The organism is Streptomyces sp. iso_384, assembly GCF_056172905.1.
On the sequence record NZ_JBWBTT010000038.1, the window covers coordinates 1 to 53,588 of the forward strand.

The window sequence follows — 53,588 nt, forward strand, 5'->3', positions numbered from 1 at the left end:
AGGGGGCCGGGCGGGAGGAGCACCAGAGCTCCGGACCCGGCGGGCCCGGAGGCGGGCAGGCCGTCGGCTGAACCGATGTTGCGGCCCGGGGTCGGCGTTCGAATGTCATCGCTCTCCAGCACCAGGTGCCTGGTGCTGGAGAGACCGGGCAGCACAGCGAGGAGCACGAGCAGTACGAGGGCGGTGGGCGCCTGCTACACCTCAATGAAGGCGACCACGACCACCGTGCCCAGGGCGCTCACCCAGTACAGCAACCGGACGCGTTCGACGTCGTCGGCGTACTGGCGCAGCCGCGGTCCGCTGCTGTCGCCGGGCAGGAGCTCACCGGCGTCGGGGGCGACGGAGATGACGACCAGGGCGCGGTCCAGGGCGTGGAGCTCGGCTTCGCTGGTGATGGTGTCCAGCTGCTTGGCGGCGGAGTCGGAGAACGCGATCCGGGCACGGCGGCGTGGGCCGTGCGGTGCGGGCATCAGGCGGCGGCCGGGCGCTGGGCTGCGAGCCGGGCGAGGTGGGCCTCGCGCAGCTCCTCCCACGGCGTGCATTCCTCCACCGAGGGCAGCCCGTTGGTGGCGATGTCCTCCAGGACGGCGGCGAGCTGGTCGGCGCTCTCGCGGGTCCGGGCCGCGTACGCGCGCAGTCCATCGGCGGCGTCGGGCTCCAGCTGCTGCCGGGTGGTGTCGGCGGGGGCCGGCTGTTCGCTCATCGAGGGCTCCAGAAGGCAGAACTGGCGTGTCCCACCACGGTATCGCCGGGCAGCCGGGCCCGGGAGCACTCCGCAGGAACCCGGCCCGCAACTACGCTCCGTGCTCCTCACATGTGCGCGTGAGGCCAAATCTTGCGTGTCACGCTCCACCCCCGAAAACGACCTCTGGAGCGCCCTACGGCTCCAAGAAACGGACAAACAGGGGCAGAAGCAAGGCGGCGTGACACCGGCGTGACGCGTTTTCTGGTGAGCGTGACACGAGTGTCACGCTCACTCCTTGTCACCGTGACACCGGTTCCGGGCTTGCGGGCGGTCGGCCGGTAGTGGGGCCGGCCTGCTCCTCCCAGGCCGTACGCCAGGTCGTCAGCTCATCCTCGGTGTACCGGACGGTCTGCCCGTCCAGTACGCCCTCGGGTACCGGGATGCCGCGCTCCGGGGAGCGCCTGCGTAGGTAGGTGCGCGCTGTCGGTGCCTTCCACGGCAGGATCCCCTTCTGCCACGCCTCCTCCAGGGAGTACCGGATCGGCACGGGGCGGCCGAAGGCGTCGTCCGCAGACAGCGGCTGGCGGATCACAGGCGCCGCGTCGGCGGCCTGCTGCGGCAGGGCCGGGCGGCCGGGCGGAACGACGGGTCCTGGTCCGCACACGTGCGGGCGCTCCTGTTCGAGCAGCGGTTCCATCCCGGCCAGGATCCGGCGCAGGGGCGGGCCCGGGGCGCCGGCCGCGAGGGCCTGCGCCGCGAGTTCGGCCACGGTGGAACCGGCGGTACGCAGGCTCGCCACCCTGCGGTTGCGCACCTCCACCGCGACGGTGAGTTCCTTGAGCAGCTGCGTCCAGTCCATGCCCGGCACAACGCCCACACCGTGGCGAGGTGACGGCCGGTCATGGCCCGTGGGCCCTACCCCCCCCCAGCCCCCCGGTCTTCCCGGAAAACTTCTCCACCTGGGAATTCACCCTGCCACCCCCCAGAGGTTCCGGGCCATTCGGGCATTTCTGGCCCCAACCCCCCAGGTCTCCCCCCAGAGACTTCGGGAGCTGGGGGATTGCGGAGAGCGAGTCAGTGGGCCTCGGAGCGGGCGTGGGTCAGGTGCGCGGCGAGGGCTGCGGTGGCTTCGGGTTCGGTGGTGGCGAGCCGGGCCGCGAACGCCAGCTGGCCGATGTCGGTGCCGGGGACCAGGCGGGCGAGTTCGGCGAGCAGCGCGGCGTGCGCGAGGACCGGCGGCGTGAGAAGGCCGGCCGCGGCTTCGCGGGCGGCCGGGTCGCGGTAGTGCCCGAGGCGGCTGGCCAGGGCGCGGGCGAGCCAGGCGTCAACGTCGGCCGGGACGTAGCCGCCGGCTCGCCGGGTGAGCTCGTCGCGTACGACTTCGTCACCTTCGCGGGGCTCGGCCTGGTCCAGGGTGCCGAGCTCGCGCAGCGCCTGGAGCTCGTCGGCGCGGGCCGCGATCCGCATCGCTTCACGCAGCTCGGCTTCCCGGGCGGCGGCGGCGGCGGCGGCCGCAGCGTCGGCGGCGAGCTCGGCCCGGACCACGTCGTCGGTGTCCGGGGCGTAGACGGTGCCCGGCGGGGCGTCGGCGAGCAGTAGGGCGATCCGCTCCCACTCGCCGAGCTCCGCCGGGCCGCGCTCATCGAGGGCCAGGTCCTCGAACCTCGAGTCCTGCCGGGCTTCGAACCGGGCGTCCTCGAGCGCGGCCGCGGCCTCCGTGTGTGTCATGCCCCGGGCCCGGCGGCGCACCGAGCTGCGGCCCACCTTCGCCCGGTCGACCGGTGCCGGTGCGGGGGCGCCGGTGAAAGGGCGGCGCGGTCGTCGGGGCGCGGGAGTATCCATCCGGGGGCCTCGCTGTTTCATTGCGGGAAAAGGGGTACGGCCCGCTGCCAGAGCGCTCCGTCGGCGGGCCGTACCCCAGGTTTATAGCAGGCGAGTATTCGCCGCGCCTAAAACGACAGTTTTATGTATCCGACTGACGTGAAGTCGGCTCGCAGGCCCTTTGCGCGTGTGCCCCAGTCGGTGAAATATGACTCGGCTATGGCCTCCGCGACGATGGGTTGGAGGTCTTCCTCGGACTTGCCTTCGTCGCGTGCGGCGAGGATCTGGGCCACGTACGTGGGGGAGATCGGCGTGCTGATGTACCGCACACGGCCGTCATCGGAGCTGCCGTTCGCGGTGAACCCGAAGTACGCCTCGCACTCCACCCACATCCCGCCGGAGGTGGCCGCGCGCTCCCTCGCCTGCGCCCTGACCTGCGGTTGCCACTCGGACTCGGTTTCCCTCACCAGGGCTTCCTGGAGCTTCTTCTGTGGCTTCTTGAGCTTCCCGGCACGGTAGCGCTCCACCGTGCGCCGGGAGGTGTCCAGCCGTTCGGCGAGCTCCTTGGTCGAAGCCTTGGTGCGCGTGAGGAGGAATTCGACTTTAGCCTTGGCGGACTGCGGAATCTTCCGGGTGAAGATGGCGCGTTCGGCGCGGGCCAGGGCGTCCAGGACGCTCCGTGCGGGGGCCGGCTGCTCGTGTTCTTGGGTCATGTCCGCATGCTCGGGCGCTGAGCCTGTGGACAGAGGCCGGGCGTTCGGGCGGCTCAGGCCAGCGCGGTGCGTCCTTCGTCCGTGGCCTCGACCAGGTCCGGCCGTTCACCGTTGGCCGGGTGGACGACCCGCACCAGGTTCTTCTGCCAGAGGCTGACCGATGCCCCGTAGAGCGCGAACTGCTCGTCTGTCCAGGCGACGCGGACCGGGTCGTCCTCGGGGGCGTGCACCTCGGGCGGGGCAGCCCGGGTGAGGTCGGGGAAGAACGTGGACATCGCGGCCGGGGCAGGCGACTGGGAGACGGCGTGCAGCAGGGCCCGTTCGTGGGTGTTCAGTTCCATCGCCTCAGCGTAGAGGTCGTGCCACCAGTGAGAAGTCCGCCGTGCCTCCCGGAATGCCGTGAGCCCCGGACGACGGTCCGGGGCTCACGGCATGTTCGGGGTACGGCCTACAGCTGGAACCCCAGGTTGAGCACGTCGTTGATCTGGACTTCCTGGAGGGAGCCGGCGCGGCGGCCGCTGTCCTGGAAGTAGACCTCCTTGAGTGCGTCGGCGGTGAGCTCGCGCAGCCGGTCTTCGGTGGCGCCCTGCTCCTGGGCGTCGAAGAGGCGGGCCGCGTACTGGGGCGGGAGGGCGACGGTGATGTGCCGTTCGCGGTCCTCGTCGGTGGAGTCCATCGACGCTCCGGCGTAGCCGAGGCGGGCGTGGACGTCGATGACGATGCCGCCGGTCGTCGCCGCCTTCTCCTTGGCCTTGGCCCTGATCTGCGGCTGCCACCGGGCCTTCACCTCGCGCTCTATGCGCGCGGCGAGGTCCGGGCGGGGCTTTTTGATCTGGTCCTTCACGTACCGCTCGACGGTGCGCTGGGAGACCCGCAGCATCTGGGCGACTGCCTTGGTGCTCTTGTGCTGCTTGACCAGGTAGCGCATCTGCGCGCCGGCCGACTTCGGCGCGGGGCGGGTGAACGCCTTCGCCACGGCCTGGTTGAGGCCGTCCCCGAACTCCTTGTTCATCGCGCTCCCTACTCCCCGTTGTCCTTGTCGGTGACGGTGCCGTCCTTGATGTACCGGGCGAGGTTGAGCTCAGGGGCCTGGTACTGCTCGCGGGCGCCCTCGCCCCACAGGACGGTCTGCGTGCCCTCGTGCTTCACCAGGCCGGGGTTGACCCCGAGCTTGAAGCCGCCCGGCAGCGGCTTGCCCTCGCGGTAGGGCAGGAAGTCCAGCGGGCTCGGTCCGTCGACGGCGTAGACGACGCAGTCGGACAGGATCGCCACCGGGTACTGACCGGTGAACGCCGCGTGCTTGACCATCTTCCGGTGCAGGTTGATCCGGGTGCGGGAGATGACGGCCGCGCGGATGTCGGGGCGCCAGGTCGGGCGTTCCAGGGCCCTCCACCGCTCACCGGAGGTCCAGCCCTCGCCGCGGGGCCGCTCGCGCAGCTTCCCCAAGCCGCCCTTCACCGTCGCCTTGACCGCGCCCACGACGATCGCCATCTGAGGGTCGCGGCCCTTGTAGCCGTCCATCGCCGCGAGGAAGTCGGTCGGCGACAGGTCGGCGTCGACACCGAGGTCGGCCATCGTGGTCAGGTAGGCGTCGCGCAGCCGGCTGTACCAGCCGTCCAGGTAACGGCCGCTCTCGTACCGGACGTACGCCTCGGTCGGCGTCACGTCGTACCCGAGCTCCACCGCGTAGGCGACGGTCGGCGTCGCGTACCAGGCCGGGCCGGTGGGGCGGTCGCCCTTCGGCGTGAACGGGGAGGGCAGCAGCGAACCGTCCAGGTCCACCCACTCCTTCCCGGCCTTCACCCGCGAGAGGTCGACGTGGGACAGGTCGACCAGCCACGAGCCGGGCAGCTTCGGGTCGAACACCGGGTTCTTGACGTGCGTCGGCTCACCCAGGCCGACGTTCAGCCCGTTCGCTCCGGCGGCGAACGCCATGTTGACGTCCAGGCCCACGAGGTGGCTGCGCATGCATTCGGCATCCGTGAGCGGGCGCGCCCAGTCGTACGCCTCCTCGAACAGCTTCTCGCCGGGGCCGCGGACGTGGAAGCGCGGCACGTCCTTGAGCAGCGGGTGCCCGTCGGGGGCCTCGCACGGCGCGCAGTCCACCGGGTCCGTGCCCAGCGACCCGGGCGACTTGCCATCAGCCCGCCGCAGGGCGCCGGTCTCCTCATCCCGCACGGCGTAGGTCGGCGGGTGCAGGGCGGTCATGAGCTCGAGGCCGGTGACGGCAGTGGAGCCGCGCGGCGTCATCACCCTCGACGCGTACGCGCCCAGGACGCGGGCGAGCTCCGCCGGCGGAAGCTGGGCGGCGGTGCCCCAGAACCGGGCGTCCAGCGCGTTCCACGACGGGATGCACAGCTGCACGCACTGCCGGTCCGAACCCTGGGCGGGCCGGTAGATCCGCGCCCACGGGCCGAAGCCCCTCTTGGTGAGCTGCCAGTCGGCGCGGGTCAGCTGCTTGATGACCTTGTGGCCCTCCGGGATCCGCCCGGCGATCCGCTCCTCCTCCGTCAGGGAGACGGGCAGGCCATAGCGCTCGCACGCGGCCGCGGTGAGCACGACCAGCGGGTCGGCCGGCCTTCCCGGCCCGGACAGCTTCGGCTGCCCGAGCTTCGCCTCCTTCAGGGTCCAGTCGACCAGGGACGGCAGGGACTTGGCGGGCACGTCCAGGACCAGGCCACCGACGCAGTACGCCAGCACCTTCCCGTCCTCGACGTCCACGACCGCCAGCGGACCGTTCTCGAACCGCGGGTCGATCTCCCCCGCCGGGGTTCCGGCCGGGGCCGCCTTCTTCGCGCCGGGGCGGCGCGACGCCGACGTCGGCCTGGTGGTGCGCGCCGGACGCGGCGCGGCAGCCGGAACAGCGGTGGCAGGAGCAGGAACGGAACTGGTCGGGGTGTTCTCGGTTTCAGTCATGTCCGCAGCCTCGGACGCCGGACCTGTGGACAGAGGCCGCGCTTCCGACGGGTCGGGTGCTGCGGCGAACGTGGCGGGCACCGCGGCGTCCGGGGCGGGCACGGCCGCGTCGGCCGGTACGGGGTAGAGCTCCGCGAGCTTGTCCAGCAGCCGGGCGTAGGCGTCGCGCTCCGGGGGGCGGGGCTCGGTCTTGCCGGACTCCCAGCCGGACACCGTGGCGCGGCGCACCTTCAGCGCGGTGGACACTTCGTCGATCGTCAGGCCGTGCGCGGCACGAAGCCGTTTGCGTTCCGCCGGGGGCGGCAGGGTGGCGCGGGACGCGAGCAGGGCGTCGACCGCGTCGAACAACTCGGACATGGGTTACCTCCTGACCAACATCCTACCCCATGGAACGTACGATGTGCGTACGTTTTGCGTACGTTTTGCGTACGAATCCCGTACGACATCTGTTCGGAGAGGTGAGAGGCGGTCCCGGCCAGTGAAGGGCTGGAAAACACCGCGTCACATGGAGTGCTTATGGGGAGATACGGCCGGTTACAGCTCTGAGTAACCAGGGGGTTACGTGAAGTGGAAAGACGCGTTCAGTGCCGCGATGAAGGAACTGGAGGCGATACGGGCCCTGCTGGCGCCGGTTGCCCGTCTTGAGGACAAGACGGTCGGGCTGACCGCCCTGCACGCAGAGGTCACCCAGAGCCGCCTGAAAACCCTGGAGGCCGTCCAGATAGGCGTCACCGGACTGCGCGAGGAGAACCGCGAGGTACGCCGCCGCCAGGACCGGATGATCAGCGACCTCAACGACACCCGCGGCGAGCTCCGCCAGCTGCTGGAACTCGCCGACACCCTCCGCCCCCTCGCGGAACTCCAGAGGCCGGCCGATCCCGAACCCGACGCCGAGGCCGGCGCACCGGTGCCGGTGGCGTCTGGGGCCCCGGAACCCAGTTTCGAACCCGGCGACGATCCCGCCGCCACAGCGGCACAGCCCAGCTCATCCGACACCGACTCCCAGGGGGGAACCATGGAGAGCAACCAGCAGCAGCCACAGCCGGAACCGGAGCGCCGGGACCGGGACCAGGACGACGCTCTCAAGCGTGCGATCCAGGCCGCCTACCAGGGCAACGGCACGCCCGCCGCGCCCTCTTCCGCCCCGGCGCCGACCGGCGGCGAGGACCCGCGGGTCAACCACGGTGTCCTGCTGCTCAAGGCCGCCGGGGTGGCCTCCGTGGACCTCATCGCGCACCGCGACACCTGGGAGTGGCTCACTGCCCTGGCCGTCGACCACGACCACTTCCGCACCCCGCCCTCGGTCGAGGACGTCAAGGAAGGCCGCGTCCAGACCGTCCTGTCCGGCCGCTCCCTCATCGGCCTGCTCATCAAGCTGTGGGACACCCGCCACGCCACCACCCCGCTCGAAGCGGACTGGGCACTGGCCACCACCAGCTACAACCGCATCGCCGCCGAACTCACCGCCGTCGACGGAGAGGGCCAGACCATCCGCATCGTCCTGGACGACGGACTCCCCCACGAGACCGGCGACTGACACCACCCCGCGACACAGCCGGCGGCCGTCCGTACCGGCCTGGACGGCGGCCGACCGCTGCGGCACAGCAGGAGGCCCCCACCGATCGGCGATCGGTGGGGGCCTCCCTGGTGTTCAGAGTGCGGTGGTGAAGCCCCAGCCAGGGTCCGGCTCCTGACGGTGTACGTGGAACGCTGCGGTAGGTGTCATGGCCCGGAGCGTACGCCCGGCAGACCGCTGAGAACAGGCCCGAACCGCAGCTTCCCGGCGTACTCCCCCGTCGCCCAACCGTTGGTTGTCCTACGCTCCGTCGGCGGAAAGGCCGGGGGTGCAGACCTTGCAGAGCCGGAAGCGGGTTCCGCCTCTGGGGCCGGTACGGGCTCGAACCCATCCGGCTGCTTCCTGGGCGGTCATGACGTTGAAGTTCCGCCGGTACGCAGACAGGACTCGGGCGTGAGCGAACTCCAGGAGTTGTCCCTCGAACACGTCCGCCTCCGATTCCGTCCTCTCCCCCCACGACAGCGGAACTCCCTGCCTCGCAATGCCTTCCATCGTGGAGCAGCTGCTGCGGTGGAGAGTGGTTTTCCCCGCGACGTACGGGTGGAGGGTCTGATCGGCGAACCGCTCCTTCTGGGCCAGGGCGAAGTCCCTGATCTTCTCCAGCTCGGGGCGCGCCTCTGCGCACTGTGTGCAGTCCGGGCTGTGATCCGGGCCTTCGTTGGGCGAGAAGTAGTCGTACTCGGTCTGGTCCGACATGTGTTTCTCCGTACGGCGTCAGGCGGCCTGGGAAGGCCGGGCGGGGCAGGGAGCAGGAGTTGAGGCGATCGAGGCCAGTCCCGCGCGTTCAGCGGCGAGGCGTTGCAGGGCCCGTGCCCGGGATGCATCGCTGGGTCGCACCTGCTGCTGGGCAGCCGCTTTGGCACGGAGCTCCTGGAGGGCCTGGCGGCCGTCGGCGAAGTGCTCCTCGGGCTCCCGGAGCCGTTCACGGAGCTGCCGTTCGGCGGCCGCCTGGACCTCGGGGTTGGTGTGCTGCCGGGTGGTGTTCCAGGTGGCGCGGTGGGCGGCGAGGGCCTCGCGGTAACCCTCCGGCGCCTCTTGCCGCGCATACTCCACGGACGCGGCAACAGGCTGCGGAGCGGCAGCGGACGCAGGTGCCCGGGCATCGCTTCGCGGGGTGTGGTGGGGCGAGACGAGTGCGGCAGGTCGCAGGATCTCCAGGTGCCGAACGGTGTCGGGGCCGACCGTGTCGTTGACCTTGGCGATGATCTGCTTCTGGTGGAGGGTCAGCTGGGTGCGGTAGGCGGGTGTGGCGGGGCGCAGGTGCAGGGTGCCGGTGGCGGGGTCGAGCTGGACGGCCTCGACCTTCCCGGCGAGCTCGGGGGCGATGGCCGGCCACTGGTCGATGATGCTGTCCGCCGTCGCGGCCGCGGCCGCCGGAGTGGCCCAGCCGCGCTCAGCGACCATCCTGGACAGGGCATCGGCGAAGGGCAGCGGCTCGCGGCCTCCGCTGCGCTGGGTGCGGGTGGTCGTGGTCCGGATGCGCTTGGGCTGGGGGGCGCTCTTCGCGGCGGCACGGGCAGCCTGGAGGGCGATGCGGGCCAGGTCGGCCCCGCTCGCGGTGGTGGTCTCGGTCATGCCGGGGCTCCCGTCCCGCTGCTGAGGAAGGCGGCCACGTCGGCGGCCGCGGACTGGTCGGTGAGGTCGTCCAGGCCGAGCTCGGCCTGCCGGGCGGAGTGCGCGGCGAGACCGCGGGCCAGGCCGTCCAGCACGCTGCGCACCAGGTCGGGGCTGGAGGCGGCGAGCGGGCCGGAGGCTGCCTGCTCGTCCCAGCCCTCGGCTGCCTCTGCTGCTGCCGTCTGGTGCTCAGCGGTGGCCTGCTGGGCCAGGCGGGCCCGGATGTAGGCCGCGGGCCGGGCCGGGCGCCAGGTCAGATGCCAGGAGTGAAGTTCCGCGGTGATCGTCGGCCAGTCCCATCCGGCGTCCGTGAGCGGCCGCAGCGCGACTTCCAGCTCCCGCAGACTTGCCCGCTGGGTCCAGGACACCCGGGGCCTGACCTGCTGGATGATGCCGATCCCTCGCTGCGTCTGGCCCGCTGTACGGCGGCTCCCGTCCGGATTGATGCTGATCTTGAAGGAGGGGCGGGGGGCGGTTCGGCAGGTCGCGCGCTCGCGCGAGGTGTCTTTACAACCACTATCAACCTGAACTGCAGGTGCTCGGTGGTAACGACCAGGAGAATGGGGCTCACAAGCCTGTGACCTGGAGTTATCCACAGCCCGGTTATCCACAGGGCGGGCCGTGCGGACCCGGGCACCACGCCGACCGGAGGGCCGCTGCCGCTCCGTACGCCGCCGGCCCTGGTGCCGGGCCTCGCTGCGCGCCGTCGCCTGCGAGACCGCACGCTCCCGCCCGGCCTCGGTCACCCCGCACACCCGGCCCTCGTAGCCCGCCCCGGCCAGCCGGTGCCCCATCGCCTCGTCGAACACGGCCGGAATGACCGCACCGTAGATCGTCGCCGTCGCCATGTACGGCTCCCCCGGCAGGGCGATGTTCCGCTTCGACCCGTGGACCAGCCACACCAGCGCGCCCAGCTCGCGCAGCACCTTCACGTGCCGCTTCACCGTCGCCGGCGACGTATCGGTCCGCCGGGCCGTGCCCTCCAGGTCGTAGAGCACGAGACCGCGCCGGTAGTCCATCCGGGCCGCGAGATCCGCCGCGATCAAGAGCGTTGTCGGACCGGCCTCCTTGTGAAGCCCGGCAGCCACCAGCCACACCACCGCACGCAGCCACGCCCGCGGCTCAGCACGACGCGACCGCGTCCAGATGATGTCCTGGTCCCGGCCCACCACACGGACACGCCGCACCTCCGGCAGACCCCGCCTGGGCGCCTTCGGCAGCACCTCATTCCGCTGCCCGGGAACCTCTTCCCGCAGCTCGTCGACCGAGTTGTCGATGAACTCCCGCAGCGGGTGGTCCAGCACGGCGGCCGACGCCGCGCCCGCGCTCACAGGGCACCACCGCTATGCCGGGCGACTGCCCGGTATGCCGTCGAACACCTCTGCGGCGCAGAAGGGGTAGATCGTGACGAATCGATGACCGATCCCGTCACACGGGACGATCCGGACGGCCAAACCCACCCGAAACGGGCAGCGGTCGGCTTTCCATAAACCGGGAAGTGAGGCACTATGACGAGGACCAACCTTCATATGGATCAACACGGACGGGCCCCTTGGCCGGGGCGCGATCGATGGTTCGGGTGAAGGCCAAAGGCGGATCTCCTTTCGTCGGTGGACTTGGTGCCGTGAAGCCCCTTGGCGGGGGCTCGTGGCGTGGCGCGGCTTGGTATGCGTGCTGTTGGACCCAGAAGGGGCCCTTGTGGTCCTGGCTAGGGACCGGTGTGCAAATGGCCCTGATGAGGGGCCGTGTGGAATGAGCGGCTTGATAAGCCGCAGCTCAGGACCGGGTACGAACCGGGATCTGAGCGGACCGCTCTGGTAGCGAAGCTCCAGGCGGTAGACGGGCCGCGCGGGGCCGAAGGGGATGGCTAGTCCGCCTCTTCTTGGCGCGCGCGGTCGATGGCCGCTAGGTCATCCCAACCCCCTGAATCTGGAGGCTGGCGTCAGCATGCCCAGCGGCGCACCTGATGGTGTGATCGCGAGGGTGGAACGGTGTAGCTCCGCGTGAAGTTCCGCGCTGGCGGGTAGGCTTCATCCCGCGATCACCTCCCTTAAGGTGTGTCGCCCAACGAGGCCAAAGCCCCGTTCGAGAGCCCCTAGAGGACCATGCCCGGTCCCGGGGGTTCTCGCCGTTATGGATCACTGCTGGGCACAGCCTAACCGCAGTACCCGACAGAACTGTCGGACGCATTCGCACAAATTCCGCAGCACCTCGAATGCCGCTCCCGGCAGGCGGGATGGACGAAGTGAATTGCTGACCATGCGGGATGGTGATCGGGCGTACCTTCATCACTTTGTCTCCGGCGAGTTGGGAGCGGTCAGTAGCGCGCTCGGGTGGCGGACGACTGAGGCTGACCGCTGTCCCAGCCATCCGGACAGCCGATGGCCAGGGGCCTCGGTGCGAACATGCTCGAAGCCTTCGCCCAGGTAGAACTTTTGCAGCGCTTGGTTGTCGCGCCAGCAGTCCAGCCGTACCCACGGCTTGTCCTGCGCGCGCGCCTGGCTGCCAGCCCAGTCGAGGAGACGACCGCCGAGGCTGCTGCCCTTCGCGGCCCGCGTGGTGATGAGCTTCGCTACGTAGACGGCGCTGTCAGGGGAGTCGCTCGGTTTCCAGAAATCCATGTCGGCCGGAGCGAGAGTCACCGTGGCAAGCAGCGATTGGCCCTCTACGACCCAAGTGCGGCCGGCTTCGATATCGGTCATCCATTTCGCCAAGGCCGGACCGCGCGTCTCCGGGTTCCGCCACTGGTCAATCCCGGCGGCAGCAAGCCAGCCTTCTGCCTCGATGCGCAGCCCCATCAGGGCATCGACGTCTGCCGTAGTGGCGAGGCGCAGCATCACCGGGTGATCTCCATTTCGTAGATGATCCGGTTACGGTCGCCCGGGGCAATCGTGACCATCACCCGGATCGGAACGCCGTTGCCTCCGTAGCCAATTCGAGCGTGCTGGCATACGGGGGTGCCCGGGAGGTTCTGCAGATTGAGACGCTCAATCTCGGTACTCGTGGGCATCCTGATGTCGAGCTCGTCGCGGAGGCGGTGCTGTGGATTCCCGGTGGCGGCGAGGATGCCGCCCTTCATGGTCACGTCGCGCTGCTCCATGAGGGGGGTGCCTTCAGCGATCTCAACGGGGAACCACGAGTCGGCGAGTTGGCACGGCTCGCCGTCGACGAGACGAAGTCGCCGGCGAGCAACGACGGGCGTGCCCGGCTCCAAGTGCAGCCAGCCCGCGATGTCCTTGGGTGCAGGTTCAGTCGAGACCTCTGGGATGCCTTGCTCAGGCTCTCTCCCCTGGGCTCGGACCTGCGCCTTCCAGTCGTCAACGTTGGTCACCGGGTCGTCGCTTCTATCCCCCCGCTCGTACTCGCCGGGATTCCAGAGCAGCGGGTTGTATACCCGCACGAAGACGCCCGCGCCCTGCCGGGCAACGATGTGGCCCGACTCCTTGAGCTGAGTGATGGCCCGGTACACGAGGAGCTCGCTGACGCCGAACTCCTCCGCGATCTGCTTCGTGCTGGGCAGCTTGTCGCCCGGCTGCAGCGCGCCGGAGTCGATCCGGGCGCGGAATTCCTCCGCGAGCCATCTGGATGTAGCGGGCTTAGTCATGGCGGGAACCTTAGCGCAACTTCCTATAGGAAGTAACGGGTGGGGGCCGTCCAATCGATCAGCAACCGACCGAACGGCCCCCGAGCGGGTGGTCGATCAGCTGGTGGGCACGCTGTAACGCAGCACCCAGGCGTCCGGAGCCAGAGTGTGCACAGTCACCTCAACAGCGCGGCCTTCGCCGGTCCGACCGACGTGGATGATGCGGATCAGGAGAGTGCCGGCCTCGATGCCGAGCGCGGTCGCCTCAGCCTCGCTTGCCGGGTGCTGCTGGATCTCCTCGGTGACCTCGGTCTGCTCGAAGCCAGCCTCTGCCATACGCGAGATGATCCCGCCCTTGCCCGGGTCGGGCTGCTCGATCCCGGCGGCCTCTGCGACATCGAGCGGGATGTAGGAGTCGGCGAGCTGCACCAGGCGCTCGTCGCTGAACATCAGGCGCTTGCGAGTTGCCGCCTCGGTCCCGACCTCCACGCCGAGGATCGCGGCGACGGTGTCCGGCACCGTGTCGCGCTCCACGGTCGTCTCGACGCGCGGGACGCAGCCCAGTTTCCTGATCTCGGTGTCGAACGCCCCTCGCGAGGCTCCCTCCTCCCGGCGTGCACGCAGGTAGCGGGTTGAGGAGTCACGCACAATCTTGTCGCTCACGGTGATGAATCCGTTCCTCGTCTAGTGATGGTGATGGGCAGTCACGCCGGATTGCCTGGTGCGTCCGGCGGGTCGATCGGCCAGGTGTAGCTCAGCGTCCAGAGCGTCGTCGACACCACATGCACGCAAGCCTCGACGACTCGCCCCTCCCCGCTGCGGGCTACATGAGTGATCTCGTACACCTGGCGCTCTATAGGGATGGCCAGAGCGCTGGCCTCCGCCGGACTGGGCGAGCGGACGTCGATGGTCTCCGTGATGGTCCGCTGGCCGTGACCCAGCTCTTCCAGGCGGGACTTCGAGCCTCCCGCCCCGGTGTCCTGCTGCTCCAGCTGTGTCCCGAACGCGATGCTGCCCGGGAAGTAGCTGGTGGCCAACTGGACGACGATCTCCCCGGCGAACATGACTCGCGCCCGGATCAGCACCGTGTCCGGAGCTGAAGGATCGACTTCGAGCAGCTCGGCAATGTGCGTCGGCGGGGCGCCCCGGCTGATGACGGTTTTGCTGTCCGGCGCCATTCCCAAGCGTTCGATCTCGGCTGCGAAGGCACCGCGGGCTTCGTTTCGCTCCCGGGCGACACGCATGTACCGGCCGGTTCCGTCTCGGTGGATCTTCCCCAGGATGGGCGACACGATCGTGCCCAACTTCTGGACACCGATGGTCAACCCCCGCTCGGTCAGGTCGCTGTAAGCCCGCTGGACCGTGGTCCGTGAGCCGCGGCCAGCAGCGACAAGCTCGGCAATCTTCGGCAGCTTCGCGCCGGGCAGGTACACGCCCCTCGAAATCTCGTTCGCGAGCTCGTCCGCGAGCTGCTTCCACCGTGGCGTTGCCATGGCACGCCTCCCTTCCTACGGTCTGACGACCCATCCAACCTTAATTCCGGTATTAACGCACGGAACCGCTTGACCCGAGGGAAAAAACCGGGATTATTCAACAGGTCTGGTGTTGCGACCCCTGTACGCAGGGTCACCGCGACGCCCAACGAACTTCCTATCGGAAGCTGTTGACGGTGCCACTCTTGCGGGTCTACTGTCGGCATCAACTTCCTATCGGAAGTTGATGCACCACCGCAGGAGTGCTTCCCCGATGGGGAGGACCAGGGTTGATGGCTCCACCAAATCCCCTGGACCGGTCACCAGGCCGGACGTCGCCTGTTGCACGTCGCAGCGCTGATGCGCTGTCCGATCAGCCAGGACGCCGGCCTCGGTCGGGGTCCTGGGGGTCGGAGAGCCCACCCGTGACGCAGCCCCCTCTCCCCTCTACCGGAGGAGCCCCTCATGGCAACGACCACTACGGAGCCCACGGCCCGCAAGCGTCGCCGGAAGCCCCGCACGAAGACCGTCAGCCACCTCCCGGCGATCATCGCCTCGGAGCTCAAGACCAGCGAGATCAACCTGACGCCCGGCAAAGAGCACGTCCTGTGCCCGGCCTGCAAGTGCTGGACGCCGATCACCGGAGTCCTCAGCAAGCCGATGCTGGTCCCGCACCACACCACCCCGTACCACGACCGCACCACGACCCCCCGCCGCCGCTGCTCCAACACCAACCGCCGCATCGTCCTCGACACCAAGGTCGAGGCGTGGCAGGAGCAGCTGGCCGAGCGGACCGAGGTGTCCGCGTCGGTCGCCACCCGCCGGGCGAAGAAGGTTCTGCCGAAGCCGGCCAGCCCGCAGACCGAACGGGTTCTGCGTGGGCGCGACGAGCGTGGGCCGGTTACGCGCCGCGTTGAGTGGGCCGGCGTTCTCTACCGTGTGCGGCAGGCCGACCAGCGGCGTGGCGCGGTTCCGCACGGCGCACAGCCTGCCGAAGGCCCCGATGTTCCCCTGGACCACCTGGTCCCCCGCCAGGCTGCCGAACAGCCGGAGCAGGGCCCGCACACGTGCGAGCGCTGCGGTGCCACCGAGTCCAGCCTGACCAGCGCGGTTGCCGCCGGATGGTGCCGGATCACCCGCCGTTCTCACTGCGGACGCTGCGCCGAGCGGTTCCCGGCCTGGACGCGTATCCCGTTCTGACCGCGAGTTCCCGACGACGAACAACCACAGCCCCGGCCGCCCCTCAGGAAGAGGGGCGGCCGGGGCTGTGGCTGCTCGTACGACCAGCCAAGTTGACCGGCAACGTGAAAGGACAACAGCCGCATGAAGCTGCCGTTTGTACGACGCATAACCGCCGACGCATTGCGTAGCCAGCTCGCCCATGCCGAGCGTGGGGCCGTTGCCCTGGCCGCGAGTGTCGAGGTGAAGAGCGGCGAGGTGGTGCGCCTGACGGACGAGCTGAACGACGCTCGCCTTGCTCGGGAGGCACTGGTGGCCGCGTACGAGATCGCCAACTCCCGTGCCGGGCGTGCCGAGGAGAAGGTCGTCGAGCTGGAAACCCGCCTTCGGACAGTCCCGGCACTGCCGGATGCGGGTGAGACCGGCGTGGACGAGCCCGAGCCCGAGCCGGAAAACAGGGACTACGCCTTCACCTTCCTCAACCTCGTACTTCCGCGGTTCGCCGATCTCATCGCGCAAAACGGCGGAGTCCTCCCCGAGGACAACTACGAGGCTCTGTCGATCTACGTGAACGGTGCTTCGCGGTACGGCCTCACCGAGGCAGAGGTTGAGGAGCTCCGAGTCAGGCACAACCTCCCCGCGCCGATCTTCCAGAGGGCGAAGGACTTCGCGTCTCGCCCTCTTCCCGCCGGCGCTGCCTGACCCAGCTACCGGACGAACGACCGAGGCCCGGCCGACCCGATAGCTCGGGTCGGCCGGGCCTCGGCTGCTCGTACAGCAGTCGACTCCCCAAATAGGGAGTGATCGCGACAGCCCTTGGGATAGCAGCCCTCGGACTGTCCAGGACCTGACTGGAGGACCTGATGCACAGCATGACACGCACGATCCCGACTCCGTCGTTCGGCCTCTACGACGAAATGACCGAGGACGACAACAACCGCGGACCGGAGCGCGACGAGTCCGTACAGTTCCGCCAGCTCGTGCAGCAGCTGGTGGATGACGGCGACGACCGTGCCGCGGTGGCCGGCCGCCGGGCGCGGCGCACGCTCCAGGAGATGGCCCCCGGCTACACCCGGCAGCCGGTGCTGATCCTGCACCGGCCGGTGATGGGCCAGTGCCCGCTCTGCCTCCGGTTCAACTGCGCCGGGCACGACTGTCCGCCCGGCGTCACCGCGCTGGACGAGCAGGGCCACAAGGACCTGAGCGACAAGGTGGGGAAGAAGAACGAGCAGTCCGAGAACCCCTACCCGAAGTAGCGGTGGCCGCTCTCATACGCGCCGCCCGGAGCGCGCAGCACCTCGCGGTCCGGGCCCTCACCGCGCACGGCCTGGCCCACCCGCTCACTCTCGCGCTCCTGGCGGCTGCCTCCACGGCGGCCGCCAGGGCGTGGGAGGCCGGTCACCAGGTGACGGACATCCACCCCGCCAACACCGTGAGCAGCCCGGGAGTCAACTCCCCGGGCTGCTCCGCACACACCCTCCGGAGTTCTTGATGCAGAGCACCATCGTCAACGCCGTCTACGCCCCCTCCTCCAACCTGCCGGTCAACACCAACTGGCGGGTCTACGCCGTGTGCCGGGAGGACCCCGACCTGTTCTTCCCCATCGGCACCACCGGCCCGGCCATCGCCCAGGCCGAACAGGCCAAGGCCGTCTGCCGTACCTGCCCGGTCATGGAGGCATGCCTGGACTGGGCCCTGGAGTCCGGCCAGGACCACGGCGTGTGGGGCGGCACCGACGAGAACGACCGCCGCCGGATCCACCGGCGGGCCACGCGCCTGCGCCTCAAGCAGCAGAAGGCCGCCGCCGCGTGACGAAGCGCAGCCTCTACGACCTCTACATGGCTGGCGCAGCGGCCGTCCGCGAGCACGACGCCACGTGCGCCACGTGCTCGCCGGACCGCCGCTGCACCACCGGCCGCCGCCTGTACGGCGAGCTCGTTCGGCTCCAGGACGACTACCTCGCCCAGCAGAGGACGAAGCGCGCCTGACCGCACCACGGGACAGGATCCCAACTCCTCTCCCGCCCCACGCTGAACGCTCGCACCGGCCGCCCGCACCACGGGCTGCCGGCCCTTTCGCACGCCTCCAGCCCGGGACACTCCCGGGACCGCTTCCCTCCTCGAGGAGAGCCCCATGGAAAGCAGCCACTCCACCACCCCGACCACCACGACGACCACCACGGTGCTGCCGGACTCGCTGTGCCAGCACACCCCCCGGTGCCCGAGCGCCGACAGCCCCGACCGGGAGGCCGCGAAGGTGGTGGCTGCCCGCCCGGAGCAGGGCTGGAGTCTTTTGTGCAACGCGTTGCTGCTCTGGGAGGACACCGGAGCGCTGCTCCCCGACGGCCAGGTCGTTGCCCCGCACCGGCCCACCGACAGCGTCGGCGGGGCCCTGCTCCTCCGGTTCGCGGACACCGGCACGTTCATCGGGGGCACGACCGGCAGCGGCAAGACCAACATGGCCGCGCTTCACGCGGCGATGGCGAACCTGACCGGCTCCTCGCGGCCGGCCTGACGGCTGCCCGATCCGCCCGCACCGACCGCCCACCACCAGGGCGGCCGGGACGGGCGGTGACAGGGAGCCGGACAGTCCGGAGCCAGCACCGAGAGGAACGTCCATGTTCGAGTTGAACCGCCGTACCCCGCAGGAGCTGGAGAAGGCCGAGAGCGGATTCAGCCGGGACGTCGAGGTCTACGTCTGCGGCATCCAGGCCACCCAGCCCTCCCTCGACGTCCTCACCCAGCTGACCGCGAAGGCGTACGCCCTCTCCCTGCGGCGCAAGCGCGAGGACTGGCTGGCGTGGGGAGACAGCGGCATGCCGATGACCGGCGACGACATCGCCACCCACGCCGAGGCCGCCATCCGTTTCCTGCAGACCAGCGGCTGGGCCCCGCGCAACCATCGGGGCATCTACGAGGCTCTCAACGCCGCACGCGCCGACGACACGACCGGGCGGCTGTCCAGGGACACCAGCGTCGCCGTCCGGGACATCCTCGCTCTGTTGATCTGCGCCACGACCGGCGCACCGTACGCCCACTACATCGACTGGGACGAGCACCCCGCCCGCACCGTCGACGAGGTTCTGGCCCTCCTGGTCGCCACCGCGGCTTTCGCCCGCACCTACGGCCCCGCGCAGACCGCCGCGGCCTGACCCCCTCAGGTATCCGGCCGGCCGCCCCCGCGTTTCGTCTCCACCCGCTCCGCGTTTCGTCTCCGCCCGCCCGCGTTTCGGGAGCACCGGCCACCCGCCCCCGGGGCGGCTGGTGCTCCCGCCGCGCTGGACCCGGCAGAGACAGACCTGGGCCACGAGCGGTGAGCCGCTCCGACCCCCGTTTCGTCTCCACCACACCCCGTTTCGGGAGCAGCCGCCCGCGTTTCGGGGACAGCGCCTCCCGTTTCGCATCCGCCCTGAATCCCTCATTCCGGAGGCCCTCATGACAATCACCGAGTGGCCGCACACCGCGGCCGAACCCGACCCCGTTTCGCCCGCACCGACCGCCGTTTCGGAGACACCTGCCGCCGTTTCGGCAACGCCCGGCACCGTTTCGGAGACGCCGGATTTCGTTTCGGAGACGCAGAAGCGGAATCCGGACGAGTCCACTCCCGCCGTCCCGCGCGGCCCGCTGACGGGTATGCAGAAGCTGGCGATCGGCGGGATCATCGTCTTCGCCCTGGTCCTCGCCGGCATCGGCCTCTACCTGTCGTTCGCGCACGTCGCGAGCTTCGCGCACGAGGAGCTGCGCTTCGGGTCGCTGGAAAAGGGCCAGCTGTTCGCGGTCGGTGTCGACGTCGGGATCATGGTGATGATCGCGGTCGATCTGCTGATGGCCTGGCTCAAGCGGCCCATCACCTGGATCCGCTACCCGGTATGGCTCCTGACCAGCGCAACCGTCGTCCTCAACGCTGCTTCCGCCGCGCCGAAGGACCGGGCGTGGACGTTGGTGGACTACGTCGCCGCGTTCGCCCACGGCGTCGTCCCGATCCTTTTCATCATGATCGTGGAGGTCGGCCGTGACGCGATCGACCGGATCGTGCGCCCGGACCGGGAGGGACGCGATGCGATCCCGCTGATCCGCTGGGTCCTCGCCCCCGTTGCTACTCCCCGGATCTACCGGCGGATGCGGCTGTGGGGGGTGGCCTCCTACCCGGAGATGGTCCGCCGCGAGCAGGACCTCCTGGCCTACGAGCAGTGGCTCAAGCGCAAGTACGACGGCGACCTGTCCAAGGCCACCGACGACGAGCGGCTGCCGATGAAGATGGCGCCCTACGGCTACACCGTCAGCGAGGCCCTCGCCATGCCTGACCAGCAGGAAGCCGCAGCGGAGAAGCGCGAGGAAGAGGCCGAGCGGCGGCGCCTGGAGGCGACGACGCGCCAGGAGCTCGCCGAGAAGCTGGCCGAGGCCGAGCGCCTGGAAGCCGACGGCAAGCTCGAATCGGTCCGGGCCCGGGTGGAGGGCGAGAAGGGGATGGCCCGCGCGCACTCCAAGGCACAGATCAGCGCCGCCGAGAAGGCCGCCGAGCGGGACGAGGCGGCGCTGGAGACGGCGGTCCAGGCCGAGGCCCGCACCCGCCGGGCCGAGGCCGAGCGCCAGGAGGCCGAAGCCCGCGAGGCAACCGCGGACGCTGATCTCCGTACGGCCGAGCTGGAACGGCAGGCGGCGCAGAAGCGGAAGGAAGCGGCGGAGGCCGACCGGGTCGCCGCCGCCGAAGCGCAGGCGGTCGAGACCCAGGCCATCGCCGAAGCCCGCCAGGCCACGGCCGAAGCCGAGAAGGCCGCTGCCGAAATCGAAGCGGCTGCTGCCGAAACGCGTCGGGCTGCTGCCGAAACGGCGCGGAAGGAGGCCGAGGAGATCGAGCGGACGGCGCGCGCCGAAGCCGGTGTGGAGGTCGCCCGCAAGGCTGCTGCCGAAGCGGAGAAGGCTGCTGCCGAAACGCGACGGGCCGCTGCCGAAATCGAGCGGCGCGCGGTCGAAATCGAGGATGAGGCCAAGCTCCACCCGCGCGAGCGCTCCGTGCGCAAGGTCGCACGGATGGCCCTCACCGCCGGGATCTTCCACGACGGCCTGGCCCTGGAGGACGTGCAGTACGAGCTGAACGAGCTGGTCTCGATCGCCGACGTCCAGCGCGAGTGCGACGTGTCCTCCACCGACACCGCGTCCAAGTACCGCCAGGAAGCCGCCGGCCTCATCGCCAACGGCTACCGCCTGGCTGGCTGACCTGCACAAACGAGCCTTTCGACGGCTCCACCGGCCCCCGAGATGCCGTCAACAACTCGGGGGCGCGGTGAAGGCGCCGAAGCGCCGGTCCCACCCTGCCACCCCAGCCCGCGAGAAGGAGGTGAGAACACGTGAACAGCACCCAGGGCGCCCCGTGGAACAACCCGCCGGAGCGGGCGAAGCCGCTGCGCCGCAAGCGCGCGGAGAAGCTGGCCCGCCGTGCCGAGCACTGGGGCCGGCGCCTGGAGGAGGCCCGCAAGGAGGGCCCCGACATGGTCGCCGCGGTCGCTTTCGACCGGCTCCGCAAGGCCCTCGACACGCTCCCCGCGGACGCCCGCGAGAGGGCGTTCGAGGACGTGGTCAGCACGCTGGACCAGATCCGCGAGCGCCACGCACAGTAACCGGCCCGGCTGTGACAGCCGCTGTGACCGGAGCTGTGACAAGCCCTGTGACCGCCGAAAAAACCATCACCCGTACGCCCACGCGTACCTGCGCGCACGAGCGCGTGCGGGCGCGCGCGAGGCTACGACGCTCTGTGACGTTCTGTCAAACCCCTAACCGTGTCCCGGAAGGACGGAAAGACCATGATCGAAACCGCTGTGACCGCCGCTGCCGGAGGTGCCTGCGCCGGGTCGGCCGCTCTCCTCTACTACGCGGAGAAGCTCCCCGGACTGGCCAAGGTCACCAACAAGCTCCACACCGACCGCGCCCAGGCGCTGCTGCTCGCGACGGCGTCGGCGGCGATGGTCGCGACCCCGGCCGGGGCGTGGTGGAACGAGAACGTGAACGCCCTCAACGACTGGGCCACCTCGTCGGTCGGCGAGTGGACCGGGCTGATCATCACCGGGTTCCCGGCGCTGTTCGTGACGTTCATGTTCGCCAACGACCTGGTGACCCGCAGGGTCGAGCACCGCACGCTCGCCCTGGGCGCGGTCCTGCCGGTGCTGGCGTCCACGATCCCGGGCCCGGTCGGTGAGGGCGTTCAGGGAGTTCTGGCCTGGGTCATCACGAAGATCGGCACCCTCGTCGCCGGCGCCTTCGGCATCGCCTAAGAAGAAGGAGGAGTCGTCTCGTGATCGAGCTCCTGGTCCTCATCGCCATCGCCTACGCCGGAGCGCGCGGTGTCGAGTCCATCACCAGCACCGGCGACCGGCGCCTGGACACCAAGGCCGCCGAGAAGACGGTCAAGACGGTCGCCGGCAGCAGCCCCAAGGGCAGCAAGAGCACCGTCAAGCCCGGCCCGACCGACCCGGGCGGCACGTTCAGCGCCGCCGCCCCCCGCAGCGCCACGATCGGCGGGAAGGCCGCGGTGCCACTCGCGGTCCTCACCGAGACCAGCACGGTGATGTGGAAGGCCGTCGGCGAGGGCTACCGCGAGCGGTGGCCCCAGATCCGCGAGGAGCGCCGGCAGAAGATGGCCGAGCGCGCCGCCAAGCGCAAGGCCGAGAAGGAAACGGCCACCGCGGAGAAGGAAGCGGCCGAAGAGAAGCGCAAGGCAGAGGAGGCCGCGGCCGCGGCCGGGCCTCCCCCGCCGTTCCCGCCCCCACCGGCCGACCCGCCCGACCCCGCCCCGCCCGCTGACCCGCCCGTCGCCGTCACCAAGCCTGTCGACCCGGCACCGGAAAGGGACTGGGATGACTGGGACAACTGGGGCGGCGACAAGAAGTACGAGCCAGTCAGCCCTGATGACTGGGACAACTGGGGCGGCGACAAGAAGTACGAGCCGGATAACCCGGTCCCCGCCCCCGACCCGGCGGCCGCGACGGTCCCTGACCCGCGCAAGCCGGAGGTCATGGGCTGGCCGGGCGACGGCACCGCCAAGGTGCCGACCCCGCCGCACCCCGACCCTGCCCCCACCGCCCCGGAGCCGGTTCCTGACCCGGCGCCCGTACCGCCCGCCGGGCCCCGCCACCTGACGGTGGTGCCCGACACCGCACAGAACGGAGATTCCATGTCCGCACCGCACGCGATCATCCCCGAGATCCGCACCCTCGACGGCCTCATGAACGCCTTCACGCTCATCAGGGCGATGTGCGAGATGCGCGCCGAGGAGGCCCTGGCCATCGCCGCGGACGACCTGACCCTGTCCAACCGCCTGGACCAGATCGAGGCGGAGATGGCGGACATGGAGGTCGACGACAAGACCCGCCGCGAGGTCGACCTGCTGCGCGAGTCGATCCGCACCCAGTCCCAGGCCGCCGCCCAGTACGGCGGCCGTGCCAAGGACTCCGGCGACTTCGCCACCGCCGCCGCCCAGGCCGCCTACAAGGCCCACGGCGGCATCGCCGAAGCCGTCCAGTCCTCGCCCATCGAGTCGGCCGCCCAGGCCGGCTACTACGAACGCTGAAAGGAAACCGGATGATCTCCAAGATCGACGACGTCATCAACCACCGCGCCCTGCTGGCCGCGCTCAACACGATCCGGGCGGAGGTCGAGTCCCGCCAGGAGGACGTCGATGCCCTGGCCGCGTGGTCCGGCGAGATGGCCGAACGCATGTCCGGCATCGCCGAGGAGCTCAAGGCCCTCGCCCTGGACACCTACACCGTCGGCAACACGCTCATGCTCGGTGACCTGATCACCGGCCAGAAGGCGGCGGCCGACGCGTACAAGAACGCCACCGACACCTCCGTCACCCAGGCCGCCAGCGCGGCGCGGACCGCGCACCGCAACCACGGCCGTATCCAGGACGCCGTCGACGACTCGAACGTCCCGATGGCGAAGAACACCTTCTACAGCGCCGAATAGGCGCCCCGCACCACCCGCTCCACCCTGTTCGACCTGCATGACGCTGCTTGTCCGCCTGTGGCCGGGCCCCACGAACCCGTGGGGCCCGGCCCGTTGCTGCCCAGACGCCCCTGGGCCCCGCAACGGCGGGGTGTTCCGGGGGCGGTGGGGAGCACCGGGCCTGTGCCCGCCCTGTCCTCCACCGACCCTGAACCGAAGGGACCACCGCCGTGCGCGCCCCGAAGAACCCCACCCCGCAGTACACCGACCTCGCGGGCTTCATCGCCGCCCAGACCAACCCGGCCACCGCCCAGGCCGCCACCGGCAACAAGAAGAGTCCGCGCACGCTGAAGCGGTGGGCGCTGGACAACCGCGGCCAACTCGCCCTCGCCGCGACGGCCGCGAGCATGGGCCCGGCCGGGGAGCTGCTGTCCGCCACCGGCGACGGGTGGCGGACCGCGCTGACGCTCGGTGCGGCCGGTGCCGTGTCCGCCGGGGCGTGGGGGTGGCTGCCCGGCCTGGTGAAGTGGAACGGCATCTGGCGCCCCGCCCGCACCCTGCCCGGCGCCTTCGACCGGTACACCGGCCTGTCGATGCCCGTGACCGGGGCCGGCCTGCTGACCACCATGGCCGCCGTCGGCGGACCGGAGTGGGGCGACAACCCCTGGTGGGGCTTCTCCCTGCTGTGGTCCATGGGATACGGCACCTGGGCCTGGCGGCGCTGGGGCCGCCGCCCGGAGGCGAAGAGCCCGGAGCTGGCCCAGCAGATGCTGGACTGGATCCAGTACGCCTCCGTCTCCGACGGCCCCTACCCCAAGAGCCAGCTGGTCTCCCCGATCGCCACCGCCAAGGGCGGCTGGTCGGCGGAGATCCACATGCCGAGGGGCAAGAGCTTCAAGATCCAGGCCCTGGACGACGTGCTGTCCGCGCTCGGGATCGACGACCCGGACCTGGTCGCCCTGGAGCGGTTCGCGCCCCGCAAGGGCAAGATCACCGTGTTCACCGAGAACCCGCTCAAGAAGGGAAACCTGTTCGGCGAGCAGCACGTCCTGGACCCGGAGACGGGGCTCGCCCCGATCGGGATCTTCTACGACGGGGTGATCGCCAACTACCGGTTCTTCCTGCCGGGCTCCGGCGCCGTGCACTCCTTCGTCACCGGCACCTCCGGCTCCGGCAAATCGCGCCTCCTGGACGCGCTGCTGGGCATCGAGCGCCGCTCCCCGCTGGTGTGCTCGATCGTCATCGACCCGCAGAAGGGCCTGTCCCTGCCGGACTGGCCCGACGGCGTCGCCGTGTTCGCCCCGGGCAACGACTTCGGGATCGTCGTGCTGCGCGCGGTCCACGCGATCATGCACGAGCGGTCCGAGCGCTACAACCGGATGAAGTGGACCGACGAGAAGGGCCGCACCCGCGTCGGCAGGGCGTTCTTCGTCCCCGGGGATCCGGACCCGCTGCTCTCCCTCACCCTGGACGAGGCGCACGACCTCCTCAACGACCCCGAGTACGGCGAGGAAGCCGTCAAGATCGTCGGGGACCTCGCCAAGGAAGCGCGGAAGGTCGGCATCAAGTTCCGCCTCGCCAACCAGTCCCCCAACGCGAGCGAGCTCGGTGGGGAGACGCTGATCCGCGACATCCTCCAGGGCGGCAACAACGCCGTCCTGCGCTCCGGTTCGTCCGCGACCGGGAAGCGGGCCGCCGGCAGCGCCCTGGACGGCGTCGACCCCGGCGCGATCCCGAAGGAGTTCTCCGACGGCACCTCCACCGGCGGCCTCGGCTACCTCGCCGGACCCGACAACCGCACCGCGATGTGGCGCGCACCCTACGTGGAGGACCCCTACGGGCTGGCCCACGAAGGGTTCACCACCGGCATCGAGCAGGAATCCATCGACGCCCTGCCCATCGTCCGGCACGTCATCGAGGAGCACGCCCTGATGCTCCGCCTGCGCAACGCCGGGGAGCGCTACACCTACGACCCCGACCGCTTCGACGACACCCCGGCCGCGCCCGCCGCACCGCCGGTGAGCACCAGGAAGAGCACCCCGGTGCCCACGCAGGGAACCGCGCCGGAGCCGGAGCCGGTGCCCACGGCCGTCGAACCGGCCAAGCCGGGCCTGTCGGCGACCGGGAAGAAGGTCGTGGCGTTCCTCCAGCAGCACGGCAAGCCGGTCTCCCCGGCGATCATCGCCAAGTCGCTGGGCATGCCCGGCCCGCAGGTTCGCACCGCCCTCAAGCGGATGAAGGACGACCCGGCCATCCCGGTCGTCAACGTCGGCCACGGGGCGTGGGTCCACCAGGACCACGCCGCCGACTACATGGCCGCCGCCTGACCCACCCCACCCCGACCCACACCACGGCGAAGGCCGACCCCCGTACACACGGGGGCCGGCCTTCGCCGTGCTCCCCCAACCCACCCTGGAGCCCCGCGTGAACACCGAGCAGCACCCGGTCGGCCAGGCGGCCGCCCACCACACCCGTACCCCGGCCGTTCCCACCGCGATCTGGCAGCCCGCCGCCCCGGCCACCGCCCCGGCGCCGGCTCTGACGCTCTACCAGGTGCCGGTGCCCGGCGCCGTCCAGGTCCAGCTGCCCGACGGACGCATCGCCTGGGGCCGCCCCGTCGACCGCCACCTGGACCCCGTGCCCGCCCAGGCCGCCCCGACCGAGGCGATGCCGGGCTGGGCCAAGGCGGTCTCCCTCATCGCTGGAAGCCTCACCGTCATGGCCCTGGGCAGCGCCACCGCGCTCCGGATCGCCGCCCCCGCACTCGGAGGACTCGTGGACCTGCTCGACATGCTCTGGAAGGTCGCCCTGACCCTCGCGGTCATCCTCTTCGGCCTCTGTCTCACCGGCCGGTTCCTCCTCGCCACAACCCGCCGTACGGACACCGCCACCCCGGCCGCCGAACAGCAGCAGCCCATGGTGTTCGCCCCGCAGATCGACACCGGCGGCACCCGGGTGTTCGGCCGCAGCGGCGACGTCAACATCCAGTTCGGCGACCGCAACCGCAACAAGCAGTAGCCCCCGGCCTCTTCGGTCCCGTCGCCCTGCCCGGCCCCCGCCCCCACCGCCCCCGCACCACGGGGCCCGGGGCGGAGACCGGGCAGGCCGCCCGGCCCCCACCACCACCTGCCACGAAGGAGCCCACCTCTTGTCCCCCAGCAGCCCTGCGGAGATCCGGTACTGCGAGCACGCCGCCCGCGTCATCCGCATCGAAGCGCCCGCCATCACCGAGCTCGTCGCCGCGATGGCCCACCTCGACAAAGCCCTCGCCGCCGACCCCGCCCAGACCACCGGCCACTACACCCCGCAGAACCGGCAGCACCTCGTCCCCGACTGGATCCACGGCAACGCCGACCAGATCCGCGCCCGGCTGGATGCCCTCACCACCCGCTACCCCCGCCCCGACACCCCGCCCGCCTCCTGACCCGTCCGCACACCCTCACCGCACCGTCCGATCACCGACCCCCTCGAAGGAGAGCAGTCGCGTTGGCGAAAGCCGCACCCAAGGTCATAGGCGTCCTGACCGCGCCAGCCCCGCCCACCTGGTGGGGCGCCAACCGCCACAAGGTGCTCCTGGTCCTCGGCCTGGCCGTCGGGTTCTACCTGGGCACCCACAACGCCTCCACCGACGCCGCTTCCCGCGAGGACCAGCCGAGACCGGCCCACACCGCACCCGACACCCGCCCCACCACCCCGGAAGGCACCCGCCCATGAAGACGTCCACCCTCACTTACCGCGGGCTCCAGGTCCTCGGCTGGCTCCGGGACCGCGCCGACGACATCAGCAGCGCGTTCACGCTCGGCTGGACGCACACCGCCCTGTGGCTCAAGGCCGCCGCGATCATCGGCGGCCTCGCCACGGCGGCCACCCTGCTCGGCTGGGCCGGCGGCCTGGGCCTCCAGGCGGCACACGCCCTGCCCTGGCCCACCCAGAAGGTTGCCGATCCCACCGGGCTGCTCGCCACGGTCGACCAGCCTGTACGCCGCTACCTGGATTCCCATACCGCGCAGCTGCCCGTCACCGCGACCACCGCCTACGCCCTGTGGCAGGCGATCGGGGCGCTCGCCCTGGTCCTCGGCTTCTGCCGCTCCAGCGGCGGCCGGATCCTCTGGCTCCTGTGGGGCGCTTTCACCGTCGCCGCGGTCTTCACTGCCACCCCGGCGCCGGGCCGGGAAGTCGCCGCCGCCATCACGGCGCTGGGCTGGGCCGGACTGAGCCTGTTCGCGCTGCGCGGCGTCAGCCTTTCCCCGACCGCCTTCATCAACGTCCACGTGCCTGCCCCGCCGGCCCCGCCCGCACCGCAGATCCACGCCGCCATCCACGTCCCCCACCAGGCCCCCGCACCGCCCGTCCTCAAGCCGTTCGACCCTCAGCAGCCTCCGTCCCTCAACTGATCCGGTCGCTCCGCCTGGTCCTCGCCCACCCCGACCCGGGGCCGGGCGAGAGCCGGACAGGCCGCCCGGCCACCCGCCACACCCACGCCCCGTCCGTCGCTTCCCGTGCCGGCGGGGCGCAGCACTGCCCGCACACCCTCACCCGCCCGAACACGAAGGAGCCCAGCCGTGGCACTCATCGACCTGTTCACCCGCAGGCCCGCCGCACCCGCAGCACCGGCGGAAGACCCCGCGCCGAGGGTGTGGCCGGAGATCGGCGAGACGTGGAAGCCCGAAGGGCTGCCCGTCGCCGAGCGGTACTACAACCAGGCCCATGCCGTCGTTCTCGTCGCCAGCACCGGCCGCGACCCCTTCGGCACCACCTACTACCTGGTCGCCTGCCTGGGATGTCACTTCCTGAGCACCCGTACCAAGTACTACGACTCGCACATCCGGTACACGCTGACGGCGGCCGCGGGGGCCGCCAACGAGCACGCGGGCACCTGCCGGGCGCTGCCCCGCGAGCTCCCGGCCCGCCCCCAGGAGAGCGCGGCCCGCCACCTTCTGCACTCCTGGGTGCGCGCCATGCCGCGCCGCCGTGACCTGCAGTACACCGACTTCGACCTCAGCGACTTCGACTCCGGACGCCTGGAGCTCCAGCGCACCAACGAGTGGATCCAGACGGAGCTGGAAGCGCTCGCGATCGAGCAGAGCGACCTTCTGTCCGCCCGGACCGACGAGCGCACCGGCACCGTCCGTTTCCGGATCCTGCCCCAGTCGCACTGACCGGCCGCCCGCCGTACGACCCGCGGGCACCGTCCGCGCCGTGCCACCGCGCCCCGCCGACGCTCTTCCGTCGGCGGGGCGCCCCTCTGCCCGCTTTCCGGAGGTCACCGTGTCCGTCCGACGCACCCTCAAGCAGGCCCTGGCCGCCTTCACCTCTCCCGGCTGGTCCCGCGTCCACACCGACCCCGAGCAGCTGCACCAGGTGCTCGCCGAGCAGACCGCGGCCGCCAACCGGGCGGCCGCCGACCACGCCACCGGCGCCGCCCAGCTGAACGTCGACGAGCTGCATGTGCAGCCCGGCCTCCTGGAGGTCCGCCGTAGCGTCCTGGCCGACGTCCACTACCTGGAGGGCCTGCTGATCGGCGCCCGCCACCGGGGCCTGGATGCCGAGCTCATCGAGCGCCTGGTGGCCGCCGTCGATACCGGCCACGAGCTGACCGTGCTCCTCGCCGACGCCGCCCGCACCACCATCACCGCCCCGGGGACCTCGTGAGTGCGACCGACCGCGAGGCGATGGTCCGCTACGACCAGCTGGTCACTCGCGTGTACGAGGAGCGGCGTATGCCGGCCGGAACCCGCGACCTGGTCCTCGCGCTCGGCTGGGCCACCCTCCGCGATCCCCGGCGCCACCACCCCGAGGGGGGCGTCTGGGCCCGCACCCGCGACATCCTCAACGCCGACGACCGGCGTATGTGGCAGCTCCTCGCCGACGACGTGCCCCGCTACGAGCACGACTGGCATGCCGAGCCCCGTGGCTGCCAGGCCCCCATGGTCCGCGTGGACCGGCTGTGCGGGCGCAGCACCGTCACCGGGTTCTGCGAGTTCGACCCGCACACCGGGTGGGCACGGTTCTGGGGGTTCTGCGGCAGACCACGGTGCCGCGCCTACGGCGAGCCGATCGCCGAACGGGCCCACCACAGCGCCACCAGGCGCCCCGAACCGATCCCGAACACCGGTGGCCTCCTCCCCCTGTTCTTCACCTGGAACTGGGAGGCCAGGTACGCCAAGGCCATGAACGTCATCAAGCGCAATCCCTCGTGGGAGCCGCCCTCGTACGGCCTGTCAGCAGACGAGTGGCCCCCCATCCCGGGCAACGCCCCGGTCAAGGCATTTCCCAAGCTGCGCCTGGTCGTCTCCGACGGCCGCCCCCTGACCCCGACACCCCGCTGAACCCCGCACTCCAAGCCCAGCTGCGCCCGACCGGAACACATCCGGCCGGGCGCAGCTGCTTCTCCCTGGAGGTTCCTTCGTGCTCATTCCCCGCCCGCGCCGCCGGATCGGCCGGCCCCGCCCGCAGCGCCCCGGCCCCCGCTACCCGCTGCCCCAGCGCCAGCTCCCCGGTACCTGGAACCGGTGATGCCGCGCACCCGACGCAAGCGCCCTCGCAAGGCGGCGCGGGTGCCGCGCAGCGACGCTGCCCTGCCCGAGTTTGATCGTGGCGCCGTACCCGAGGGACTTGCCACCCGGCGTGCTCTTCGGGAGATGGGACTGAGCCCCGGCGACAACGAGGGCTCGGTCGCGATCCTGCGCTGCCGACTGTGCGCCACCCGCCCGAACTGGTCCTGCCGCCACCCCACCCGCGGCTTCCTCCTCCGGGTCGACCTGGCCCGCCCCAAGCGTGTTCCGACGCTGGCTCAGGAGCTCGCGCTGGACCGGGCCATGGCCGCCAGGAGCACCTGCTCCCGGTGCTCGCGCCGGTACTACTACTGCCTCCCCTTACGCACCGTGGGCTGCTGCGACCCCTGCGCCCAGGGCTACGAACCCACCCCCGGCACCTACGTCCACACCACCACCACGCCGGTCACGCACCGGCTCGCCGCCTGAACAACCACTTCTCGAAGGAGCACACGATGACCGAGATCCTCACCCCGCCCGCCGCCGGCTCCCCGCTGGCGCTGCTGTTCGACATCACCACCGCCGCGCAGCAGACCGCCCGCATCGCCCAGGACGAGGAGCGCGACATGGCGGCGACCGCGGCCGCCGACCACGTCTACACCGCCTACCCGAACACCCTGGGCCGGGCGGTCGACCACGACGCGTGGACCGGCTTCCCGGCCCCACGGGACCACGGACTGCAGCCCAGCGCGGCCGCCTACCTCGACGGCGGGCTGTGGCTCCACCACACCATCCCCGCCCTCGGTGACTTCCGCGACGTCCTCACCCTGCTCGTGCCGTGCGACTGCGGCCACGGCTACGTCCCCTCGCTCCTCGAGGACGAGAGGGACCTCCTGGAGCTCCTCCAGGAACTGCGCCCCACCGGCGGGCGCGCCGTGCACCGTGGTGACACCGGCGGCCCGTACTGCGCCAGCACCCCGAACCGCTGAGCAGGTGCGCACACCGACCCGCTCGCTGATGGCGGCCGCTGCGGTGCCTCTGGCACTCGCAGCGGCCACCGCAGTCCTCAAGGCCGGCCACTGGAAGCTGTACGCCGACCGGCACCGCATCCACCTCACGCCGTATCCCCGCCGCTCCTGCCCCCACTGCCGGGGCGCGGGCGGCTGGTGGACCGGCGGCCCGTTCCCGGAGATGGGGGCGTGCGGCTGCTGGTCCGAGCGGCGCGAGCTCCGCATCCGGCTCCTGCCCCTCCCGGCCCCGGCCGACGAACCGCCGTTCTGAAACGGCCTCCGCCCCGGCGACCAAGGCCGGGGCGGAGGTTCGCGCCCGGGCGGCCGCAGCACCGGCAAAGGCCGGCCGCCCGCTCCCTCACCCCTTCGAGATCAGGAGAACCCCAGCATGCATGCTCACCGTCCCGCCGTCTTCGCCGCCCTGCTCGGACTGGGCCGCGCCGGAAGCGCCATCGGCGATTTTTGGATGCAGAACGATTTCTGCGCCCGTGTGAAGGGCGCCTCGGACGACCACCCGGTCACCTACGAGGACCCGGCCACGAAGGAGAAGACGACTCATGGCACGGCTGCTGGCCGTTCCGCGTGCCTTCACCACTGCCTGACCTATACGGCCACGCAGGCGATCGTGGCCGGGGCCGGGGCCCGCGCGCTCGGCATCCGGGTCCACCCGGCCGCCGCCGCGGCCGCGCTCGCCCTCTCGTTCGGCACGCACTACGCCGCGGACCGCAGGGTCCCCGGCAAGGGACTGCTGGAGAAGGTCGCCACCAAGACCGGCAAGGGCGGCTTCTACCAGCTGGCCTCGCACGGAATCAACGGGGCGTTCCAGCTCGACTCCGCCTGGCACCACGGCTGGGAAACGGTCGCCGCGCTGATCGCCACCACCAAGGCCACCACGCGGTGACCGGCCGCTCCCGAACTCGCCTGGAGCGTGTCCGCGGCTCGCTCGGCATCGCCCAGCTCGCCCTCCAGCAGATCGAGGACGACCTGAACGCCGACGACATCGACGCCCCCGAGCTCGCCGCGATCCTGCACGAGCTCCAGGAGGACATCGACGTCCCCGGCGGCCTCTTCCCTGCGCTCGCGCAGCTGGTCTCCGCCGCCGCCCACAAGGCGGAGCAGATCGAGCCGGACCGCGACGGCAACGCCTCCTGCTCCCTGCACGAGGCCGCAGCCCTGCTCACCGACAACGCCGGGCAGCGCATGAATTGGGCCGCCCGCGCCCTTCACCCGCAAGGAGAGCTCGCATGACCTCGCTGACCTATCCGGACCTGCCGGAACGCTGCCTCGTGGTCCTCATCGGTGCCTCCGGTGCGGGCAAGTCGACGCTGGCCGCGACCTGGCCCGCCTCCCAGGTCCTGTCCCTGGACGCCCTGCGCGAAGCGGTGAGCGACGACGCCGGCGACCAGGACGCGACCGGCGACGCCGTCGACGCCCTGCACCTGATCCTGGAGCGCCGGATGGCCCGGCGCCGCTTCACGGTCATCGACGCCACGAACGTCTCCAGGGCGGCGAGGGAGCCGCTGATCGCCGCCGCCAAGCGGCACAACATGCCCGCCGTCGCGGTCATGGTCACCACCTCCGCCTCTGTCTGTGTCGAGCGACAGGGCCCGCGGCCGGCCAACCGGGCCGTCCCCAACGACACGGTCCACCGGCAGCACAAAGCCATGGTCCACTCGCACTCGCAGCTCAAGGCGGAGGGTTTCAACGAGGTCGTCTTCGCCGACAGCCTTTACCGGCTGCTGCCGTTCCTGGAACGCCTCAGTCAGACACGGAACGCCGCCCTCGGTCTGGACGGCGGCGACGGCCTGGGCGACCTGCTGCTCGTACGCCGGACGTTCGGCGACGAGATCCTGCCGCTGTGGCAGTGGAAGCCCGGCTCGGACGTCGCCGGCGGCGACCGCGTCGCGGAGATCCGCCTCGGTCAGATGTACCTCACCCTCGCTCTGCGCACCGACGTGGACGGCGAGGGCGACCTCGGGTTCGACGTCATGCTGCCCTGCCCGCACGACGACGAATGCACCGGCTACGCCTGGGCGCCCGCCTACAGCATCAGCTGCCTCTTCCGCGCGCTCAACGGTGACCTGGACGACGACGAGGACATCGTCTGCACCGTCCACGGCCCGAACAACGACGAGGACCAGGACGACGACCCCGAGGGCCGCGCGGACCTGGAAGAGCAGTTCGCGGCCGCGGTCCGCGAGTGAGCCGCGCTGCCAGATCAACATCCAGTTATGAGCGGCCCGGCCGCTCTCACCCCTTCACGGAGGCCCGCATGGCCCGCAAGCCCGTCACCTGGTACATCGCCACTCCCGCCGACGGCATCATCGAGAAGTCCCGGCACGCCGGAACCCCGGTGAACCTCGCCGACAACATCGGCCAGGTCATCGACCACCCCCGGCCCTGCACCACTCTGTGGTTCGACGAGAGCGAGTTCTCGTACTTCCGCATGGTCAAGCGTGTCGGCGAGGTACTGGAGGACACCGGTATCTGGCCCGTCACCTGGCCCGTGCGGCTGTGGATCGTGGAACCGCTGGGCGAGACCGGCAACTGGAGCCAGCGCTACTACCCCTACCGGCTGCTCTCCCACCAGATCCGCGTCCTCGAGGAGACCGACGCCTACCCCGCGCTCGGGGCCGCCGGCCGTGACGTCCTGAACGTCATCCAGCAGGAGATCCCCGAGCGCGCCGGGCGCTGGGCCGCGGACTGGGACGCCGACCCCGAGGGCATGCGCGACCGGCAGTGGGACTGGGAGCAGCGCGGCGGCCGCACCTGCGGCAGCGGCCAGTGGGCGGAGTCCCTCGCCATGGCGGTCTCGCGCAACCGCCGCGAGTCGGCCGCCCAGACCTGGATCGAGCACCTCGCACGGAACACCGTCGACCAGGCCCTCGCCGACACCGACGCCAGCATGATGGCCCGCTGCTACGCCTACAGCCGTGCCACCGGCTGCGCGGTCGCCGCCCAGCACCAGGTCCGCTTCGAGCCGTACGTCCTGGACGCGCTGCGCGGCGTCGGCCTCGACTCCCCCGCCCCGGCCGTGGCCGCCTGACCTGCACGAACAGAAAAGGCATCCTCGAAAGATGCCAAATGCTTGAAACGCATCCTTCAAGGATGCATTATTGATGTGCGGGGGCCACCCAGCCCCCGCACCCCTCTCCGACCAAGGAGCAGTACCGCCTTGACCACCACGCGCACCTTCACCGCCACCACCGACGGCGCCGTCTGGGCCGACATCATCAGCCCGGTCGGCGCCGTCACGGTCACCGTCGACCCGACCATCACCCACGCCGTCATCACGCTCAGCACGGCCCAGGACGAGGGACCGCTCGCCGAGGCGGTGGCCGCCGCCACCCACCGCGAGCACCCCTACCGGGGCATGCAGTGCATCCGGGTCGACGTCCCCGAGGCCCGTGCCGAGGACCGGCCGGCCTTCCACCGTGGCTCCGGCTCCACGTACAACTTCGGCCGCAACTCGGTACTCACCCAGCACTTCGGCACGATCAACGGGTCCGTGACCGGCATGACGATGGACAACGGCGACCTCAGCATCGGCGGCCGGAAGATCGTCTCCGGTGGCCGCGTCGTCGTCCCGGAAGGCACCCGCGTCCACAGTGGCGGAACGGACTGCGGCTCCATCAACGTCGCCGTACGGCTGCCGAGCTCCACGTCCTGCCTCCGCCTGGAGACCACCAGCGCCGACCTCACCGTCCACGGCGACCTGCAGATTCTGGACGTCCGCTCGGTCAGCGGCGACGTCCGCGCCAAGGGCGCCAGCACGCTCTACCTCGCGACCACCTCCGGTGACACCGAGGTGGAGCAGGTCGGCGAGCGGGCCGAGGTCTCCACGGTTTCCGGCGATGTCCTGATCGGCGCGTACAGCGGCACCACGTGCAAGATCAGCAGCGTTTCCGGCGACGTCACCCTCACCGCGACCCCGGCCGCCGACGGCGACATTGCCATCGGCGCCGTCAGCGGCGACATCACCACGCGCCACACCGCCCGCCTGGACGAGCGGGTCAGCACCGTCTCCGGCGACCACTACCGCCGCTGACTTCGCCCCGGGGCGGCCGCCCAGGTCGCCAAACTCAACCGGCCGCCCCGGGCCTCCCACCCGCTCCCAAAGGAGCTGGGGGCAGACACATCGTCCCTCACCTCCCCCTGGAGCCACCATGAGCCCCCGCCCCGACGAGCAGGCCCGCACCGAGCTGCGCGCCCTGGTCGCCCAAGCCGCCCAGCACCGAGCCACCGAGCGCGAGCGCCTGGATGCCGAGTTCTGGCAGGAGGTCGACCGCCTGCAGGGGAGCTACCACGGCGCCCAGCAGGACATCGCCGACGAGCTCGGCATCAAGCGCAACCAGATCCTGCGGCAGACCAAGCGCTACCGGCCCGCCGCCCAGGACACCGCCAACGACTGACGGAGAAACCCACATGAGCGAGACGACCGAGACCACCGGGGCCGTTCCCGCCGCACTGCGCGACTGGTCGGTGAGCTGGCCGCAGTACACGCCGACCGACGTCACCCCCTCCGAGCTGCTGCCCGCGGCTCTGGCCCGCCACGTGCCCGACTGGGCCGAGGCCGCCCCCACCCCGGCCGACGTCCCGGACTGGGACCGCCGCCAGGCCCACGCGCTCGTCCCCTACCAGCTGGATGGGCGGGGCCGGCCGCTGAACCCGCACGGGCGCACCGGCCGCACCGGCCGGAACCTCGGGAAGTGGGGTGAGAACCAGGCCGCCGACCCGATCGTGGTCGCGGGCACCGGCCACCCAGCGCCAGGTGCTGCTGATCACCCGCGACGACATCCACGTCGAAGCCATCCCCGGCGGAATGGTCGATCCCGGCGAGACCGCCCCAGCAGCTCTCATTCGCGAGCTGCGTGAGGAGACCGGGCTCGACCTCTCCGACCACGTGCCGGAGATCCTCGGACGGCAGCTCGTGGACGACTGGCGGAACACGGATTTCGCCTGGGTCGCATCCACCAGCGCGCTCTACCAGCTGCCCGCCACCGTGACCGCGACCGCCGGTGACGACGCCCTCGACGCGAACTGGTGGCCGTTCGGCAGCCTCGCCCAGCTTGATACGGCGGTCACCGCCGCCGGACGCACCCTCTACGCCGCGCACCGGTCCTTGCTGCAGCGCGCCCTGGACCACCTTGACCAGGCGGCGGCCACCGCGCCCGCCACCTCGATCGCCGAACTGGTCGCGCAGCACGCCACGCACCTCGCCCACCTCACCGAGGAGCCGCTCGCCGAGACCGGGTCCGACCTCATCGACCAGCTACGGGAGGGCGAAGACCGCCTCGACCGGGCCGGTATCCAGGGCGGCGACGCGCTGGGCGTTGCCGCCGGGCTGCTGGACCAGGCGCTCGATGTGGAGCTGGACGGAGGTACCCAGCTGGACCAGGAGGTGTCCGTCGTCCACGCCGCGAGCCTGCTGCGCGGCCTCGCGGACATGACCGCCGAATACCGCCGCACGACTGCCTGACCCCGGACCTTGACCCCGGACCCTGACCCCGGACCATGAGCAGCGGCCCCGCCTCGCGGCCGGGGCCGCCTGCCGCCCTCAGCTCCGTCGTGCGCCACCACCCCGACGGGCGGGCCATCGTCACCGAAACCCGCACCGGCCGCTGACAGTCCGAAGAGCACCCGCACCACCACACCAAAACGCTCGGGACCGCCGACGCAACGGCGGTCCCGAGCTACTCCCACCCGTGACTCAGACGAGAGGGAAACCTCAGTATGAACGCCGCCATGCGCTTACCGGGCCGGATCGGCCCGCACGCCCTCCTGATCACCACCGCCGCCGTGCCGCTGACCGGCTGGGCCGTCCACGCCCTGACGCTCCACCGGCGTCTGGCCGACGCCCGTAAGGACCTGCTCACCGGCCTGCCGTGCCGAGGGGAGTTCGTCGCCTACGGCGAGCGGCTCCTGCGCACCCGCCGCCGGCACGCCGACGTGCACGTCCTGATGCTGGACGGGGTCGACTTCAAGGCCGTCAACGACACCTACGGGCACGCCGCGGGCGACACCGTCATTCAGACCATGGGCCGACGCCTCGCCCGCTGGAGTTCGAGCCGCCAGGCGCTCGCGGCCCGGCTGGGCGGCGACGAATTCGCCGTCTGCGCCGTCATCCCTCCCTCTGCCGCCCTCGCGGAGATCACCGCGCTGCGCGAGCAGCTGCAACAGCCCCTCCAGCACGAAGGGCACACCCTGCGCCTGGACGTCTCGATCGGCATCGCCCGCGCAGCGGACCTGCCCGGCGAAAGCATGAGCCGGACCCTGCGCGGCGCGGACACCGCGATGTACAAGGTCAAGAAGGGCGAGGAGACCTTCCCGTACGTCGCGACGCGGGCCGACGCCTACACGAAGACGGTCAACGGCCGCCGCGCCGGCCGCCGTGGGACACACCTTCTGGCGGGTGCCGCGTGAGCGCCGCCGAACTCGAGGGCGGCGACTGGATCCGCGGCATCACCATCCGCCAGCCCTGGGCGACCTGCATCCTCGCGGGCAAGAGCACGGAGAACAGGCCCAAGCCCTGGAGCTGGCGCGGCTGGGTCCTGCTCCACGCCGGGAAGGCGAAGCCGCAGCCCGCCCTGCTGCGCGACCCGCTGGTCGCCCGTACGATCCGCGGCCGCGAACTGCACCTCGGTGCGGTCATCGGCCTCGCCCGCCTCACCGACTGCCACCAGGACCAGGGGCCCGACCGCTGCACCAGTCCCTGGGCACAGCGCGACCTCCACCACCTGGTCCTCACCGACGTCCACGAACTGCCGCTGCCCGTGCCCGCCACAGGCGCGCTCCCGGCCTGGAAGCCGACGCAGGACCTCGTGGACCAGGTCCTCCAGCAGCTGCCCGACCTGCGGCCGTGACCCGCAAGCGAGACAAGAAGCCGCCGTTCGAGCCGGGCTGCGTCCCGGCTCCCGGCGGCCTCCTGGACTGGCGCGACAGCCAGCACTACGACCACTGGCAGATGCGCCCCTGCGCCCTGTGCGAGCAGCCCACATCGATGCGCTCCCACTCCGGGGAGCCCGCTCACAAGGTGTGCGCTGAGAACTGGACCTCCGAGCACCCCACCGAGGCCCGCCTCGGGAGGTTCGCCTCCGACGTCCAGCCCAAGCGCCGGCGCGACGACGACCACGCCTGAGCTCCTCCACCTGGAGGCCCCCGTGAACAGCATCCCGCAGCACGACGTCGACCCCACCCTCGCCTACCCCGAGCCGCCCGCTTCCCCGCTCTGGCACCGCCAGGGCCCCAAGCCGCGGCCGATCACCCCGGAGCAGCAGCGCCGCAACCGCGAACTCCTGCTCCGCGCGCAGCACACCCCCCGGCCTCGCTCCACCAAGACCCCGGCGACGGCCACCCGATGAAGCCCCAGACGCCCCTTCCCTGGACCCACCCCACCCGTGAACAGGAACCCACCCGATGAAGCACCCCTTCCGCCGATGCAGCCACACCCCCGGCACCGTCTCCCCCGAGGACCAGGCCGCCATCGACCAGTTCCGAGCGATGCTCACCGACCTGCGTAACCCGCTGCCCTGGACGCCCGGCCAGGGCCAGGACGCCGCTGTGCGGGTCGGCCCGTTCATCGAGCGAGCCCACCCCCGGCCGGGCGACGACCACGGCACGGTGATCGCCGTCGCCCTGGTCCACCCCGACACCGGCCACGCCGCGGCCTACCTCCACGGCCACCAGCTCGGCTACACCCGCAAGGGCTGGCTGCGCTGCGAGACGACCGCGATCCTCGGCATCTGGCAGCCGGCCTACGCGATGCTCACCCACGCCGCCGCCAACCAGCCCCTCCCCGACGACGTCGGCATGGACCCCGCCCGCTACGGCGTCCACGTCGAAGCCCACCGCGCCGACGGCACCAGCTACCCGCTGCTGCGCCTCGGGCCCTACTTCCAGACCTGGGTCGCCGCCCACGACGCCGACCAGCTCAACACCGAGCTCGCGGGCCGGACCGCCACCGTCATCCCCGGGGCCACGGTCACCGTGAAGGACACGCTGTTCGACATCAGCGACCACGACAGCTACACCGACCCGTACCTCACCGACATCGCCGCTCTCCTGGCCGACGCAGTCGAAGGAGCGACCGCATGACCACGACCCTGTACGAGCTCGAGACCAGCGAGGGCGAAGACAGCGCGCCCGAGACCGGGGCAGCCTGACGCTCAGCACGTCGAAGTCCTGCACCCCGTCAACACGGGGTGCAGGGCTTTTTTGCGTTCAGGAGCAACGCGGGAGCGACTTGTGACGTGGTGCCCGTCCTCGTGGCGCGGGAGACGTGGCAGCATCATGCGGAAGGTAGCCACCGCATGAGGAGAGACCCCGCCGTGCTCATCGCCAACATCAGCCCGCGAAGTATGGGCAAGACGACCGACACCGGCATGATGGGACACGCCTTCCACGAAGCTGGATACCGAGTGCAGCTGTGGGACGCGGACGAATCCGAGCACCTCACGCAGTGGTCCGAAGTCGCTAGCTTCCCCTTCCCTGTCGAGCACAACGCCTCCGCCAAGTTCGCTGAGGAGTACACGCCGCTCGGAGAAGCCGGGATCGACATCGTCGATGTCGGGCACACCGAGAACCACCCCCACATCGCCGACAGCGTGCTCAAGGTCGCTGACCTGGTCATCGTCCACATGGAACCCTCCATGGCCGACTACCAGCGTGTCCACCAGCCGCGTACTTCCACCGCGATCAAGACCATGGTCGGCCGCTCCGCGTTCGACAGGCCCTCACGCACCGCCCCGCCGATGTGGGTGCTGCTCAACCGAGTACGCCCCAACGTCCGGAGCGAGAAGGAAATCCGGGGCCTGCTCACCGAAGCCGACTACAACGTGCTCACGGTCAAGATCCCGGTCTTGGACGAGATCAAGCAGGCCACAGGCTTCGCTGTCGAGAACGCGTCCAAGGGGCCGTTCGGTGAGCTGATCACCGAGCTGCAGTCGCGGGGGCTGGTCAAGAGTGCCTAAGCGTCGCGACTTCCGAGCGGCAGCCGGCAAGGGCGCCCAGCAGCCTTCCGGCAGCAGTGCGACCTCAGCGTCGGAGAGCGTCGCCGCGCCTGACCGGCCCGCTGACCCTCCACAGATGCGCGCTCAGCCCTTCACGATGGAGCACTGGGGGCTGTCCCTCCCGGACGTGGACGCCACGCCGGAAACCGCGCACGGTCCGCTTGATGAACAGGAGCAGCGTCTCCTCTCCGAGGCCCACCGGGCAGTCGACAACGCCCGCACGGCCCGCTGGATGCTCGGCTTCGCCCTGGAAGTGGTTCGACGGCGCCGCCTGCACCGCGGCGACGGCACCCGCACCTGGGAGCAGTACCTGCACCTGGAGCACGACGGCCTCTCCACCAGCGAGGCCGACCGCCTCCAGAAATCCTGGCGGCTGGCGCAGACCGTGCAGAAAGAGCTGGGCCGGCCGCTGCCCGACAGCCACCTGCGCAAGCTGCAGCCGTACGCGGAGCGCACCGACGACCAGGAGGCCGCGCGCGCCTACGCCGAGCTCTACTGGGCGCATCAGGCCGGCGGGGTACGGCTCGTAGCCAACCAGGTTCAGCAGCGAGTGAAGAAGGCAGTGGCGGCGGCCAAGGGTGTGACCGACCCGGCCGAACGCAGCCAAGCCGTCAGCGCCGCCTGGACGTCGACGCCCGAAGCGGCGATGCCTACGCAAAGGGCCGAAGCGGGGCGCGAGCAGGGCAGCACGTCCGGTCCAAGCTCGGACCCGGTCGATGGTGCGCTCCACCTGCTGAACGTGGCACGGCAGACAATCGAGAACGCCACGGAGGACAAGGCCGCGCGCAAAGTCCGTTCGGGCGAGGAAGCCCAGCGCCAGCAGGACGCCATCCGTCGTATTGGTCGCATCCTCAGCAAGGTGAAGGTTGAGGCCGACGCCGACATCGTCGACGGGGAAGTCATCGTGGATGCCGAGCTCGTAGAGAGCTGACCCCAGTGTTTAAGCGGGACTTCCCCAATTGGGGAAGTCCCGCTTGTTTTCGGGGTTCGGGGCTCAGCGGGGGAGCGTTATCGGGCGATTGGTGCGCTTATGAGTACTCAATGACGGTGGAGTCGTGGTGGTGCTCGGGTGGTCGGTGCGCAGTATTCGCACGACGTCGTCAGAGGCAGCTGCGGAGTGGCGGCATCACCTCCCGCCACCGGCCGGGGTGTGGACCAGATGGCAGCCGGTCGGGCACCAGCGGTCCCTGATCACCTCCCGCTGAGGGAAGGGCGACTGGGCGCTGAGGACCAAGTGCACCCGCTCCTGGGTGGTCGTACGGCAGGGGACGCAAGCGATTCCGTCTCGTGTGATCTCCATGGGCGGAAGAGTGCACACACCGTCGGCTTACCGTCTCGGGCTGCGGTGGCGGCCCGCCTGGCGGGCCCCACGGTAAAGACTTGGTGATGGCCTCCCGCCCGGCGGGAAGGACCCCGGATCGCGCTTTTGTGCAGGTCATGACCGGTGTTCCATGGCCCGGTGATCAGTAAATCGGAGCTCCGTCCGGGTGACGGGGTGCGCTACCTCTTCCGCGGCGTGATGGTCGGTGACGGCCACCGCCCCGCAGGCACGGCGCTGCGCGACGCCCAGGACGAGGCCGGTGTCCCGCCCGGGATCTGGCGGGGTCGGGGTCTGGAGGCGGTCGGCCTCACGGCCGGTGACGAGGTGAGCGAGCGGCAGGCCGAACTGCTCCTGGGGGAAGGCCGGCACCCGGACGCCGACCGGATCGAGCGCGAGCGCCTTCAGGCGGGCGACGATCCGGCGAAGGCCCGGCGGGCGACCGTGCTGGGCAGGCCCATCGAGCACAACCGGTCGCCGAAGACGGAGAAGGCCAAGGAACGCGTCCCCTGGCTGGGCATGGACCTGGTGTTCCGGCCGCCGCCGACGGCCCACATCGCGTGGGCGCTGATGGGCGACGAGGAACGCCGGGTGCTGGAGCTGTGCCAGGACATCTCCGTGGACAAGACGCTGAAGTGGCTGGGGGAGTCGGTCGCGCAGATCCGGTCGGGGAGCGGCGGCAAGCACCGCACACCGGTCCGGGACGGTGGGCTGATCGTCGCGGTGTTCCGGCACTACGAGTCCCGAGCTGCCGAGTCGAAGCCGCTGCTCCACGATCACGCGGTGGTGTCGATCCGCGCCCGCCGGCCGGACGCCAAGGGCACGTGGGGCAACCTGTCGGCGGACACGCTGCTGTCCCACATCGTCGCCGCTGACACTCTGTACCTCCTGTTCTTCATGGAGGAGGTGTCCGCCCGGCTCGGGTGGGCGTGGGAGCCGCGCGAGGTGACGCCCGGCCGCCGTCCCGTCATGGAGATCGCGGGCATCGACCAGCGGCTCATCGGCTGGCAGTCCACGCGCCGTCAGCAGATCGAGGAAGCGCTGTTCGTCCTCACTGCCGAATACGTGGAAGAGCACGGGCACGCGCCGGGGGAGAAGGCCGCCTACGCGCTGGCCTGCCGGGCCGCCGACCGGACGCGCCCGCCCAAGCGCAAGGAACCGCGGCCGCTGTCCGAGCTGCGCGAGATCTGGCGGGAGTCGGCGGTCCGCAGGTTCGGCGCCGACGTCATCGACCGGCTGGCGCAGCGGGCGCGAGCGGCGGCCGCTGCGGTGTGGGCGCGGGTGCGGCCGGTGGTCGACGTCGCCCTGGCGGCCGTCGACGTCGTCGCCGTGGTGTACGTGATGCGCGGGGCGTTCAAGCGCCACCACCTGCTCGCCGAAGCGCGCCGCTACCTCTCCTACGTCCTGCGCGGCCGACCCCACCAGCCGGGCCTGGACGAGACGATCGTGCAGACCGTGGTCGACGACTACACCCGCCCTGTCGGCCGGGGCCTGATGATGACCGCCGATCTGCAGGCCCTGTACCCGCGCGACACCGACGACCAGGCCGTGCTGCGCCCCCTGACCCGCCAGCGGACGCTTCCTCTCTACGCGCGGGCCCGCCTGGCCGCCGGGGCGCTGAGCGCCCGGGTTCACGCGGCGCGCCGTGCGGAGCGCCTGGGCTCCCGTGCCCGCCCGCACACCGTCGCCGTGCCCGGCGCCTCGAGGTCTGGTCTGCGTCCGTCGCGTACGGATCGGAAGGCCGGCCGCGCCCAGGAGCAGCAGCAGGGGACCGATGTTGCCGCGCTGGAGCAGACCCGCGTCACGATCGAGGCCGCGGCCCAGATGGCCGTCAGGCTCCAGGACGGCGTCCGGGAGCGCGCTGCCGCCCGCGCCGCCGCCCGCGCCGCCCGGCAGCGGCCCGCCCCGGCGACGCCCGCACCGTCACACACCCCGCCGCCCGGCGTGCAGCCGACGCCTGGCCGGACACCCACTGGAGGACTCGCATGACCACACCGGAGACCCCCGAATTGAAGGACGTCCTCGCCCGAGCCCGCGCGGCCAGTGGGGAGATAGCCGCCGCGCTCGGTGAGGACCAGGAGCCCGAGCCCGATGAGCCCGCGGGCTGGCAGCCGATCTGGAAGCGGCCCCGGACACCGAAATCGAAGGCGGCCAAGAAGAAGCAGCTGGACGATCAGAGGGAGCGGCTCCGGGACGCCGCCAAGCGCCGCCTCGCCGCGGGGGAGTCGCGCCGACCCCGCTCCCGGCAGAGCCGGATCGGCAACGCGGCTGCCCGCCGTGATGCCCGCGCCCTGTCCCGGGTGCGGCACTCCAACGCCTGGCTGCGGTGACGATGCCGGACATCGTCCACCGGGTGGAACCCGCGATGTTCTGCATCCTGCGGCGATGCACGACATCGAGTGGAGTCCACTCCGGGCTCCACTCAGTGGGTCCACCCGATGGGCTCCACCGAGTGGACTCCACTCCGGTGCGCCGGATGACGGTGGACTCCACCGTGGTGCGCACCGCGATGGCGCGCCACCGTGCCCGGCACCGCACCACTGCGACGATGCCCGGCACTCCCGCACGTGCTGGTGCGCCTCACCCGATGTCCGCACCACGCCGGTGCGCTCGCCGCCGGCGACCCCTTGTCCGGGTGCGGCCGGATGCGTGTGACCCCCTTGTCCGGCTCCGCCACCAAGGACGTTTCCCCTTGACACAGCCCGTTTCGGCTCGCGATCAGGTCGTGGTCAAGGGGGTGTGTGATAGGGGAGCCCGCCCGGCCGTGGCGCCCGGCGATGCGGTGCGGTGGTGCGGTGGTGCGTACCGAGTTGGTGCGGTGCGGTGCGGTGCGGTGCGGTGCGGTGGGTGCGGTGGAGCGCACCACGGCGGTGCGGTGGTGCGCCGGGGATGTGCGCCGGACCGCACCACCGCCGTCCCGAAGGTGCGCTACGCGGTGGTGCGGTGCGGCGGGTGCGCTTCCATCGCCTGCTTCATCCCGGCGGCCTCCAGCTGACGCAGGACGTCGGCGACGTCGCCCTGGTCCTCGGTGAGGATGTTCTCGGTGAAGCGGGTGATGGTGTCGGCGATGCCCGGTGCACCGGACAGGCACACGCTGTGGCAGAGGAGCTCCAGCAGCAGTCGCCCGAGTGCCGCGGCGAGGAAGGAGTGCGCGCAGGGCTCCCCGTCGTGGTCGTCCGCGGCGGTGATGGGGATGAAGACGCGTGCGGCGACGTCCAGGAGAAGCCGGTGCAGCTCCGGGCCCGTGTCGTCGGCGACCGCGCAGGCGGTGTCGATGTCGCCGGCCTGTATCGCCCGGATGTAGGCGAAGGCGTCGGCGACGTCCTGCGGGTCCATCGGAGCGAGCGGTACGGTGACAGTGTTCTCGGGCATGACAGCTCCTCATGTACGGGCCGCCTCGCTGATCGCGGCGGCCTCGGAAGGGAGTCTGTGAGCGGAGTCCTGTGGACAGAGGCCGCGGATTGACGGCCTCTGTCCGGCGGCCACCGCAGGCTGCACGCGATGCCAGTCTCGGCGTTCCAGCCCCTACGCACCGCCATACGGTTTCCCCTACGTTTCCCCACCCGCCAGCGCGCCGCGTTTCCCCAGGTCAGACCCCTTGTCCACCCCATTTCCGAAACCTCGACAACCCTGATATCAACACTCTTAAGTCAGTAGGGAGTGGTAGGAGTGGTGATCGGGTTCGGGGCGGCGGGGCGTGCGCCGGCCTTCCGGCCCGAAGGCGGTCGGGCGTACGGGAAGGACGGGAAGTCACGGTGGGTGGGACGAAGGTGTGTCCGTTCGGTTCGACGGAGAAGACCCGGACGATGATCCTGACCGCGCTGGGAGTGGTGAAGGTCGCGACCGCGGCGCAGCTGCGGCAGCTGATGGCGCCGGGCCACGCGAGCAACCAGACGATTCTGAACGGGGCGAAGGACCTCGCCGCCCACGGCCTGGTCGTCTCCCTGGGATCGGCGAAGAGCGTCAACGCGAACGGCAACCGGGTCACGGAGAAGCTGTGGAACCTCACCCCGGCCGGCCTCGAGGCCGCGGGCGTGGTCCTGGAGCGTGAAGTCCGGGACATGGGCAGCACCGCGAAGGCATCCGTGGCGTCGGCGGCCCCGCACGCCCGGAAGGTCACCGACACGATCACCGCGTTCATCCAGCCCGTCCCCGTCCCGACGAAGCCGGTCATACGGAAGAACCAGCCGGCTCCCCTCCCTGCCGCCGCACCGCCCCTCCCACCGCCGGGCATCGGCACGATCGACGCGTGGGAGACCGAAGTGGTCCTGCCCGTCGGCGGATCTTTCGTCAACCCCGTGAAGGGCAGCCTGCGCGCCGACGCCGTCCTCACCGCCCCGGAGGCCGGCCTGCCGATGCTGTGCGTGGAGGTCGACAACGGCACCGAGGACCGCCCCCGCCTCGCCGCGAAACTCGGCAAGTACGTCCGCTTCTACCGGCGCACCGTCAGCATCCCCGGCCAGCGCGAGGCCCCCCTGTGGACCACCCTCTACGAGAAAAGCGACCGCGAGGGGTACCCGCCCCTGGCGATCGTCTTCACCGCCGACGTCGGTGCGAAGGCGATGATGAACCGCATGACGGCCGTCCGCGACCTGACCCGCGACTGCTGGCGGGGCGAGTGGAACGGCGACGACCCGTACGGCGGCACGACCGGCGACGGCTACCGCGAGTACAGCCGCGCCCTGCCAGTCATCGTCACCACCCTCGCCCGCCTCCAGCAGCACGGCCCGCTGGGACCCATCTGGTGGCGCTACGGCCACTCCGACTGGGAGACCCTCAAGAAGGCCCTGGACAACCCCGACGACGGCCGCGCCTACCGTGTCCGGGAGGAGGAGCGCCGGCGGGCAGCTGAGGCCAAGAGGGAGCGGGAGAGCCTCGCGTACATGGAGGAGCGGCGCCGCCGGGAGGCAGCGACCTGGCCGTGCCCGACCTGCGGTCGCAAGACCTACCCCGACGACGGGGCCGAAGCTCCCCACGGGGACTGCCGCGTCTGCCTCAGCATCAAGAAACGGGAACGCCGCGAGGCGGAGGAACGAGCTGAGCAGGAAGCCGCGGCGAAGCAGGCCGGCCTCTTCGGGTTCTTCCACGGACGGAAGAACGCGTAGCGGAGCTTCGCCGCAGGAACGGGCTGTCCAGACATGGTGGCGGCCGGTGTGCGCCGTGACGATGTGCGCGCCGTCGCCGTCAAGTGTTACGGCTGGCCTTCGGTGAGCTGGCTGGCGGTGTTCTCGATCCACAGCAGCGTCCACTCGACTCCGGCCTGCCACCCGGGCTCCGCGCCGTCGTAGCGGCCCTCGGCGTCGGCGCGGATGTTGGCGGCGAGGGCGCGCAAGTCCTTCTGCAGTCCCTGCCGCTTGGCCGTGTCCATGGCCTGGATCATTTCGTCAGTGATGTCACCGGGTCGCAGTCCGCTCATGGCCCCACCTTGGACGGTCACACCTGCTGATGGCCATACCGCGAGGTCACCAACCTGGGAGCCGGACGGCGGAGCTCTGGTCAGCCGGTGATCCCCCATGGCAGGCTCGTGATCTTCCAGGCGAGGGGAGCGTGGCGGTGGAGGGTTTCGCAGAGACGGAAGGCGAAGTGTGTCCGGACTGCAAGGCGGGGCCGGGCCCGGAGAACGCCTGCGTGGGGGTGGGGCTGCCGACCCAGATGTGGCATACGCCGGACTGCCCGCAGTGGACCATCATGCAGATCGGCTGGGAGTCGGGCTCCCGGCGCATCAAGGAACAGGACGCGTGGGCCAAGGACGTCTTCCCGGCCGCGCACGAACGCCTCCAGCAGGCCGCCGCGGCGATGGCGCCGGGCACGCCTGCCCAGCCGTTCGTCGACGCGCTGACCGAACTGGTCCAGGCGCAGGCCGACACCACCGGCTTCGTCGTCCTGCACCGGTGGGTGGAGATCCTGGAGCGGCACTTCCCGCCTCACCTGCCTGACCTCGACCGCACCACCGAGTAGCGGACCGCGCGCCGGTGGCTCAGGCGTCGTCGTTGCCCCTGGGCGGGAGCTCAGGCCGGCGCAGCCGCTCTCGCTCGACGTCGGCCGCGATGACCGCCCGGTCGGTCTCGCCTCGTTGCTCGATGCGGGCCTTGGCCACCGTGGCGACGGCCGTGGCGATCGGCGTGGTAGCGGCCAGGACGGCGGGCCAGGCGGAACCGGTGAGGGAGTCGCCGGGCTGGAAGTCCTGCGGCCCGGCAGCGGGCTCGTTCGTGCTCATGCCCCTCATAGTCCAGTGTCCGCGCCCGGATACCCAACACCCCTCACCCGAACGGGCTATCGGCTTGCGCGCGGGGTGGGGGCTGCCCTTGACCCCAGGCATCGGCGCGCGGGACGGTCGGTGCGCAACTATGCGCAACCGACTCGACAGGGGAGCACGCGATGACGTTACGGTTCGTCGGGATCGACCCGAACACCGGCGGCGAGGGATCGCCGACGGTGTGGGTGGAAGAGGAGAGCTCGGATCTGATCTTCCAGGGTGAGGAGGCCGACGAGCTCCTCAAGACCGAGGTCGGCTCCACTCAGTGGGTGCCCGGCCACAGGGCCGGGATTCCCCCGCACGAGCGGGTGATCCGGATTCCGGCCCACATGGTGTCGATCGTGAGGGAGGCGTGCGATGCGGCGGAACGAGCTGCTGACCAGCGCGACGTTCGCTGACCTCCTCGCGGCTACCCACCGCACGGCGGTCCATCTGGAGATGCGCGACGTCTACGCGGTGGGCGACGAGACGGACGACTTCGAGAACTTCCTGCGCACCGGCGTCCCGAACCTCGACCCGGCCCGCTCCTTCTGGCCGCAGTGGATGCCGCTCGTCAAGTACGTGGTCGCCCGTGGCGTGGTGATGCGCCGCGCGCGGATCGTCTCCGAGCCGGTCACCGACTACATCCGCTACGAGCACGCCATCACCCCGCTCAACCTCCAGGCCGGAGAGGACGTGCGCTGGCTGCCCCGCCGCCACGCCAGCGACATCCCGCTGCCCGGCAACGACTTCTGGCTCCTGGACGGCCGCGTCGTGCAGTTCCACCACTTCACCGGCACCGGCGACTGGGCGACGGACGGGAAGGAACGCACCGACGACCCAGCGGCGGCCGCGCTGTGCGCCACGGCGTTCGAGGCGGTGTGGGAGCGAGGCGTCCCGCACGAGAAGTACACCGTCCAGGCCCCCTGAGCAGCCCGTGACCGTCTCTCCCTCCTCCAGCGCGCAGGCCGCCCGTGAAGCGCTCGCCGTGCGATTGCAGCACCTGCGCAAGGACGCCGGCCTCACCGGGAAGGAACTCTCCGCCCGGTGCGGCTGGCACCCCGCGAAGACCACCCGCATCCAGAAGGGCGACGCCCCGCCCTCGGACACCGACATCCGCACCTGGTGTTCGGCGTGCGGTGCCGACGACCAGGCCGACGACCTCATCGCCACCGCCCGCGCCGTCGACTCCATGTACCTGGAGTGGCGCCGCCTGCACAAGGGCGGCATGCGCAAGGTCCAGCAGGACTGGAACACCCTGCACGAGCGCACCCGCGTATGCCGGGTCTACGTCTCCAACGTGCCGCCGGGCTTCTTCCAGACCCCCGGCTTCGCCACCGCCCTCATGCAGCAGATCACCGCCTTCCAGGGCACCCCCAACGACGTCGCCGAAGCGGTCGCCGCCCGCATCGCCCGCTCCCGGTTCCTCTACGAGGGCGGCCACCGCTACGTCGTCCTCATGGAGGAATCCGTCCTGCGCTACCGCACCGCCGACCCCGACGCCATGCGCGGGCAACTGCGCCACCTCCTGGCCGTGATGCCGCTCGCCTCGGTCTCGCTGGGGATCATCCCGTTCACCGCGCAGCGCACCGTGTGGCCGCTGGAGGCGTTCTACCTCCACGACGACGTCCAGGCTGTGGTGGAGACCCTGACGGCGGAGATCAAGGTGAAGCAGCCGCGCGAGCTCGCCGACTACGCCAAGGCGTTCGCCGGCCTCGCGGAGATGGCCGTGTACGGCGACGCCGCCCGCACCCTCATCCGGAACGCGATCGACGCCCTGGAGTGAACCTCCGCAATTCTCCGCAACTTCGTTGAGAGCGCGGCCCGTAGCTGCGTAGCGTCGACGGCACCCACGGACCATCAGCCGAAGAGGCGGGGCCCCATGCGCGCACACACGGACACCACCGCCCCGGCCCCGGAGGGCCGCGGCCTCCGGCCGCCCGCCTACGGCGTCCCCTCCCCGGCCCTGCTGGCCCGAGCGGACCGCGGCTACGCCCGGTTCCTCGCCCAGCAGACCGAGGACCAGGACGACCGGCCCGACGGCGGCGAGAACACCCAGCGGTGACCGCCGGTCACCCGCACACGACGCTCCCGGCAGCGAGGCCCGCCATGCACAACAGCAGCCATACGGTCCTGTACGACCCCGACGGGCTGATCGAGGCGGAGCTCCCGCTCGACCGCGCGCCGTACGAGAGCCTCGTCACGGCCGTCCTCGAGTGGACCGGCAAAGACACGCTCACCACCCGCGACTACGAGCAGATCGCCCTCCAGCTCACTGGCCACGCCCGCGCCGTCGCCGCCGACGTCCGCCGCCACACCAACCAGCTGCCCAAGGACAGTGGGACCAAGGCGCTCGCCGACGTCGTCCTGCGCGAGGCAGACGGCCGACTGTCCGCGACGATCGAGGGCACCGTCCGCTGCGTCCAGAACCGCGCCCGCCTCGTACGTGCGCTCTACGAGCGCCTGGACCGCCTGGAGGCCGCGCTCGCTGCGGAGAGAGCTACGCCAGGCGGCTGAACTCTGAGTGAGGAAAAGTGTGGATGCGGTGTCGCACGCTGCGGCTACGGTGCTGCTATGGCTGCACACTCCCAGGGCCCGAACGGGCTGCTTCCCGTCCACGTCGCTGTTCACAATCCCGCAGAGATGCCGGAGCCCGATCCGCAGGCGGCCGACTACGCGCACCAGCTCTTCGCGGCCTCGGCCAAGTACGCGGACATCTCCTGGAGCGAGTGGGGAGCTGAGCCACGCTGGCTCGGTATGGACACCAGCACTTGTGCAGCGGCCGTCAACCCGAGCCACTTCGCCAGCCGGGGCGCGGATGAGTTCGAGCGGTTCCTGTCCGGGGCGGCCTCGCGCGGCGAGCCCGCGCTGATCATCGCCACGATGGGAAACGCGAAAGATGACGGCCCTCGAAACGTCTTCAGTCGCTACAACGCCAGTGTGAACTTCCGCAACTTCACCGGCTCGATCGCTGGGAAGCGCCTGCCCGCAGGGGCGGACATCTCTCTGGCCCCCGACCTGGACGCGGCCGACCGTGACCTGGGCCTGCGGCTACGGAACCGCCCGGCCGGTGCCCCGTGGTGGGCCATGACTCTGCAGGCGACCGCTATGGAAGGCCCTCGGGGGACCACTGTCCACGAGCCTGACGGGGAACTGGTGCCGATCCTGGTGGACAGCCTGGACGAGCCGGTCGTTGCCCGCTGGACACCCAGCGACGGCCAACAGATCTGGTACGTGATCCCCGACGCGGTCGACTGGAACACCGTGGTCGACTGGATCGTCCAGCGGGCCCTGCCCGCGCACGTCCCGGCCGCGCTGCGCCGCGTCCGATCCCCGCACAGCATCGACACCAACCTGGAGACATCCGCAGAGACGAAAGCCCGCGTCGCCCTCGAGGAACTGGAGCGCCGCTACATCGACGACAAGGACCGCTTCCAGGCCGACTATGAGCGGGCGCGGCAGGAAGCCGAGCCCATACGGTCCGGGCTGCTTTACGGCAGCGGCGGCGAACTGGCCGACGCGGTCGCCGTCGTGCTGCGCGCCGCCGGCTTCACCGTCACCGACCTGGATGCGGAACTGGGCGCCACCAAGTCGGCGGACCTAGTGGCCGTGCTGGACCAGGAGACGTGCCTGATCGAGGTGAAATCCGCCTCCGGCGCGGCATCGGAGAAACTGGTCTCCCACCTTCAACGGCACCTGGAGACCTGGCCACAGCTACGCCCCAACCAGCCGGTCACTTGCTCCACCTTGATCGTCAACCATCAGCATCGGCTCGACCCCGCGCAGCGCCCCACTGAGGTGTACCAGCGCAAAGAGTTCGTCGACGCCCTCACCTTCCCGGTGCTCGCCACTGGCCAGCTCTTCGACTGGTGGCGTGCCCAAGACTGGTCGGCAGTGCGGACCGCCGTGCTCGGACACCCCCATTCCGGCCAGACAATCAAGCCAACCACGGCACAGAGAACGGCGAGCTCGCCCCGGCAGCGCAGGTTCTGGTTCCGATCAGGTGGTGCCGACTCCGCGTAGCGGAGGATCCCAGTGCTGTCCCCACCCCTTGGCTGAGTCCTCGCCCAAGGGGTGGGGGAGCCCGGGTTGGCCTAGCCGGGGATGGCAAAAATGCCTGATGAGCGCGCATGGAAGCGTGGGAGCATGTAGCCATGGCTGAGGATAAGAAGCCTGACGAGTCAGAGGGCGCGGATCAGGCTGAGGACCAGGAGCATGACGAGTCCGAGGACGCAGGCCAGACGGAGTCGGTTGATCTTTCGCGCTTCTACGCGTCGACGCTTAAGCCGTTCCACGACTATATGCGGAACCAAAACGCGTGGATCAGCAAGATGCTCGCTGACTCCGCTGCGGTGAGGATGCGCCCTGTTCTCGCTCGGATCGTGGTTGATTCTCCGCTGGCCCGGATGAACGCCGTCACCGAGACCCTCGGCAGGCAGATGGCGGACCTGACCCGCTTCAACGACATGGTCCGGCAGGCGTTGGAGCCGCTGGCCGCGTACCGGCCGCCTCAGTGGCACAGCGTCTTCGCCTCCCTCGACGACATCATCAACAGGCTCTACCCGGAGAACCTGCGCGACGTCACGCCCGACCTGGACGACCTGGAAAAGCTCCTGGTCGAGGAGGGCATCCCCCTCATGTGGGTACCCGGGCCGCAGACGGTGTGCGTCCTGCTGGATGCGCCGGATGCGGCCGCCCGGCGCCGCATCATCGGCCGACGCTGGAAGAGCATCGTCAACGACTGCGAGGCGGTACTCGAAGAAGTCAGGCACCTGGCCGTACGGGATGCCTGCGGCTTCGCCCTCGACGTGGTACGTGCCCTACGAGCTGGACACGCCAGCGCGGCTCAGGCATTGGCCGCCAACCTGCTCGACTCCCTCCTCCAGCGCCACTTCGACAAGGACGATCGAGTCCTGCTCACGAAGAACGACTTCAAGACCGAGGGCGTCAAGTTCAAGTTTGAGGACTACAAGTTCAAGGTCGCCTGCACCTTCGCCCCGGTTTGGTACGCGCACGCCAGGTACTACCCCAGGAACGGTGACCCCATCCCGCGTACCTTCGGTCGCCACCCCAGCGCACACGGCGTCTCCCGGACCCAGTATTCGCGCATCAACGCGGTGTACGCCCTCATGCTGGTCACCTCGGTGATCAAGTTCTTCGACACAGAACTGCCCGGCCGACCGTGACAGCTCGAAGACCCGGGGCTGCTGACTCTCACTTCAGCGCCTGAGCGGCTTCTCATCGTGATGCCTGCGGAAACGGGCCCTGAGCGGCGTCCAGGCCGGGCGTCTCAGTGTCCAGGATCGCGTACCCGTCCGGGTCGCCGAGGATCTTCTGCGCCCACGCGATCGTCGGCCCCAGGTTCCCGACACGGACGCGCCGCGTCAGCACGCGGCCATCACCGCGGCGTGCCCACCCTGGTCGGCGAGAGCCATGCGGCCGTGGTCCAGCTGTCGGCCAACGGGCTCTGAGGATCTGTCACCCAGACCGGCTTCGGGTCCGAGAATCCCGCACGGATGTCAGTGGCGGTGAAGACACTGGATCCATGACGCTCGACCGTGCCGATACGGCACCGCCCCTGTTGATCCCCTCCGGGTCGGCGATCAACCCGATGGTGCTGGACCGGCCGATGCTGCTGCCCGTCCTCGACACCAACGCGCTGTTGGTCGAAGCCTGCGCTCTGGCCAAGAGCGGCGGCCGGCAGGACCGGGTCACCGCGCTGGCCGTCACCGGCCGCGCCACCCCGTACATCGCCGCGCACGTTCCCGGTGAAGTCGACGAACACCTGCCCAAGATGGCCGCCCACTTCGAGGTGCCGGAACGCTGGGCGCGCCGCGTGCTCGATCAGCAGATCCTGCCCGCCCTTCGAGTGGTCGACCTGGAGATCCGCGACCACCTGTCCCCGCAGACCCGGCACATCCTCCGGGTCGACCGAGATATCCCGCGCAAGTACCGGGGCGATCCGGACGACGCGCCCACGATGGCGCTCGCAGAGTTCCTCGCTCCGAGCGTCATCGTCACCCA

At 70.8% G+C, this 53,588-nt stretch carries 70 protein-coding genes and 1 pseudogene (1 of these 71 running past the window's edge); 52 read left to right on the forward strand and 19 right to left on the reverse strand.

What is annotated here, in order from left to right:
- Positions 1–194: 194 nt before the first annotated feature.
- The 8 genes from AC0VY3_RS37915 to tap all read right to left on the reverse strand — a co-directional run bounded on the left by AC0VY3_RS37915 (position 195) and on the right by tap (position 6,492).
- Positions 195–470 (reverse strand): hypothetical protein, encoded by a 276-nt coding sequence (locus tag AC0VY3_RS37915; protein ID WP_475552004.1) that lies wholly within the window; start codon positions 468–470, stop codon positions 195–197.
- Entirely contained in the window at positions 470–703 is a 234-nt protein-coding gene (locus AC0VY3_RS37920; protein WP_475552005.1) for a hypothetical protein, read from the reverse strand. The genes AC0VY3_RS37915 and AC0VY3_RS37920 overlap by 1 nt, the downstream gene beginning before the upstream one ends.
- Before the next feature lie 280 nt (positions 704–983).
- Positions 984–1,544 carry a hypothetical protein gene (locus AC0VY3_RS37925; RefSeq protein WP_475552006.1) on the reverse strand — a complete coding sequence of 187 codons (561 nt, stop codon included), beginning with the start codon at positions 1,542–1,544 and terminating at the stop codon, positions 984–986.
- Between the two features lie 215 nt (positions 1,545–1,759).
- Positions 1,760–2,413, reverse strand: a complete 654-nt coding sequence (locus AC0VY3_RS37930; RefSeq protein WP_475552007.1) for a hypothetical protein — start codon at positions 2,411–2,413, stop codon at positions 1,760–1,762.
- A 221-nt stretch (positions 2,414–2,634) separates the two neighbouring features.
- Positions 2,635–3,219, reverse strand: coding sequence for a telomere-protecting terminal protein Tpg (tpg, locus tag AC0VY3_RS37935; protein WP_475552008.1), 585 nt, complete (start codon positions 3,217–3,219; stop codon positions 2,635–2,637).
- A gap of 53 nt (positions 3,220–3,272) precedes the next feature.
- Positions 3,273–3,560 (reverse strand): hypothetical protein, encoded by a 288-nt coding sequence (locus AC0VY3_RS37940; RefSeq protein WP_475552009.1) that lies wholly within the window; start codon positions 3,558–3,560, stop codon positions 3,273–3,275.
- 107 nt (positions 3,561–3,667) lie between these two features.
- Positions 3,668–4,231: a telomere-protecting terminal protein Tpg gene (gene tpg / locus AC0VY3_RS37945; protein ID WP_475552010.1), complete on the reverse strand. Its 564-nt coding sequence runs from the start codon at positions 4,229–4,231 to the stop codon at positions 3,668–3,670.
- A gap of 8 nt (positions 4,232–4,239) precedes the next feature.
- The gene (gene tap / locus AC0VY3_RS37950) at positions 4,240–6,492 is read right to left on the reverse strand and encodes a telomere-associated protein Tap (protein WP_475552011.1); all 2,253 of its coding nucleotides are present in this window, start codon (positions 6,490–6,492) and stop codon (positions 4,240–4,242) included.
- Between the two features lie 205 nt (positions 6,493–6,697).
- Here tap and AC0VY3_RS37955 point away from each other — a divergent pair, with 205 nt between their 5' ends.
- A complete protein-coding gene (locus tag AC0VY3_RS37955) occupies positions 6,698–7,672 on the forward strand; it encodes a hypothetical protein (protein WP_475552012.1) in 975 nt (324 codons plus the stop codon).
- A gap of 279 nt (positions 7,673–7,951) precedes the next feature.
- On the opposite strand, the gene AC0VY3_RS37960 is transcribed toward AC0VY3_RS37955, so the two are convergent.
- From AC0VY3_RS37960 to AC0VY3_RS37990, 7 genes are all read right to left on the reverse strand, one after another.
- A complete protein-coding gene (locus AC0VY3_RS37960) occupies positions 7,952–8,407 on the reverse strand; it encodes a hypothetical protein (RefSeq protein WP_475552013.1) in 456 nt (151 codons plus the stop codon).
- 18 nt (positions 8,408–8,425) lie between these two features.
- The gene (locus AC0VY3_RS37965; protein ID WP_475552014.1) at positions 8,426–9,286 is read right to left on the reverse strand and encodes a DciA family protein; all 861 of its coding nucleotides are present in this window, start codon (positions 9,284–9,286) and stop codon (positions 8,426–8,428) included.
- On the reverse strand, positions 9,283–10,656 hold the full coding sequence (locus AC0VY3_RS37970; RefSeq protein ID WP_475552015.1) for a cell wall protein: 1,374 nt from the start codon (positions 10,654–10,656) through the stop codon (positions 9,283–9,285). Before AC0VY3_RS37970 ends, AC0VY3_RS37965 begins: the two co-directional genes overlap by 4 nt.
- Positions 10,657–11,613: 957 nt before the next feature.
- Entirely contained in the window at positions 11,614–12,162 is a 549-nt protein-coding gene (locus tag AC0VY3_RS37975) for a GNAT family N-acetyltransferase (protein ID WP_475552063.1), read from the reverse strand.
- Complete coding sequence (locus AC0VY3_RS37980; protein ID WP_475552016.1) at positions 12,162–12,929, reverse strand: GntR family transcriptional regulator; 768 nt, start codon at positions 12,927–12,929, stop codon at positions 12,162–12,164. Before AC0VY3_RS37980 ends, AC0VY3_RS37975 begins: the two co-directional genes overlap by 1 nt.
- A 96-nt stretch (positions 12,930–13,025) precedes the next feature.
- Positions 13,026–13,571, reverse strand: a complete 546-nt coding sequence (locus AC0VY3_RS37985; RefSeq protein ID WP_475552017.1) for a UTRA domain-containing protein — start codon at positions 13,569–13,571, stop codon at positions 13,026–13,028.
- A gap of 41 nt (positions 13,572–13,612) precedes the next feature.
- Positions 13,613–14,401 (reverse strand): GntR family transcriptional regulator, encoded by a 789-nt coding sequence (locus AC0VY3_RS37990; protein ID WP_475552018.1) that lies wholly within the window; start codon positions 14,399–14,401, stop codon positions 13,613–13,615.
- Positions 14,402–14,845: 444 nt separating this feature from the next.
- Here AC0VY3_RS37990 and AC0VY3_RS37995 point away from each other — a divergent pair, with 444 nt between their 5' ends.
- From AC0VY3_RS37995 to AC0VY3_RS38195, 41 genes and pseudogenes are all read left to right on the forward strand, one after another.
- A complete protein-coding gene (locus AC0VY3_RS37995; RefSeq protein WP_475552019.1) occupies positions 14,846–15,580 on the forward strand; it encodes a hypothetical protein in 735 nt (244 codons plus the stop codon).
- A gap of 123 nt (positions 15,581–15,703) precedes the next feature.
- Positions 15,704–16,261, forward strand: a complete 558-nt coding sequence (locus AC0VY3_RS38000; RefSeq protein ID WP_475552020.1) for a hypothetical protein — start codon at positions 15,704–15,706, stop codon at positions 16,259–16,261.
- 170 nt (positions 16,262–16,431) lie between these two features.
- Positions 16,432–16,815 carry a hypothetical protein gene (locus AC0VY3_RS38005; RefSeq protein WP_475552021.1) on the forward strand — a complete coding sequence of 128 codons (384 nt, stop codon included), beginning with the start codon at positions 16,432–16,434 and terminating at the stop codon, positions 16,813–16,815.
- A 2-nt stretch (positions 16,816–16,817) separates the two neighbouring features.
- Positions 16,818–17,051 (forward strand): hypothetical protein, encoded by a 234-nt coding sequence (locus tag AC0VY3_RS38010; protein ID WP_475552022.1) that lies wholly within the window; start codon positions 16,818–16,820, stop codon positions 17,049–17,051.
- Positions 17,051–17,371 carry a WhiB family transcriptional regulator gene (locus AC0VY3_RS38015; RefSeq protein ID WP_475552023.1) on the forward strand — a complete coding sequence of 107 codons (321 nt, stop codon included), beginning with the start codon at positions 17,051–17,053 and terminating at the stop codon, positions 17,369–17,371. The genes AC0VY3_RS38010 and AC0VY3_RS38015 overlap by 1 nt, the downstream gene beginning before the upstream one ends.
- A complete protein-coding gene (locus tag AC0VY3_RS38020) occupies positions 17,368–17,547 on the forward strand; it encodes a hypothetical protein (protein WP_475552024.1) in 180 nt (59 codons plus the stop codon). The genes AC0VY3_RS38015 and AC0VY3_RS38020 overlap by 4 nt, the downstream gene beginning before the upstream one ends.
- A 208-nt stretch (positions 17,548–17,755) precedes the next feature.
- Positions 17,756–17,929: pseudogene (locus tag AC0VY3_RS38025) on the forward strand (DUF5999 family protein); the annotation flags it as partial.
- Between the two features lie 247 nt (positions 17,930–18,176).
- A complete protein-coding gene (locus AC0VY3_RS38030) occupies positions 18,177–18,710 on the forward strand; it encodes a DUF6197 family protein (RefSeq protein WP_475552025.1) in 534 nt (177 codons plus the stop codon).
- 283 nt (positions 18,711–18,993) lie between these two features.
- Positions 18,994–20,775, forward strand: coding sequence for a DUF2637 domain-containing protein (locus tag AC0VY3_RS38035; protein ID WP_475552026.1), 1,782 nt, complete (start codon positions 18,994–18,996; stop codon positions 20,773–20,775).
- 131 nt (positions 20,776–20,906) lie between these two features.
- Positions 20,907–21,176 (forward strand): hypothetical protein, encoded by a 270-nt coding sequence (locus AC0VY3_RS38040; RefSeq protein WP_475552027.1) that lies wholly within the window; start codon positions 20,907–20,909, stop codon positions 21,174–21,176.
- A gap of 183 nt (positions 21,177–21,359) precedes the next feature.
- The gene (locus tag AC0VY3_RS38045; RefSeq protein ID WP_205082438.1) at positions 21,360–21,827 is read left to right on the forward strand and encodes a hypothetical protein; all 468 of its coding nucleotides are present in this window, start codon (positions 21,360–21,362) and stop codon (positions 21,825–21,827) included.
- A gap of 20 nt (positions 21,828–21,847) precedes the next feature.
- A complete protein-coding gene (locus AC0VY3_RS38050) occupies positions 21,848–23,122 on the forward strand; it encodes a hypothetical protein (protein ID WP_475552028.1) in 1,275 nt (424 codons plus the stop codon).
- Positions 23,123–23,133: 11 nt separating this feature from the next.
- Entirely contained in the window at positions 23,134–23,520 is a 387-nt protein-coding gene (locus tag AC0VY3_RS38055) for a hypothetical protein (RefSeq protein ID WP_475552029.1), read from the forward strand.
- A gap of 209 nt (positions 23,521–23,729) precedes the next feature.
- Positions 23,730–25,826 carry a hypothetical protein gene (locus AC0VY3_RS38060; protein WP_475552030.1) on the forward strand — a complete coding sequence of 699 codons (2,097 nt, stop codon included), beginning with the start codon at positions 23,730–23,732 and terminating at the stop codon, positions 25,824–25,826.
- 97 nt (positions 25,827–25,923) lie between these two features.
- Positions 25,924–26,517 carry a hypothetical protein gene (locus AC0VY3_RS38065; protein ID WP_475552031.1) on the forward strand — a complete coding sequence of 198 codons (594 nt, stop codon included), beginning with the start codon at positions 25,924–25,926 and terminating at the stop codon, positions 26,515–26,517.
- A 130-nt stretch (positions 26,518–26,647) separates the two neighbouring features.
- A complete protein-coding gene (locus tag AC0VY3_RS38070; RefSeq protein ID WP_475552032.1) occupies positions 26,648–26,923 on the forward strand; it encodes a hypothetical protein in 276 nt (91 codons plus the stop codon).
- Positions 26,924–26,985: 62 nt separating this feature from the next.
- Positions 26,986–27,213 carry a hypothetical protein gene (locus AC0VY3_RS38075; protein WP_475552033.1) on the forward strand — a complete coding sequence of 76 codons (228 nt, stop codon included), beginning with the start codon at positions 26,986–26,988 and terminating at the stop codon, positions 27,211–27,213.
- Positions 27,210–27,893, forward strand: a complete 684-nt coding sequence (locus AC0VY3_RS38080; RefSeq protein WP_475552034.1) for a hypothetical protein — start codon at positions 27,210–27,212, stop codon at positions 27,891–27,893. Before AC0VY3_RS38075 ends, AC0VY3_RS38080 begins: the two co-directional genes overlap by 4 nt.
- Before the next feature lie 168 nt (positions 27,894–28,061).
- Positions 28,062–28,658: a hypothetical protein gene (locus tag AC0VY3_RS38085; RefSeq protein WP_475552035.1), complete on the forward strand. Its 597-nt coding sequence runs from the start codon at positions 28,062–28,064 to the stop codon at positions 28,656–28,658.
- Positions 28,659–28,767: 109 nt separating this feature from the next.
- Entirely contained in the window at positions 28,768–29,151 is a 384-nt protein-coding gene (locus tag AC0VY3_RS38090; RefSeq protein WP_475552036.1) for a hypothetical protein, read from the forward strand.
- Complete coding sequence (locus tag AC0VY3_RS38095) at positions 29,148–29,828, forward strand: hypothetical protein (protein WP_475552037.1); 681 nt, start codon at positions 29,148–29,150, stop codon at positions 29,826–29,828. Before AC0VY3_RS38090 ends, AC0VY3_RS38095 begins: the two co-directional genes overlap by 4 nt.
- 186 nt (positions 29,829–30,014) lie before the next feature.
- Positions 30,015–30,482, forward strand: coding sequence for an RRQRL motif-containing zinc-binding protein (locus AC0VY3_RS38100; RefSeq protein ID WP_475552038.1), 468 nt, complete (start codon positions 30,015–30,017; stop codon positions 30,480–30,482).
- Positions 30,483–30,508: 26 nt separating this feature from the next.
- Positions 30,509–30,982 carry a hypothetical protein gene (locus tag AC0VY3_RS38105; RefSeq protein WP_475552039.1) on the forward strand — a complete coding sequence of 158 codons (474 nt, stop codon included), beginning with the start codon at positions 30,509–30,511 and terminating at the stop codon, positions 30,980–30,982.
- A 28-nt stretch (positions 30,983–31,010) separates the two neighbouring features.
- Complete coding sequence (locus AC0VY3_RS38110; RefSeq protein WP_475552064.1) at positions 31,011–31,274, forward strand: hypothetical protein; 264 nt, start codon at positions 31,011–31,013, stop codon at positions 31,272–31,274.
- A 117-nt stretch (positions 31,275–31,391) separates the two neighbouring features.
- Positions 31,392–31,904: a hypothetical protein gene (locus AC0VY3_RS38115; protein ID WP_356732667.1), complete on the forward strand. Its 513-nt coding sequence runs from the start codon at positions 31,392–31,394 to the stop codon at positions 31,902–31,904.
- Positions 31,901–32,251 (forward strand): hypothetical protein, encoded by a 351-nt coding sequence (locus tag AC0VY3_RS38120; RefSeq protein WP_475552040.1) that lies wholly within the window; start codon positions 31,901–31,903, stop codon positions 32,249–32,251. Before AC0VY3_RS38115 ends, AC0VY3_RS38120 begins: the two co-directional genes overlap by 4 nt.
- Positions 32,248–33,207 (forward strand): AAA family ATPase, encoded by a 960-nt coding sequence (locus AC0VY3_RS38125; RefSeq protein WP_475552041.1) that lies wholly within the window; start codon positions 32,248–32,250, stop codon positions 33,205–33,207. Before AC0VY3_RS38120 ends, AC0VY3_RS38125 begins: the two co-directional genes overlap by 4 nt.
- A 68-nt stretch (positions 33,208–33,275) precedes the next feature.
- Positions 33,276–34,049, forward strand: coding sequence for a hypothetical protein (locus tag AC0VY3_RS38130; protein WP_356732663.1), 774 nt, complete (start codon positions 33,276–33,278; stop codon positions 34,047–34,049).
- Between the two features lie 129 nt (positions 34,050–34,178).
- Entirely contained in the window at positions 34,179–35,051 is an 873-nt protein-coding gene (locus AC0VY3_RS38135) for a DUF4097 family beta strand repeat-containing protein (RefSeq protein ID WP_475552042.1), read from the forward strand.
- A 118-nt stretch (positions 35,052–35,169) separates the two neighbouring features.
- Positions 35,170–35,415, forward strand: coding sequence for a hypothetical protein (locus AC0VY3_RS38140; protein WP_356732659.1), 246 nt, complete (start codon positions 35,170–35,172; stop codon positions 35,413–35,415).
- A 13-nt stretch (positions 35,416–35,428) separates the two neighbouring features.
- On the forward strand, positions 35,429–35,878 hold the full coding sequence (locus tag AC0VY3_RS38145; RefSeq protein ID WP_475552043.1) for a hypothetical protein: 450 nt from the start codon (positions 35,429–35,431) through the stop codon (positions 35,876–35,878).
- Complete coding sequence (locus tag AC0VY3_RS38150) at positions 35,775–36,482, forward strand: NUDIX domain-containing protein (protein ID WP_475552044.1); 708 nt, start codon at positions 35,775–35,777, stop codon at positions 36,480–36,482. The genes AC0VY3_RS38145 and AC0VY3_RS38150 overlap by 104 nt, the downstream gene beginning before the upstream one ends.
- 254 nt (positions 36,483–36,736) lie before the next feature.
- The gene (locus AC0VY3_RS38155) at positions 36,737–37,426 is read left to right on the forward strand and encodes a GGDEF domain-containing protein (protein ID WP_475552045.1); all 690 of its coding nucleotides are present in this window, start codon (positions 36,737–36,739) and stop codon (positions 37,424–37,426) included.
- Positions 37,423–37,866 (forward strand): ASCH domain-containing protein, encoded by a 444-nt coding sequence (locus AC0VY3_RS38160; RefSeq protein ID WP_356732651.1) that lies wholly within the window; start codon positions 37,423–37,425, stop codon positions 37,864–37,866. The genes AC0VY3_RS38155 and AC0VY3_RS38160 overlap by 4 nt, the downstream gene beginning before the upstream one ends.
- Positions 37,863–38,141 carry a hypothetical protein gene (locus AC0VY3_RS38165; RefSeq protein WP_356732649.1) on the forward strand — a complete coding sequence of 93 codons (279 nt, stop codon included), beginning with the start codon at positions 37,863–37,865 and terminating at the stop codon, positions 38,139–38,141. The genes AC0VY3_RS38160 and AC0VY3_RS38165 overlap by 4 nt, the downstream gene beginning before the upstream one ends.
- A 22-nt stretch (positions 38,142–38,163) precedes the next feature.
- Entirely contained in the window at positions 38,164–38,364 is a 201-nt protein-coding gene (locus tag AC0VY3_RS38170) for a hypothetical protein (RefSeq protein WP_356732647.1), read from the forward strand.
- 55 nt (positions 38,365–38,419) lie between these two features.
- A complete protein-coding gene (locus AC0VY3_RS38175) occupies positions 38,420–39,097 on the forward strand; it encodes a hypothetical protein (protein WP_356732645.1) in 678 nt (225 codons plus the stop codon).
- Between the two features lie 215 nt (positions 39,098–39,312).
- Positions 39,313–39,972, forward strand: coding sequence for a nucleotide-binding protein (locus AC0VY3_RS38180; protein WP_356732643.1), 660 nt, complete (start codon positions 39,313–39,315; stop codon positions 39,970–39,972).
- 115 nt (positions 39,973–40,087) lie between these two features.
- A complete protein-coding gene (locus AC0VY3_RS38185) occupies positions 40,088–40,942 on the forward strand; it encodes a hypothetical protein (protein WP_356732642.1) in 855 nt (284 codons plus the stop codon).
- A gap of 588 nt (positions 40,943–41,530) precedes the next feature.
- Positions 41,531–43,318: a MobF family relaxase gene (mobF, locus tag AC0VY3_RS38190; RefSeq protein WP_475552065.1), complete on the forward strand. Its 1,788-nt coding sequence runs from the start codon at positions 41,531–41,533 to the stop codon at positions 43,316–43,318.
- A complete protein-coding gene (locus AC0VY3_RS38195; RefSeq protein ID WP_475552046.1) occupies positions 43,315–43,659 on the forward strand; it encodes a hypothetical protein in 345 nt (114 codons plus the stop codon). The genes mobF and AC0VY3_RS38195 overlap by 4 nt, the downstream gene beginning before the upstream one ends.
- Positions 43,660–44,257: 598 nt before the next feature.
- Here AC0VY3_RS38195 and AC0VY3_RS38200 read toward each other — a convergent pair.
- Entirely contained in the window at positions 44,258–44,701 is a 444-nt protein-coding gene (locus tag AC0VY3_RS38200; protein ID WP_475552047.1) for a hypothetical protein, read from the reverse strand.
- Positions 44,702–45,084: 383 nt separating this feature from the next.
- Between AC0VY3_RS38200 and AC0VY3_RS38205 the strand changes: the two genes are divergently transcribed.
- Positions 45,085–46,434, forward strand: coding sequence for a replication-relaxation family protein (locus AC0VY3_RS38205; RefSeq protein WP_475552048.1), 1,350 nt, complete (start codon positions 45,085–45,087; stop codon positions 46,432–46,434).
- Between the two features lie 86 nt (positions 46,435–46,520).
- Here the strand turns inward: AC0VY3_RS38205 and AC0VY3_RS38210 are convergent, their stop codons facing one another.
- Positions 46,521–46,745: a hypothetical protein gene (locus tag AC0VY3_RS38210; RefSeq protein ID WP_475552049.1), complete on the reverse strand. Its 225-nt coding sequence runs from the start codon at positions 46,743–46,745 to the stop codon at positions 46,521–46,523.
- 137 nt (positions 46,746–46,882) lie between these two features.
- Between AC0VY3_RS38210 and AC0VY3_RS38215 the strand changes: the two genes are divergently transcribed.
- Complete coding sequence (locus AC0VY3_RS38215; RefSeq protein ID WP_475552050.1) at positions 46,883–47,287, forward strand: hypothetical protein; 405 nt, start codon at positions 46,883–46,885, stop codon at positions 47,285–47,287.
- A gap of 19 nt (positions 47,288–47,306) precedes the next feature.
- On the opposite strand, the gene AC0VY3_RS38220 is transcribed toward AC0VY3_RS38215, so the two are convergent.
- The gene (locus AC0VY3_RS38220; RefSeq protein WP_475552051.1) at positions 47,307–47,546 is read right to left on the reverse strand and encodes a hypothetical protein; all 240 of its coding nucleotides are present in this window, start codon (positions 47,544–47,546) and stop codon (positions 47,307–47,309) included.
- A 161-nt stretch (positions 47,547–47,707) separates the two neighbouring features.
- Here AC0VY3_RS38220 and AC0VY3_RS38225 point away from each other — a divergent pair, with 161 nt between their 5' ends.
- The 7 genes from AC0VY3_RS38225 to AC0VY3_RS38255 all read left to right on the forward strand — a co-directional run bounded on the left by AC0VY3_RS38225 (position 47,708) and on the right by AC0VY3_RS38255 (position 52,750).
- Complete coding sequence (locus tag AC0VY3_RS38225) at positions 47,708–47,983, forward strand: hypothetical protein (protein WP_475552052.1); 276 nt, start codon at positions 47,708–47,710, stop codon at positions 47,981–47,983.
- On the forward strand, positions 47,943–48,494 hold the full coding sequence (locus AC0VY3_RS38230) for a DUF6879 family protein (protein WP_475552053.1): 552 nt from the start codon (positions 47,943–47,945) through the stop codon (positions 48,492–48,494). The genes AC0VY3_RS38225 and AC0VY3_RS38230 overlap by 41 nt, the downstream gene beginning before the upstream one ends.
- Before the next feature lie 7 nt (positions 48,495–48,501).
- A complete protein-coding gene (locus tag AC0VY3_RS38235; protein WP_475552054.1) occupies positions 48,502–49,350 on the forward strand; it encodes a helix-turn-helix domain-containing protein in 849 nt (282 codons plus the stop codon).
- Positions 49,351–49,446: 96 nt separating this feature from the next.
- Entirely contained in the window at positions 49,447–49,629 is a 183-nt protein-coding gene (locus AC0VY3_RS38240) for a hypothetical protein (RefSeq protein WP_475552055.1), read from the forward strand.
- Between the two features lie 44 nt (positions 49,630–49,673).
- On the forward strand, positions 49,674–50,081 hold the full coding sequence (locus AC0VY3_RS38245; protein ID WP_475552056.1) for a DUF6415 family natural product biosynthesis protein: 408 nt from the start codon (positions 49,674–49,676) through the stop codon (positions 50,079–50,081).
- A gap of 57 nt (positions 50,082–50,138) precedes the next feature.
- Entirely contained in the window at positions 50,139–51,587 is a 1,449-nt protein-coding gene (locus tag AC0VY3_RS38250) for a hypothetical protein (protein WP_475552057.1), read from the forward strand.
- Positions 51,588–51,718: 131 nt separating this feature from the next.
- Positions 51,719–52,750 (forward strand): hypothetical protein, encoded by a 1,032-nt coding sequence (locus tag AC0VY3_RS38255; protein WP_475552058.1) that lies wholly within the window; start codon positions 51,719–51,721, stop codon positions 52,748–52,750.
- A 52-nt stretch (positions 52,751–52,802) separates the two neighbouring features.
- Here AC0VY3_RS38255 and AC0VY3_RS38260 read toward each other — a convergent pair whose 3' ends face one another.
- Positions 52,803–52,955, reverse strand: a complete 153-nt coding sequence (locus tag AC0VY3_RS38260; RefSeq protein ID WP_475552059.1) for a hypothetical protein — start codon at positions 52,953–52,955, stop codon at positions 52,803–52,805.
- A gap of 154 nt (positions 52,956–53,109) precedes the next feature.
- Between AC0VY3_RS38260 and AC0VY3_RS38265 the strand changes: the two genes are divergently transcribed.
- On the forward strand, positions 53,110–53,588 hold the 5' end (the start) of the coding sequence (locus tag AC0VY3_RS38265; protein ID WP_475552060.1) for a PIN domain-containing protein. It continues 580 nt past the right edge of the window; 479 of the gene's 1,059 nt are visible here — the first part of the coding sequence; the start codon lies at positions 53,110–53,112; its stop codon lies beyond the right edge, outside the window.

Bases quoted from the DNA above. Each gene is read 5' to 3' on its own strand.
- AC0VY3_RS38200 (WP_475552047.1), bottom strand. From the start codon at position 44,701: ATGCCCGAGAACACTGTCACCGTACCGCTCGCTCCGATGGACCCGCAG.
- AC0VY3_RS37915 (WP_475552004.1), bottom strand. From the start codon at position 470: ATGCCCGCACCGCACGGCCCACGCCGCCGTGCCCGGATCGCGTTCTCC.
- tpg (WP_475552008.1), bottom strand. From the start codon at position 3,219: ATGACCCAAGAACACGAGCAGCCGGCCCCCGCACGGAGCGTCCTGGAC.
- AC0VY3_RS38195 (WP_475552046.1), top strand. From the start codon at position 43,315: ATGACCACACCGGAGACCCCCGAATTGAAGGACGTCCTCGCCCGAGCC.
- AC0VY3_RS38185 (WP_356732642.1), top strand. From the start codon at position 40,088: ATGCGCGCTCAGCCCTTCACGATGGAGCACTGGGGGCTGTCCCTCCCG.
- AC0VY3_RS38220 (WP_475552051.1), bottom strand. From the start codon at position 47,546: ATGAGCACGAACGAGCCCGCTGCCGGGCCGCAGGACTTCCAGCCCGGC.
- AC0VY3_RS38100 (WP_475552038.1), top strand. From the start codon at position 30,015: ATGCCGCGCACCCGACGCAAGCGCCCTCGCAAGGCGGCGCGGGTGCCG.
- AC0VY3_RS38030 (WP_475552025.1), top strand. From the start codon at position 18,177: ATGTTCGAGTTGAACCGCCGTACCCCGCAGGAGCTGGAGAAGGCCGAG.
- AC0VY3_RS38145 (WP_475552043.1), top strand. From the start codon at position 35,429: ATGAGCGAGACGACCGAGACCACCGGGGCCGTTCCCGCCGCACTGCGC.
- AC0VY3_RS38130 (WP_356732663.1), top strand. From the start codon at position 33,276: ATGGCCCGCAAGCCCGTCACCTGGTACATCGCCACTCCCGCCGACGGC.
- AC0VY3_RS37975 (WP_475552063.1), bottom strand. From the start codon at position 12,162: ATGCTGCGCCTCGCCACTACGGCAGACGTCGATGCCCTGATGGGGCTG.
- AC0VY3_RS38035 (WP_475552026.1), top strand. From the start codon at position 18,994: ATGACAATCACCGAGTGGCCGCACACCGCGGCCGAACCCGACCCCGTT.
- AC0VY3_RS37920 (WP_475552005.1), bottom strand. From the start codon at position 703: ATGAGCGAACAGCCGGCCCCCGCCGACACCACCCGGCAGCAGCTGGAG.
- AC0VY3_RS38080 (WP_475552034.1), top strand. From the start codon at position 27,210: ATGAAGACGTCCACCCTCACTTACCGCGGGCTCCAGGTCCTCGGCTGG.
- AC0VY3_RS38225 (WP_475552052.1), top strand. From the start codon at position 47,708: ATGACGTTACGGTTCGTCGGGATCGACCCGAACACCGGCGGCGAGGGA.
- tpg (WP_475552010.1), bottom strand. From the start codon at position 4,231: ATGAACAAGGAGTTCGGGGACGGCCTCAACCAGGCCGTGGCGAAGGCG.
- AC0VY3_RS38005 (WP_475552021.1), top strand. From the start codon at position 16,432: ATGACACGCACGATCCCGACTCCGTCGTTCGGCCTCTACGACGAAATG.
- AC0VY3_RS38015 (WP_475552023.1), top strand. From the start codon at position 17,051: ATGCAGAGCACCATCGTCAACGCCGTCTACGCCCCCTCCTCCAACCTG.
- AC0VY3_RS38045 (WP_205082438.1), top strand. From the start codon at position 21,360: ATGATCGAAACCGCTGTGACCGCCGCTGCCGGAGGTGCCTGCGCCGGG.
- AC0VY3_RS38105 (WP_475552039.1), top strand. From the start codon at position 30,509: ATGACCGAGATCCTCACCCCGCCCGCCGCCGGCTCCCCGCTGGCGCTG.
- AC0VY3_RS37995 (WP_475552019.1), top strand. From the start codon at position 14,846: ATGGCAACGACCACTACGGAGCCCACGGCCCGCAAGCGTCGCCGGAAG.
- AC0VY3_RS38250 (WP_475552057.1), top strand. From the start codon at position 50,139: ATGGCTGCACACTCCCAGGGCCCGAACGGGCTGCTTCCCGTCCACGTC.
- AC0VY3_RS38180 (WP_356732643.1), top strand. From the start codon at position 39,313: ATGAGGAGAGACCCCGCCGTGCTCATCGCCAACATCAGCCCGCGAAGT.
- AC0VY3_RS38255 (WP_475552058.1), top strand. From the start codon at position 51,719: ATGGCTGAGGATAAGAAGCCTGACGAGTCAGAGGGCGCGGATCAGGCT.
- AC0VY3_RS37980 (WP_475552016.1), bottom strand. From the start codon at position 12,929: ATGACTAAGCCCGCTACATCCAGATGGCTCGCGGAGGAATTCCGCGCC.
- AC0VY3_RS37940 (WP_475552009.1), bottom strand. From the start codon at position 3,560: ATGGAACTGAACACCCACGAACGGGCCCTGCTGCACGCCGTCTCCCAG.
- AC0VY3_RS38240 (WP_475552055.1), top strand. From the start codon at position 49,447: ATGCGCGCACACACGGACACCACCGCCCCGGCCCCGGAGGGCCGCGGC.
- AC0VY3_RS38175 (WP_356732645.1), top strand. From the start codon at position 38,420: ATGAAGCACCCCTTCCGCCGATGCAGCCACACCCCCGGCACCGTCTCC.
- AC0VY3_RS38155 (WP_475552045.1), top strand. From the start codon at position 36,737: ATGAACGCCGCCATGCGCTTACCGGGCCGGATCGGCCCGCACGCCCTC.
- AC0VY3_RS38000 (WP_475552020.1), top strand. From the start codon at position 15,704: ATGAAGCTGCCGTTTGTACGACGCATAACCGCCGACGCATTGCGTAGC.
- AC0VY3_RS37960 (WP_475552013.1), bottom strand. From the start codon at position 8,407: ATGTCGGACCAGACCGAGTACGACTACTTCTCGCCCAACGAAGGCCCG.
- AC0VY3_RS37990 (WP_475552018.1), bottom strand. From the start codon at position 14,401: ATGGCAACGCCACGGTGGAAGCAGCTCGCGGACGAGCTCGCGAACGAG.
- AC0VY3_RS38230 (WP_475552053.1), top strand. From the start codon at position 47,943: ATGCGGCGGAACGAGCTGCTGACCAGCGCGACGTTCGCTGACCTCCTC.
- AC0VY3_RS38110 (WP_475552064.1), top strand. From the start codon at position 31,011: ATGGCGGCCGCTGCGGTGCCTCTGGCACTCGCAGCGGCCACCGCAGTC.
- AC0VY3_RS37925 (WP_475552006.1), bottom strand. From the start codon at position 1,544: ATGGACTGGACGCAGCTGCTCAAGGAACTCACCGTCGCGGTGGAGGTG.
- AC0VY3_RS38125 (WP_475552041.1), top strand. From the start codon at position 32,248: ATGACCTCGCTGACCTATCCGGACCTGCCGGAACGCTGCCTCGTGGTC.
- mobF (WP_475552065.1), top strand. From the start codon at position 41,531: ATGGTCGGTGACGGCCACCGCCCCGCAGGCACGGCGCTGCGCGACGCC.
- AC0VY3_RS38055 (WP_475552029.1), top strand. From the start codon at position 23,134: ATGATCTCCAAGATCGACGACGTCATCAACCACCGCGCCCTGCTGGCC.
- AC0VY3_RS38245 (WP_475552056.1), top strand. From the start codon at position 49,674: ATGCACAACAGCAGCCATACGGTCCTGTACGACCCCGACGGGCTGATC.
- AC0VY3_RS38115 (WP_356732667.1), top strand. From the start codon at position 31,392: ATGCATGCTCACCGTCCCGCCGTCTTCGCCGCCCTGCTCGGACTGGGC.
- AC0VY3_RS37965 (WP_475552014.1), bottom strand. From the start codon at position 9,286: ATGACCGAGACCACCACCGCGAGCGGGGCCGACCTGGCCCGCATCGCC.
- AC0VY3_RS37930 (WP_475552007.1), bottom strand. From the start codon at position 2,413: ATGACACACACGGAGGCCGCGGCCGCGCTCGAGGACGCCCGGTTCGAA.
- tap (WP_475552011.1), bottom strand. From the start codon at position 6,492: ATGTCCGAGTTGTTCGACGCGGTCGACGCCCTGCTCGCGTCCCGCGCC.
- AC0VY3_RS38210 (WP_475552049.1), bottom strand. From the start codon at position 46,745: ATGAGCGGACTGCGACCCGGTGACATCACTGACGAAATGATCCAGGCC.
- AC0VY3_RS38140 (WP_356732659.1), top strand. From the start codon at position 35,170: ATGAGCCCCCGCCCCGACGAGCAGGCCCGCACCGAGCTGCGCGCCCTG.